This window comes from Nesterenkonia marinintestina, from assembly GCF_025420485.1.
Classification (GTDB): domain Bacteria; phylum Actinomycetota; class Actinomycetes; order Actinomycetales; family Micrococcaceae; genus Nesterenkonia; species Nesterenkonia marinintestina.
This window is the reverse complement of record NZ_JAOEFD010000007.1, coordinates 1-56963: the sequence shown is the minus strand read 5'-3', so window position 1 is coordinate 56963 and position 56963 is coordinate 1. Positions and strand designations below refer to the sequence as shown.

The window sequence follows — 56963 nt, the reverse complement described above, 5'->3', positions numbered from 1 at the left end:
AGATGAACGCCGGCAGCCATCCCCAGATCACGGCCACGGCCGGACCGATGATCGGCGCGGCGCCGGCCACTGAGGTGAAGTGGTGCCCCCAGAGGACGTACTTGTTGGTGGGCACGAAGTCGACGCCGTCGTTGAACTCGTGGCTCGGAGTGCGGAAGTCGACGTTGAGCCTGTAGACCTTCTTGGACAGGAACTTCGAGTAGAGGAAGTAGCCTGCCGCCATCATCGCGACGCCGATGACGGCGAGCACGAGGGAGTTGATGCCATCCATAGGGATCCCCTTCGGCAGTGGACGGACGCGGGTGGTCTCGGGGTAGGTCGACGGAATCGTGCGGCGGCCCCCGAGGACCGCATCATGGTGCGAGGTGTGACGCGGCTCATAGTACCGTGTTCGGCAGAGGCGTCCAGCTCGGTCGGGTGTGTGTCTTAGTGTGCGTCTGGAGGGAACGGACGACGAGCGGAGGCGGCATGGGCGGCGGCAGGATACGGGTGGACGATGCGCGGCAGCCGCTGGAGGAGATCTGGCCGCCCTTCGGGCTGCGGATCGAGTCTCCGCGGCTGGTGCTGCGCGTGGTCCGAGAGACCGACTTCCCCCAGTACGTCGCCGCGGCGACCTCCGGTGTGGTGCGCACGGATCGCAACCCCTTCGTCTCGCCCTGGAACGAGCAGTCCCCGGAGGAGCTGGTCCGCAGCTCGCTTCCGTGGCTGTGGTCGACCCGAGGGCGTATCGGGCCGGACGACTGGTACCTCATGTTCGGGGTGTTCCGGAAGATGGGACCTGAGGGGCCCGCATCTGAGGGTTCGGGCTCCGAGCGGCTGATCGGGATGCAGGACTGCTCCGCCTCCCACTGGCGGACGCTGCGGCAGATCAGCTCCGGCAGCTGGCTGCGTGCCGACGAGCAGGGGTGCGGCTACGGGCGCGAGATGCGGGCGGCCATGCTGCTGTGGGCCTTCGACCACTTCGACGCGCACTGCGCGGTCTCGGGGGCGTATCAGTGGAACGAAGCCTCCCAGCGGGTCTCCCGGGGCCTGGGGTACCGGGTCTCGGGCACCGGCCGCGTCGTCGACGCCCACGGGGGAGTGGAGATCGAGGACCGGTTCGAGCTGCTGTCCGCCGAGCTCATCCGACCCGACTGGGACGTGGAGGTCGCCGGGTCCCGGCGGCTGAGGAGCTTCTTCGAGGGCGAGGACATCGGCCAGGACGCCGACGACGCTGAGGACTCCGGCGGCGACGCCGATGATCCCCGGGTGGCCGATGCACACGGCTGAGGCGGTCCGCGCCGTCGTCGTCGCCGGTCAGGGGATCCCCGCGCGGCGGGCGACCGCCGCCGACGCGCCGTTCGGCGACGCCGCAGACGTGCTCCGACACGTCGGACTGGTGCAGCTGGATCCGCTCATGCGGGTCTCCACGGCGCAGCGGCTGACGTGTCTGACCCGACTGCCGCGTCGTCGCTCCGCGGAGGCCGTCGACACCGCACTGTGGCCGGCCGGCGTCAGGGGCGGTGAGCGAGTGGGCTTCGAGGCGTTCACCAAGGTCGCCTGCCTCTTCCCCGTGGAGGACTGGCCGCTGCTGCGGCTCTCCCGGGCCCGCCACCGCGACCACGCCGAGCGGGTGCTGTCCGCGAGCGAGCGGCGGGAGATCCTCGCCGTCGTCGCCGATCATCCGGGCGGCGCACCGATCGGTGCGATCGAGACCGGCGCCGGGCCCGGTGTGCGCACCGCCGGGTGGAACTGGTCGGAGGTCAAGAAGGCGGCCGAGCTGATGGTCCGCGCCGGGGAGCTGGTGATCACGGCCCGCGAGGGGACCACCCGACTGTTCGACCTGCCCGAGCGCGGGCTGCCGGCCGAGGTGCTCGAGGCCGACGGCCCCGGCCGTGACGGCGGTGCCGGCGGTGCCGGTGGTGGCGCCTCGGAGCCGGACGACGAGCTGCTGGCGGGACTGGCCCGCCGAGCCTTGGGGACCATGGTGGTGGCCACCGAGGCCGACGTCGCCCATCACTACCACCTGTCGCCGACACAGGCTGCGACCGGAGTCCGCGCGGCGGGCCTCGTGCCGGTGACGATCGCGGGCTGGCGTGCGCCGGGGTGGTGCACCGCAGAGGTCGCCGAGCAGCTGGGACGCACGGATCCGGGCGACGGCGAGGCGGTGGGTCCTGCGGGGGAGGCGCGGCTGATCGGCCCGTTCGACCCGCTGCTGCGGGACCGGCGTCGGGCCTCGCGGATCCTGGGCTTCGACTACCTTTTCGAGGCCTATGTGCCCGCGGCGAAGCGGGTGTACGGCCACTACGTGATGGGCGTGCTCTCCGGGTCGCGGATGGTGGCCCGGGCCGATGTGCAGCGGGTCGGCGACACTCTGCGCATCAACGGGATCTTCCCCGAGCGTGGGATCCGGCGCCGCTCGGCGGAGGCCCGGACCCGTGCGGCCGCGGAGACCCTCGCCGCCCAGCTCGGCGCCGCCGACGTCGCCCTCCCCGACGCCGTTCTGTAGTCTGGCTCCGCACCCCTCACGTGCCCCGACACCCGTTCTCGCAAGGAGGATCCGTGGCCCTGGTCCGCGACGTCACCATCGAAATCCCCACCGGCTCTCGCGTGAAGTACGAGATCGACCACGAGACCCACCGCATCCGCCTGGACCGGGTCCTGTTCACCCCGATGCAGTACCCGACCAACTACGGCTACTTCGACGACACCCTCGGCGAGGACGGCGACCCGCTCGACGCCCTGGTCTGGATCCCCGGGGTGGAGCTGCTGCCCGGCGTCGTGGTGGAGGCCCGGCCGATCGCCATGCTGAACATGACCGACGACGGCGGCGGCGACGCCAAGCTCATCTGCGTCCCCGACGACAGGCGCTTCGACCACATCACCGAGCTCGAGCACCTCGACGACTGGACCCGTGAGGAGATCGAGCACTTCTTCACCCGGTACAAGGACCTCGAGCCGGGCAAGTGGGTCCGCATCGAGGGCTGGACCGGACGTGAGGAGGCCGAGGCGGAGCTCCAGCGCTCCGTCGACCGCTTCGCCGGCTGAGCCCGCCCCACCCCTCCATCGAGTCCCCGATCCCTGCAGCACTTTCGGCCGTCTTCGGCCCGACACGCTGCAGGGATCGGGGACTCGATGCGTAGGGGGTCTCACCCGGGCCTCCGGGCAATGCTCAGACTCCTGTGATGGGATGTCTCACATGATGCGCACGGCTGAGCCGACCACCGAGGACACCACCGAGGAGGCCACCGAGGAGGCCGAGGGGCACACCGGCCTCACCGAGGAGCAGGCCGCTGACCTGCTGATCAACTGGGAGGTCGTGGAGCACGCCGCCCGCGCCCTCGTCCCGCCCGGACCGAAGCTCTCCGCCCGTGAGGCCGCCGTCGAGGTCGCCGCCCTGCGCGCGGCCGCGCTCGCCTCGGTCGACCACGTCCACCGGATCACCGGTATCCCCGCCGCCGCCGGCCTGGGCGCCGACCCGGAGGACACCCTCGTCGTCGACCGGCCCACCTGGTCGCGCGCCAACGCCCGGTCCTTCCGCCGCATCCTCGCCCCCTCGCTGAAGGCCGCGCTCGAGCGTCGGCCGGACATGCTCCGCGAAGGGTCGAGCTCCCAGGTCTTCGGCTCAGCCCTGACCGGCACGGAGATGGGAGGGATCCTCGCGTTCCTCTCCGCCAACGTCCTGGGTCAGTTCGATCCGTTCGCTCCGGGCGCCCGGGAGGGCGTCCGAGGTCAGCTCATGCTGGTCGCACCGAACATGGTCGAGGTCCGCCGCCAGCTGAACCTCGAGCCCGACGACTTCCGCCTGTGGGTGTGCCTGCACGAACAGACCCACCGTGTGCAGTTCGCCGCCGCCCCCTGGCTCCCCGAGCATCTGATGGGCCTGATGGAGACGGTCTCCACCACCACCCTCGGAGCCGGGGACGTCCTCGGCGAGCGGCTGCGCGAGGCGTTCTCCCAGCTCAAGGAGGAGATGCGGGACACCCGCGGGTCCTCCCGGTCCGAACGCAGGGCGCAGAAGAGGGCCGCCCGTGAGCAGCGCCGCGACGCCGACGGCGACGTCGTGCCCCCGCGCAACCGTGTGGTCGAGGTGATCGCCACCGACGAGGGACGGGAGGCGTTCTCCCGGGCCACTGCGGTGATGAGCCTCCTGGAGGGGCACGCCAACCATGTGATGGACCACGTGGACTCCTCCATCGTCTCCTCGGTGAAGACGATCCGCCGCCGGTTCGAGGCCCGGGCGAAGAACCGCGGCATCATGGAGCGTCTCGTCCGCCGCATGCTCCAGCTCGACGTCAAGGCCCGCCAGTACGTGGACGGGCAGCGGTTCGTCGACCACGTCGTCGCGCAGATCGGGATGGAGGGCTTCAACCGCATCTGGGAGTCCCCGGAGACGCTGCCCACCGAGCATGAGCTCCACAACCCCGATCGGTGGATCGCCCGGGTCGGAGTGACCCCCACGTCGGCGTGAGCCCGGCGCTGCCCCGGGCGGTGGCCGAAGCCCGCCGCGCGACCGCCGCCGTCCTCAGCCCGGACGGCCTCACCCTGGTCGCCTGCTCCGGCGGTGCAGACTCCCTGGCGCTCGCCGCCGCGGCGGCCCACCTCGTCCGACGGGGGGAGGCGCAGGTCGGCGCCGTCGTCGTCGACCACGGCCTGCACCCGGACAGCGCCGAGGTCACCGCGACGGCGGTGGATCAGCTGCGCGGACTGGGGCTCGATCCGGTGGTCGTCGAGACGGCCGAGGTCGATCCGGAGTCCGCCGAGGGGCCGGAGGGATCGGCGCGCACCGCCCGCTACCGCGCCTTCGCCCGCGCGATGGGAGAGACCGGGGCCCGACGGATCCTCCTCGCCCACACCCGCGACGACCAGGCCGAACAGGTGCTCCTCGGCCTCGCCCGCGGCTCCGGCACCCGCTCCGTGGCCGGCATCCCCCGCAGCCGCGGGCCGTTCCGCCGCCCCCTGCTGGACCTCACGCGCCGTGACACGGAGACGATCTGCGTCCACGCCGGCCTGACCCCGTGGTCGGACCCCTCCAACAGCGACCCCGCGCTGCTGCGGTCCCGCGTCCGCACGGAGATCCTCCCGCTGCTGGAGGAGCGCCTCTCGCCGACCATCCGCGGGGCCCTGGCTCGGACCGCCCACATCGCCGCCGACGACGCCGATCACCTCGACGCCGAGGCCCAGGGGCGCTTCGCGGACCTCGTAGAGGACCCCGACGCCCACGGCCGCGTGCGCCTCGACCTCGACCGGCTCGACGAGCTCTCTCCGGCGATCCGGCGCCGCGTCCTGGCGCTGGCGGTGATCGCCGTCGGAGGGGCTCGCCCCTCGATGGAGAGGATCGAGGCGGTCGACGGGCTGCGTGCCCGCACCGGCTCGGCGGGCCCCGTCGAGATGGAGGGCGGAGCGCGCGTGCACCGGGGGACCACCGGTTCGGCGGAGTATGGAAAACTGGTGCTCGTTCCGCCGGGTGCGCCCGGCCCGCCGTCAGGAGATGGAGATCATGGACGCCAAGGACGTCTCCGCAGATCTGAAGGAAGTCCTCTACACCAAGGAGGAGATCGACGAGCGGGTCCGCGAGATGGCGGCCCAGATCGATCGTGACTACGAGGGCCGCGAGGTGCTGCTGGTCGGCGTGCTCAAGGGCGCGTGCATGATCATGGCGGACCTCTCGCGCTCGATGCGCTCGCATCTGACCATGGACTGGATGGCCGTCTCCTCGTACGGCTCCGGCACCAAGTCCTCCGGGGTGGTGCGCATCCTGAAGGACCTCGACGCCGACCTGCTCAACCGGCACGTGCTCATCGCCGAGGACATCATCGACTCCGGTCTGACCCTGTCCTGGCTGAAGGCCAACCTGGAGTCCCGCGGCCCGGCCTCGGTGGAGATCTGCACGCTGTTCCGCAAGCCGGAGGCGGTGAAGGTCGACATCGACGTCAAGTACGTCGGCATGGACATCCCCAACGAGTTCGTGGTCGGCTACGGCCTCGACTTCGCGGAGAAGTACCGCAATCTGGACTCCGTCGGGATCCTCGCTCCGCACGTATACGAGTGACCGGGTGGGTCCTACCGGCCTCGGAGCCCTCATACACCTGGGACCCCGCGCCGACGGGCCTCCATCAGCCTCAGCCGGTCGCGAACGCGTGACGTCCGGGGGCACTGCTGTCAGGCACTGCCAGTAGGCTTAGGCGCCAGACACCCCCGAACGGTGTCTCCCTACGTGCCCACGGAGCTGGTTGACTTTGAAGAAGTTCTTCGCCGGACCGCTGTTCTGGATCCTGCTGGCGGTCGCCGCCCTGCTGCTCGTCGTGCCCATGCTGTTCAACGGCGGGGGCGGCAACAGGGTCGACACGAACGTGGGCATGGGGATGCTCCAGGACGGCGGCGTCACCGAGGCGCAGATCGACGACGCCGACAACCGGGTGGACCTGCAGCTCGAGGAGGCCTTCGAGCAGGACGGCCAGGACCTCGGGCGCAACGTGTACTTCTACTTCTCCGAGGCGCGGGCGGAGAACGTGGTCGCCGCCGTCGACGACGGCGGCCTGGAGGGCTACACCGACGAGCCGGAGCAGTCGAACTGGTTCCTGTCCATGCTCGGCTTCATGATCCCGTTCCTGCTCATCGCGCTGCTGTTCATCTGGCTGCTCACCCGCATGTCCGGGGGCAATTCGCGGGTCATGCAGTTCGGCAAGTCCAAGGCGAAGATGTTCGACAAGGACATGCCGCAGGTGACCTTCACCGATGTCGCAGGCGCCGAGGAGGCGGTCGAGGAGCTCGACGAGATCAGGGAGTTCCTCTCGGAGCCGGAGAAGTTCCAGCGACTCGGCGCGAAGATCCCCAAGGGAGTGCTGCTCTACGGCCCCCCGGGCACCGGTAAGACGCTGCTGGCGAAGGCGGTCGCCGGCGAGGCCGGGGGCGCCTTCTACTCCATCTCGGGATCCGACTTCGTGGAGATGTTCGTCGGCGTCGGCGCCTCCCGGGTGCGGGACCTGTTCAAGCAGGCCAAGGAGAACGCCCCGGCGATCATCTTCGTGGACGAGATCGACGCGGTGGGACGTCAGCGCGGCGCCGGCGTCGGCGGCGGCAACGACGAGCGCGAGCAGACCCTGAACCAGCTGCTCGTGGAGATGGACGGCTTCGAGGCCAACGCGAACATCATCGTCATCGCCGCCACGAACCGGCCCGACGTGCTGGACCCCGCGCTGCTGCGCCCCGGCCGCTTCGACCGTCAGATCCCCGTCGAGGCCCCGGACTTCGCGGGACGCCGAGCGATCCTCGGCGTCCACGCCAAGGGCAAGCCGATGGTGGAGGGTCTGGACCTCGCCGCCATCGCCCGCAAGACCCCCGGGTACACCGGTGCGGACCTGGCGAACGTGCTCAACGAGGCCGCCCTGCTCACCGCACGCTCCAACGCCGACCTCATCGACGACCGCGCGGTCGACGAGGCCATCGACCGCGTGATGGCCGGTCCGCAGAAGCGCACCCGGCTGATGAAGGACCATGAGCGCCGGGTCACCGCCTACCACGAGGGCGGCCACGCGCTGGTCGCCGCCGCCCTGAACTACTCGGCCCCGGTCACCAAGATCACCATCCTCCCGCGCGGCCGTGCGCTTGGGTACACGATGGTCGTCCCGGAGGACGACAAGTACTCCACGACGCGCAACGAGCTGCTCGACCAGATCGCCTATGCGATGGGCGGCCGGGTGGCCGAGGAGATCGTCTTCCACGACCCCTCCACCGGTGCCGCCAACGACATCCAGAAGGCCACGGAGTCGGCTCGTCGGATGGTCACCGAGTACGGGATGAGCTCCAAGGTCGGTTCGGTGAAGCTGGGGTCCGGGGACTCCAACCCGTTCCTCGGCAAGGAGATGGCCACCGGCCGCGACTACTCCGAGCAGATGGCCTCCGTGGTCGACTCGGAGGTGCGCGCCATCATCGAGGAGGCCCACGACGAGGCCTATCTGGCGCTCACCGAGAACCGCCACGTCCTCGACCGTCTGGCCGAGGAGCTGCTGCGCGTGGAGACGCTGAACGCCCACGAGGTGGCGGAGATCTTCCACGACGTGCGCAAGCGCCCGCACCGCCGGATCTGGGAGTCCTCGCCGGAGCGCCCGCTGATCGTCGACGGCGAGGTGGAGGGCCCGGCCCAGAGCGGCGTCGGCGTGCACGACGGTGCGCGCCGCGAAGGACGGGGTGAGGTGTGATGGGCGAGGTCGACCTGCCGCGCATCGAGGCCGCCGTCCGCGAGATCCTGCTCGCCGCCGGAGAGGATCCGGACCGCGAAGGCCTGCGTGAGACGCCGACCCGGGTCGCCAAGGCCTATGCCGACGCGTTCTCCGGGCTGCACCGGGACCCCGCGGAGCTGCTCTCCACCACCTTCGACATCGGCCACGAGGAGCTGGTCCTGGTCAGGGACATCGCCCTGTACTCGACGTGCGAGCACCACCTGGTCCCCTTCTACGGCGTCGCCCACGTCGGCTACATCCCCTCCGCGGAGGGTCATGTCACCGGGCTGTCCAAGCTGGCCCGCCTGGTGGACATCTACGCCAAGCGGCCGCAGGTGCAGGAGCAGCTGACCAGTCAGATCGTCGACGCCCTGATGCAGCACCTGGCGCCGCAGGGGGCCGTCGTCGTCGTGGAGTGCGAGCACCTGTGCATGTCGATGCGCGGGGTCGCGAAGCCCGGCGCCAAGACCATCACCTCGGCGGTGCGCGGCCAGCTGAGGGACCCGGCCACCCGCGCGGAGGCGATGAGCCTGATCATGCGCGGCTGAGCACGGCTGGGAAGACCGGGGACGCTTCGGAGATTCACAGGACAGGGAGGATGAGGATATGGACACGATGGGGGCGATGCCCGGGACCGGGCCGAACACCGGCGCGCTGCGGGTGGTGCGCAAGGCGCCGCCGGCCCACTTCGACCGGCTTCCGACGGACCGCACGCTGGTCATGGGCGTACTCAACATCACCCCTGACTCCTTCTCCGACGGCGGCCGCTTCGTCGAGGGCGGCCGGGTGAACCACGACCTCGCCGTGCAGGCGGGGCTCGGGCTGCACCGCGCCGGGGCGGACATCATCGACGTCGGCGGGGAGTCCACCCGTCCGGGGTCGACGCCGACGGACCCGGAGGACGAACGCCGTCGGATCCTCACCGCCGTGCAGGCGCTGTTCACCGCCGGGGCGCTGGTCTCGGTGGACACCCGCCGTCCTGCCACCGCGGAGGCCGCCGTCGCCGCGGCCCCCAACCCGGATGCGGTGATCGTCAACGACGTCTCCGGGCTGGTCACCGACCCGGCGATGCCCGAGCTCGTCGCCCGGACGGGGGTCCGGGTGATCGTCACCCACAATCGGGACGTCCCCGAGACCATGCAGGAACGCGCCGAGTACGACGACGTCGTCGCCGAGGTGCTGCAGGAGCTCGGACAGGTGCGTCGTCGCTACCTGGACGCCGGGGTGGCGGAGGACCGGATCATCATCGACCCGGGGATCGGGTTCGCCAAGACCGCCGAGCAGTCCTGGACGATGCTGCGGAACCTGCACCGGTTCACCGCCGACGCCGACCGGGTGCTGGTGGGCGTCTCCCGCAAGGGCTTCCTGGGCGACCTGCTCGCCGCCCCCTCCGGCAGACGTCCCGCAGAGGGCCGGGACGCGGCCACAGTCGCGCTCACCGCACTGGCCGCGCAGGCCGGCGTGTGGGCGGTGCGAGTGCACGACGTCGAGGCGAACCTCGACGCGGTGCGCGTCGTCGCCGAGGTCCACGGCGGTCCCGCCTCCTCCGATCAGCGGTCCGGGGACGCCTGAACCCATGGATCAGGGCCGGGCAGACGACGCACGGGGGTCGGACCGGATTCGGCTGACCGGACTCACCGCCTTCGGCCGCCACGGCGTCTTCGAGCACGAACGGCGCGACGGACAGACCTTCCGCGCCGACGTGGAGCTCGCCGTGGACCTGCGGACCGCAGGGGTCTCCGACGACCTCACCGACACGGTGAGCTACGCGGTGATCGCCGACCTCGTCGAGACCGCGATCACCGGAGAGCCCTACGACCTCATCGAAGCTCTGGCCGAGCGCATCGCCGTCGACGTGCTGCGCGCCGACCGGCGCATCCGCGCAGCCTCGGTCACCGTCCATAAGCCCAGGGCCCCGCTGACCCAGCGCTTCGACGACGTCGCCGTCACCGTCGTCCGCGACCGGGACGACCTTCAGGAATCCACCGCGGTGCGTGCGGTCCTCGCCCTGGGCTCCAACCTCGGCGACTCCGAGGACACCCTCCGCGGCGCCGTCGCCGCGCTCGCAGCGGCCGACGGCGTCCGCCTGCTGGGCACCTCGCCGCTCGCGGTCACAGCACCGGTCGGCGGTCCCGCCGGGCAGCCCGACTTCCTGAACCAGGTGGTCGAGGTCGAGACCACCCTGTCCCCGGACGCCCTGCTCGACCTGGGTCACGAGGTCGAATCGGCCCACCGTCGGAGGCGTGATGTCCGGTGGGGGCCGCGGACCCTGGACGTCGACATCATCACCTACGGCGCCGAGCGCATCGACACCGACCGACTCCAGGTGCCCCACCCGCGGGCGGCCGAACGGGCCTTCGTCCTCGCCCCCTGGTCCTGGATGGATCCGGAGGCGATGCTCGACGGCAGGCCGGTCCGCGAGCTCGCCGAGCAGGCCCCCGACGCCGACGGGGTCCGACGCGTTGATCGCGACCACGCCGAGGGGGACGGGGGCCGCCCCGGATGACTCGTCTGCGTCCCCTGTGGCTGCTGGCGCTCAGCGCCGGCGCGGTGGTGCTGGGGCTGGTCGCCGCCGTCGTGATGGCCGGTGCGGGCTACGGTGCGCCGGTGCTGCCGAACTCGGCGCTGGTCACCCTCATCGGCGTGGGGGCGGTGATCCTCACCCTCGGCATCGTCGTCCGGCGGGACATGGCGCGGCTGGAGGCCGCCGCGCGCCGGGAGCGTGAGCGGGAGGCCCGCCGGGACGCCGGCGGTGCGGAGGAGCCCCGAGGACCCCGGCCGGCGAGGCGGGTCTCCCCGCTGTTCGCCGTGCGTGTGGTCGCCGCCGCCCAGTCGGCGGCCTATGCCGGAACCATCATCCTCGGGTGGCACCTCGGGATCCTGGCGCACCTGGCCCCGCAGGTGGGGCTGGGCACCGCCAACGCGCAGTCGGCGGTGTATATGGCCGCAGGAGGACTAGGCTGGGTGATCGTCGGGTTCGTCGTCGAGCACCTGTGCCGACTGCCGCCCGACGACGGAGCCGGTGCGGCGAGTCGGCACTGTGAGCGGGGCCGACCGGACGCCGGACGACGAGGCGAGGAGGGGTATGCCCGCGGAACCGATTGACCCGGCAGGGATCACCTGGACCAGGGTCGATGCACGCTACATCACAGTCCGGATGATCGGGTCGTGCACCAGCTGGCTGATCACGCTGGCGGTCGTCTCGGTCCCGGTGGTGCTCACGCTCAGCGGCGTCATCGGGTTGCCGCTGTGGCTGTGCTTCTCCGTGCTCGGCGTGCTGCTCGCGTGGGCGGCCGTCGATCTGATCCTGGTGCCGCGGCGGGTCCGTGCCATCGGGTATCACGAGCGTCACGACGACCTGCTCATCCGCACCGGACTGCTGTTCCAGCGCGTGGTCGCCGTCCCGTACGGGCGGCTGCAGTACGTCGACATCCAGGCCGGGCCGATCATGCGGAAGTTCGGCCTCTGCGTGGTGGAGCTGAAGACGGCCTCGGCGGCCACCGATGCGTCGATCCCCGGGGTGGTGCGTGACGAGGGGGCGCGGCTGCGCGATGAGCTCTCCGCCCGCGGTCAGGCCCGCCTGGCGGGGCTGTGAGGGCGAGCCGATGACGACGCCGCCCGACCACGGACCGCAGCCGGAGGATCCCCGACAGGAGGATCGCCGACAGGAGGATGCGCCGGCCGAGGCTCCGGAGCATGACGAGGCCCGGCCGTCCTCGGAGAAGTGGTTCGACGAGTCCTGGACCAAGGTGCACCCGCTGAGCCCTCTGGTGCGCGGCTGGCTGACGCTGGTCGCGATCCCGGTCATCATCTTCGGATACAACTGGCAGACCTGGGCGGACCTGTGGGAGGTGCTGCGCACCGGACAGGCCGTCGACGAGTTCCAGCGGGACCCGACCCCGTTCCTCATCGGAGGAGGGGCGTTCCTGCTGCTCGTCGCCCTGATCTTCGGCGGATTCGTGCTGTCCTGGTGGTTCACCCGATACAAGATCACCGACGAACACGTGATGGTGAAGTCGGGGATCTTCGTCCGCCAGCACCGTCAGGCCCGGATCGACAGGGTCCAGGCGGTGGATCTGCGGCAACCGCTGCTGGCCCGGTTCACCGGGCTCGCCGAGCTGAAGTTCGAGGTCGCCGACGGCGAGGGCACCGCCGCCTCGCTCCAGTTCCTGAAGCGTTCCGAGGCCGAGGAGCTGCGGCAGGAGATCATGGACCGGGCTGCCGGGCGCGAGGCGGCTCAGAGGCAGGAGCAGGACCCCGCGGATCATCCGGAGTTCGGCGAGGCCGGAGAGGCCGGCGACGACGTCGCAGGCCCCGCGACGACTCCGGACCCGGAGCGGCTCATCGCCCGTGTGCCGCTGGGCCGACTCATCGGGTCGGTGGTGCTGGGGTGGGGAACCCTGGTGGTGCTGGCACTGCTGGTGATCGGCCTGCTGGGAGTCGGTGTGACCATGCTCGGGCTCGCACTGTTCCTGGACGAGCGGGAGTTCGGCGCCGAGCTCACCGCCGTCGGCGGAATCTCCGCCGGAGCCGCGCTGCCCGGCATGGTGCCCGCACTCGTCGGTCTGGCCTTCAGCTACTTCCAGCAGATCAACAAGGGCTTCCGGTTCACCGCCACCATGACCCGGGCCGGGCTGCGGATGCGCTACGGGCTGCTGGAGACCACCACGCAGACGGTGCCCCCGGGTCGCGTGCAGGCCCTGCAGATCACCCAGTCCCCGCTGTGGCGACCCTGCGGCTGGTACAGCGTGAGGGTCGTCGTCGCCGGCTACGGCGCCGGCGAATCCCGGTCGACCCTGCTCCCGGTCGGGAAGATCGAGGACGTCATGTCCGTCACCGCGGCGATGTTCCCCGACCTCCGTGTCGAGGACCCCGAGGATCTGTTCCTGGAGGGGCTGCGCGGGCGCTGGGACCGGGGGCGCTTCACCTGCGGTCCGAAGCGCGCCCGGGTGTTCGACCCGTGGGTGCGACGTCGCCGCGGCTTCGCCACCACGCCGTCGACCACGATGTTCCGGGACGGCCGGGTGGTGCCGCGGCTGACCATGATGGCCCACGAGCGGATCCAGTCGCTGAGCATCGAGGCGGGTCCGCTGGCCCGCCGACGTCGTCTGGCGCGGATCCACCTGCACGTGCCCACCGGACCCTTCCTGGTCACGGTGAAGAATCAGGACATCGACGCGGTCCGGGGGCTGTTCCAGTACGAGGCCGAGCATGCCGCCGTGGCCCGGCGCTTCAGCGACCGGAACCGGTGGATGCTGCCGGAGGAGCAGCAGCAGTTCGAGAAGCTGGTCACCGAGGACCGCGCCGCGGCCGCGGAGGAGCCCGTATGATCGCAGACCCGTACCCGTCCCCGCACGATCCGACCGCCCGGGAGGGCAGGCTCGGCGTCGGTGTGGTCTCCGCCGGCCGGGTCGGCGCCGTGCTGGGTGCGGCGCTGCGTGCGGCGGGCCATCAGGTGGTCGGCGTCCACGCGGTCTCCGAGGCCTCGCGGACCCGGGCCGAGGCGCTGCTCGACGGTGTGCCGATGCTCGAGGTGCCGGAGATCTTCCGCCGCTCGGAGCTGGTGCTGCTGGCGGTGCCCGACGACGTGTTGGCCGAGGTCGCCTCCGGTGCGGCCGAGGCCGGCTGCATCCGGGCGGGACAGCTGATCGTCCACACCTCGGGGCGGTTCGGCACCGAGGTGCTGGCTCCGGCGCGAGATCGCGGTGCGATCCCGTTGGCGATCCACCCGGCCATGACGTTCACGGGGCTGAGCATGGACCTCCAGCGGCTCTCGGCCTGCTCCTTCGCGGTGACGGCGGCCGCCCCCATGCTCCCGATCGCCCAGGCGCTCGTCGTGGAGATGGGCGGGGACCCCGTCGTCGTCGCGGAGTCCGACCGGGGGCTGTACCACGCGGCCCTGGCCCACGCCTCGAACCACCTGAACACGGTGGCCGGACAGTCGGCGGAGCTGCTGCAGTCGATCGGCATCGAGCAGGCCGACCGGGTCCTGGCGCCGCTGATGCAGGCCTCTCTGGACAACGCGCTCGCCTCCGGGGCGGGGGCGCTGACGGGTCCGGTGGCCCGCGGCGACGTCGGCACAGTGGCCCATCACGTGCGGGTGCTGGCCGAGGCGGAGGCCGCCGGGACGCTGCCCGCGGACCTGCGGTCGGCGTACACGGCGATGGCGCGGGCGACGGCGCAGCGGGCCGTGGACCGAGGGCTCATCAGCGAAGCGACGGCCGCCGAACTCCTCGACGCCCTCGCCGGCTGACCTCCCCTCCCCCCCCCCCCCCCCCGTCCTCTCTCCATCGGTTGGGCGCTCCGCGTCGCCCAGAACGCGATCTCGGCGATCTGAGCGACGCTCAGCGCCCAACCGATGAGGTGGGGGTGGGCGTGCTCGGGGTGCGGGACTCCCGTCGCAGCAGGGACTCCTTGATCGTCGTGCCGTAGCGGAAGCCGCCGAGACCGCCGTCGCTGCGCAGGATCCGGTGGCAGGGGACGAAGAGGGCCGCGGCGTTGTGCGCGCAGGCACCTGCCGCGGCGCGGACGGCCGCCGGGTTCCCCGTGCGCTCGGCGTAGTCGGAGTACGTCAGGGTATGACCCGGCTCCACCCCGCGCAGCACCTCCCAGGCGTGCTCACGGTACGGTCCGGAGCGCTGGCGCACCGGGAGGCGACCGGGGGCGGAGTGGTCGCCGGCGTAGTAGTCCTCCACGGCGGACCGTGCGAGTCCGAGGAGCTCGCCGTCGTCCTGCGATCCGGTGCCGGTGCACAGCTCGCGGTGGATCAGGGCGGTCAGCGACGCGGCGTCGTCGGTCCAGCCGGAGGCCAGCACGGCGCCGCCGCCGATGATGATCGTGAACGGTCCGTCCGGAGTGTTCAGCGTGGTCGTCTCAGCCATGGTCGGGTCCTTTCGGTGCGACATCGTGGGAGGCGGAATGGTCGGAGGCGGAATCGTGGGAGGCGGGGGAGGCGGCCACCTGCCACAGGTGCAGCGCCGCGTAGGAGCGCCAGGGCGACCACCGCCTCGCATGGTGCTCCAGCGCACGATGGGCCGCCGGTCGTGGGAGGTCGGGGTCGAGGGCTCCGGCCTTCGTCGCACCGGCGAGCAGGGCGACGTCGCCGGTCATCCAGTCGTCCGGGGCCCCCAGCACCCGCAGCGCCAGGTAGGCCGCCGTCCACCGTCCGATCCCGGGAAGCGCGGTCAGCCGCTCGCGGAGACTCTCCTGCGCGACCCCGGAGTGGACCTCCAGCTCCCCGGTGCTCAGGGCTTCGGCGGCCCGCCGCACAGTGCGCACCGACCGGGCCGGCAGCCGCAGCGGACGGTCCGGATCCGGGCTTCCGTCCGCAGCGGCCGAGTCCGCCGGGTCGGGGACGCCTCGGAGGATCTCCCTCGGCGTGGGGAACAGCGTCGTGAGTCCCTCGAAGGTGGAGGCCCACGGCGTCCCGAGCCGCTCGGTGAGTCGGCTGAGATGGGTCCGGGCGGCGGCCACTGAGATCTGCTGACCGATGATCGCACGGGTCACGTACTCCTGCGGATCGGCGGTTCCGGGAAGTCGGATCCCGGGTGCGGCCGCGACCAGCGGCGCCAGCTGCGCGTCCTCGCTCAGGGCGGCGTCGACGGCCTGCGGGTCCGCGTCGAGGTCGAAGAGCCGACGGGTCGCCCCCACTGCGGCGGGCACGTCGGCCAGCGAACTGAGCTCCGACCGCATGGTCAGTGTCCAATGCCCATGACGGTGATGGTCGGAAGCGGGGTCCCGCGGCTCGGCGACGACCTCCACCGCACCCGGACCGTGCGGCAGGCGCAGCGTGCGGGCGTACCGCAGCGTCCCGCCCCTCAGCTCGACGGACTCCACGCCCGCAACGGCGCGGGCGGCGAGGAACTCGAAGACGCCCGGGGCGTCGAAGGGCTCACGCATCGGCAGACGCAGAGGCAGGTGCAGGGTCTCGGATCCCTCAGAGGTCTGCGGCGTCTGCGAACGTCCCCTGATGCTGCCGGGCGTGGCGTCGAAGACCTCACGGATCGTGTCGTTGAACTGCCGCACAGATCCGAACCCCGCGGCGAAGGCGACGTCGGCGATCTTCAGCTCCGTGCCGCAGAGCAGGGTTCTGGCGATCTGCGCCCGATGGGCTCGAGCCAGTGCCGTCGGTCCGGCGCCGAGTTCGGCGACCATGGTCCGGTGCAGGTGCCGGGAGCTGTATCCGAGACGGGCGCTGAGTCCGTCGACGCCGTCGGCGTCCGCGGCGCCCTCACGGATCAGGCGCATCGCCCGGGCCGCCAGGTCGGTGCGCAGGTTCCACTCCGGGGTGCCCGGCACGGCCTCGGGCAGGCAGCGTCGGCAGGCGCGGTACCCGGCCTCGTGTGCGGCGGCCGAGGTCAGGAAGAAGTCCACGTTCTCCGGCTTGGGCGTCCGTGCCGGGCAGGAGGGGCGGCAGTATATCCCGGTGGAGGAGACGGCGGTGACGAACTGCCCGTCGAACCGGGCGTCGCGGGCCTGCACCGCCCGATACCGCTCCTGAAACTGCGCCGTGTCCTGCATGCAGTCCATCCCAGCCCATGGGCGGCACCACGTCTAGCGGAGATCGGACACGGCGATCGGACACGGCGATCGGACGCAGTGGCAGGGGCGGACAGCGGGTGGGCCCCCACCCGGGCGGGGCCGTCGACGGACCACCCCATAGACTGTCACGGATGACCCCGCCACGTGTGCTGACCACCGCTGCGCAGTTCCGCACCGCCCTGACCGAGACGGTGCTCGCCCTGCCCGCCCGTGAGGGCGGCCGCCCGCCCGTCGTCGGACTGGTCCCCACCATGGGCGCCCTGCACGAGGGTCACGCCGCGCTGCTCGACGCCGCCCACGCGACCGCCGACGTCGTCATCGCCTCCCTCTTCGTCAACCCGCTGCAGTTCGACGACCCGGAGGACCACCGCCTCTACCCGAGGGACATGGACGGGGACCTCGCCCTGCTCGCCGCCCACGGCGCGCAGCTGGTGTTCGCCCCCAGCACCGAGGAGATGTACCCCGGCCACCCCGACGGGCCGCTGGTCACCGTCACCGCCGGGGGCCTCGGCCGCCGCTACGAGGGCGCCCACCGTCCCGGTCACTTCGACGGCGTCGCCACCGTGGTCACCAAGCTCTTCAGCATCATGGCGCCGCCGGCGCCGGCCGCCCTCGAGGCCTGGTTCGGTCGCAAGGACGCCGAGCAGGTCGCCGTGATCGCACGCATGGTCGAGGACCTCTCGCTCCCCGTCCGCGTGCGCACCGTGCCGGTGGTGCGCGACGAGCACGGCCTGGCCATGTCCAGTCGGAACCGACGGCTCAGCGACGACGACCACACCTCCGCCCTCAGCCTCTCGCGGACGCTGACCGAGCTGCGGGGCCGTGCCGCCGCAGGTGAGCCCCTCGACGTGGACGGACTCAGCGCCGCGCTGCACGCCCGCGACGACGTCGACCTCGACTACCTCGTCGTCGCCGACCCCCGGACGCTGCGTCCCGCCGACCTGACCGACGAGGGCACGCTCACCGGCCCGGCGCTAGGGCTGATCGCCGCCCGTGTCGGTGGTGTGCGTCTCATCGATAACATGGACCTTGAGCCCCTGACGAGGAACGAGGAGCACCTGCCGTGAGTGAGCAGCACGAGTCGACCGCACAGACCAGCCGAACCTTCCCCTACGCCGACCACTCGGTCCGCCCGCAGGACGACCTGCAGGGCCACGTCAACGGGGAGTGGCTGAAGACCGCCGAGATCCCCGCCGACCTCGACTCCTACGGCGCCTTCATCGAGCTGCGGGACAGGTCCGAGGCCGATGTGCGCACCATCCTGGAGGAGGCCGCACAGGCCGTGGCCGACGGCGACGCCGACGAGGTCCAGTCCCGCATCGGACCCTTCTACACCGCGTTCATGGACGCCGACCGCGCCGAGCGGCGGAAGCTCGGACCCATCGAAGACATGCTCGCCGAGATCGACGCCGTCGACGGCCCCGCCGAACTCGTGCGCCTGTCCGCCTCCTGGCAGCGGCGCGGCGTCGACAGCTTCGTCGCCGCCGGCGCCATGCGCGACGCCGGAGACCCGCAGCGCATGCTCTGGCACATCATGCAGGACGGTCTCGGCCTGCCCGACGAGTCCTACTACCGCGACGGGGCCCACGCCGAGACCGTGGAGGCCTACCGCCACCACGTCGCGCGGATCCTCGCCGTCGTCGGCGTCCAGGACCCCCGATGGGCCGCCGACGCCGTCGTCGAGCTCGAGAAGAAGCTCGCGACCTACCACTGGGACGTGGTGAAGCTGCGCGATGCGCAGAAGCGGTACAACCTCATGGACGTCCAGGAGGTGCTCGAGGCGGCGCCGCTGCTGGCCGAGGCCATCGGCGGCTGGGGGCTCACCGACACCCAGTCCCAGGAGATCGTGGTCGGTCAGCCCGACTACCTGCCTCCGCTGGAGCGCCTGCTCACCGGCGAACGGCTGGAGGACTGGCAGCACTGGCTGCGGGTCCAGGTGCTGCGCGCCTACGCGCCGCTGCTGCACTCGGAGCTGGTCGAGGAGAACTTCGACTTCTACTCCCGCACCCTCTCCGGCGCCGAGGAGCTCAAGGACCGGTGGAAGCGCGGGGTCGCGCTGACCAACGCCCACCTGGGGGAGGACGTCGCACAGCCGTACGTCGCCCGGCACTACCCGCGGGAGGCCGAGGACGCGATGGCCGAGCTCATCGACTCGCTGCTCGAGGCCTACCGGAGCTCCATCGGCCGGCTCTCCTGGATGGGGGAGCAGACCCGGGAGAAGGCGCTGGAGAAGCTGGATACCTTCCGACCCATGGTCGGCTACCCGGCCAAGTGGATCGACTACTCCGACGTCGTGGTGGACCCGCAGGACCCGGTGGGCAACGTCCGCCGGGCCGCCGAGGCCGCCTGGGCCCGGGACGTGCGGAAGATCGACGACGGACCGGATCCCGACGAATGGCACATGACCCCGCAGACGGTCAACGCCTACTACCACCCGCTGGAGAACGTCATCTGCTTCCCCGCGGCGATCCTCCAGCCCCCGTTCTTCGACGCCGAGCGGGACATGGCGGCGAACTTCGGGGGGATCGGTGCGGTCATCGGACATGAGATCGGTCACGGCTTCGACGATCAGGGCTCCCGGTTCGGCGCCGACGGCTCCCTGACGGACTGGTGGACCGAGGAGGACCGGGCGGCCTTCGAGGCGCGGACCGAGGTGCTCGTCGACCAGTTCGGCTCGCTGTCCCCCTCGGCGGCCCCGCACCGCACCGTCAACGGTGAGCTCACCCTCGGAGAGAACATCGGAGACCTGGGCGGTCTGGGCATCGCGCACCAGGCCTACAGCCTGTGGCGCGACCGCACCGACGACGCCGGCGAGACCGTCGACGGACTGACCCCCGACCAGCGGTACTTCTTCTCCTGGGCACAGGTCTGGCGCTTCCTGGTGCGTCCCGAGCGGGCCGTCACCCTGCTGGCGGTGGACCCGCACTCTCCTGCGGAGATCCGCGCCAACCAGGTGGTGAAGAACCTCGACGCCTTCCACGAGGCGTTCGACACCCAGGAGGGCGACGGCATGTGGCTGGCGCCCCAGGAGCGCGTGACCATCTGGTGAGACGGCGGGCGGAGTGCCGTCCCCGGCCCGTAGAATGGCGTCCCGTGAGCTCCCAGAACACTGCCGCCCCGCACCCGTCCGCAGAGAACTCCGACGCGCTGGACACCAACGACCAGCGTGCAGTCCGCGCCTCCAAGCGTGACCGCCTCCTGCAGGGCGGTGTGCCGGCTTATCCGGTCGCCGTCGAGCGCACCCACAGCCTCGCCGAGGTCCGTGCGGCGCACGGCGACCTCGAGCCCGGCGCCTCCACCGGGGAGGTCGTCTCGGTGGCCGGGCGCGTGATGTTCGTCCGCAACACCGGCAAGCTGTGCTTCGCGACCCTCCAGGAGGGCGGGGCCGACGGCGGCGGGGTCCGGCTGCAGGCGATGCTGTCCCTGGCCGAGGTCGGGGAGGAGGCGCTCGCCGACTGGAAGTCCCTGGTGGACCTGGGCGACCACGTCCGCGTGACCGGGGAGGTCATCGCCTCCCGACGCGGCGAGCTCTCGGTGATGGCGCATTCCTTCGAGATCGCCTCCAAGGCGATCCGTCCGCTGCCGGTCCTCCATGCCGAGCTCAACGAGGAGACCCGGGTCCGGCAGCGCTACGCCGACCTCATCGTCCGCGACGAGGCCCGTGAGATGGTCTACCGCCGTGCGGCGATCACCCGCTCCATCCGTGAGACCCTGCACCGGCGCGGCTACGTGGAGGTCGAGACTCCCATGCTCAACCTGATCCACGGCGGGGCGCAGGCCCGCCCGTTCCACACCCACCTCAACGCGTTCGACCAGGACATGACTCTGCGCATCGCCACCGAGCTGTATCTCAAGCGCGCGGTGGTCGGCGGGATCGACAGGGTCTATGAGATGGGACGGGTCTTCCGCAACGAAGGGGTGGACTCCACCCACTCGCCCGAGTTCACCACCCTGGAGACCTACGAGGCCTGGGCGGACATGTACACGATGGCCGAGCGGATGCGGGAGATGATCCTCGACGCCGCCGACGCGGTCGGTGCGGGCCGACGGATTGAGACCGAGGCCGGCATGATCGACCTCGACGGCGAGTGGCGCTGGCTGGGCGTCTACCCGGGGCTCTCCGAGGCTGTGGGGCAGGAGATCACCCCGGACACCGATGCGGAGACGCTGCGCGGCGTCGCCGAGCGGTTCGAGGTCGCGACGGACCCGGCCTGGGACGAGCAGAAGCTCGTCATGGAGCTCTTCGGGGAGATCGTGGAGCCGACGCTGATCCAGCCGACGTTCGTCTGCGACTACCCCCCGGCGGCGCAGCCGCTGGCCCGCCCGCACCGCTCCGTCGACGGGGTGATCGAGGCCTGGGACCTCATCATCGGCGGCATGGAGCGCGGTACGGCGTTCTCGGAGCTGATCGACCCGGTCATCCAGCGCGAACGGCTGGTCGAGCAGTCCCGGAAGGCCGCAGGCGGTGACGACGAGGCCATGCAGTTCGACGAGGACTTCCTGCGTGCCCTCGAATACGGGGCTCCGCCGATGGGTGGGATCGGACTGGGGATCGACCGCCTGGTCATGCTGTTCACCGGTGCGGGCATCCGCGAGACCATCCTCTTCCCCCTGCTCAGGCCGGAGGTGGCCGAGGCCTCGGACGGACAGGAGTCGTGATGGAGGATTTCTGGACGTATTTCGAGGTGTTGGCGCCGTCCGTCGGCGTCGGTCTGGTCTTCTGGCTGGCGATCCGCGCCATCTTCCGCGCAGACCGTAGGGAGCGCGCCAGCGAGGCCGAGATGAGGGAGGAATTCGAGGCGGAACGGGAGCAGGCTCCCACGTCTCGGGCACCTGACGAGGAGTGATGCTCCTCGTTGAGAATTCGGCGCTTGTGCGTGCAGTGCATGATTCTCAGGAGCAACAGTGCCCGGCAGGTGCGCTGTGGAGTACTATGGGAATGCTTCACCGACGCCGTCGTGAACTCTGCGTGATGATGCAGTTCAGGTTTTCTCAAGGTTTTCCGGCTGGATGACACTTTGAGTTACATTCACTTGACTCTCAATCTCGCAGTTGTGAATATGTTCTATGACAGCCGCTCAACAGAAGTGTGCGAGAACGGAATCCCGGCATGTGGGGGCAGTGATCCGTGATCGGATCAGCCTCAGGGTGCGTCGGTGAAGTCGAAGCAGTGAGGAACAGAAGACATGGCTCAGAAGGTGGAGGTCGTCCTGGTGGATGACTTGGACGGATCAGAGGCGAAGGAGACCGTGACATTCGGTCTCGATTCACGTCATTACGAGATCGATCTCAGCGAGGAGCACGCCAAGGAGCTGCGTGATGCGCTGAAGCCCTACATCCGACGGGGACGCGCGGTGGCGCCGCCGTCGCCGCAGAACGAGGCGCGGAAGATCCGCGAGTGGGCCGTCAAGAACGGCTACCAGGTCTCCAGCCGCGGTCGTCTGCACCGTGACATCGTGGAGGCCTATCGCAACGCGAAGCGCCGCTGAGGCCGCACCCGTCGACGACGGGAGCCGACGCCCCTCATCGAGTCCCCGATCCCCGGCACAGTTCCGGGCCGAAACGGCCTGAACTGCTGCAGGGATCGGGGACTCGATGCGTCTGCCGGCCGGGAAGGGACCGCGGCGACGGTGAGAGGATGGTCGCCTGAGCAGCGGTGAGCCGATCGCAGAGCCGAGTGGGAGTCGAGCAGGAGTCGAGGCGGAGCATGGTGGATGCGGAACGAGGCGTGGGCGCCCTGGGCGAGCGGCGGAGTCTGCGTGCGCAGGTCGAGGAGCGGCTGCGGCTGGCCATGGTCGCCGGAGAGCTGGAGCCGGGCCGGATCTATTCGGCCCCGAAGCTCGCCGAGCAGCTGGGCGTCTCGCCCACTCCCGTGCGCGAAGCGATGATGGAGCTCGCCGGCGAGGGGTTCGTCGAACCTCTGCGACACCGGGGCTATCGGGTGGTCGAACTCGACGAAGCCACCCTGGCCGAGGTCACCGAAGTCCGCGCGCTGCTGGAGGTGCCCGCCCACGGGCGGGCCGCCGAACTCGCCGCCGGTCGCAGCCTGGACCGTCTGCGGAGTCTGGCCGAGGAGCTGATGGAGACCGCATCGGCGGGGGAGCTGGAGCGGTTCATCAGCGCCGACATGGAGTTCCACCTCGGCCTGCTGGAGATCCTCGACAACCGGGTCCTGCTCGAGGAGGTGCGGCGGCTGCGGCGTCGGACCCGTCTCTACGGCCTGCGAGCCATGGCTGAGGCGGGGACCCTGGCGGCCACGGCGCGGGAGCACCATGAGCTGCTCGACCACGTCGAAGCCGGTGATCGCGCGGCCGTCGAATCGCTGATGCGCCGTCATCTCGGCCACGTCCGCGGAGTCTGGGCGGGCCGCTCGGAGGACTGACGACGTCGACGTCGGGACTGCTCCCTGTTGTGCGGTACCACGTAAAATTGTACTGTGTGGTGATCATCCTGTGGTCCGCCTCACGTCTGCGTCGCCCGGCCGGCGGACCCACCGCACAGCAGAGGGGCCCCTTTGATCCGGAAACAGTCACGCATGGGCAGGCCCGCCACCAATCGGCGGGTGCTCATCGGAAGTCTCAGCGGCAGCGCCATCGAGTGGTTCGACTTCTTCCTCTACGCCACCGCCGCCGCCATCGTCTTCGACAGGTTCTTCTTCCCCACCCAGGATCCCCTGGTCAGCCTGATGCTGTCGTACCTGTCGCTGGCGCTGACCTTCTTCATCCGCCCCTTCGGCGGGGTCATCTTCTCCCACATCGGTGACCGCATCGGCCGGAAGCGGACCCTGGTCATCACGCTGACCATGATGGGCGTGGCCACCGTGGCCATCGGTCTGCTGCCCACGTATCAGCAGGTCGGCGTCCTCGCACCGATCCTGCTCATCCTCTGCCGCATCGTCCAGGGCCTCGCCATCGGAGGGGAGTGGGGCGGAGCCCTGCTGCTGGCCTTCGAGTACGCGCCGGAGAAGCGCCGCGGATTCTTCGGCTCGGTGCCGCAGATGGGCATCACCATCGGCATGCTGCTCTCCACCCTGGCGTTCTCCGCGGTCTCCCAGCTGCCCGACGAACAGTTCGACTCCTGGGGCTGGCGCCTGCCGTTCATCGCCTCGATCCTGCTGGTGGTCATCGGGCTGTGGATCCGCCACGGCCTCGACGAGACGCCGGCGTTCCGGGAGGCCAAGGAGACCGGCGACGTCGCCAAGCTGCCCATCGCCGACACCCTGCGGGACCACTGGCGCTCCGTGCTGGTGGCCATCGGCGCGAAGATCACCGAGACCGCACCGTTCTACATCTTCGCGACGTTCGTGGTCAGCTACGCCACCGGTGTGCTCACCTTCGAACAGTCCACCGTGCTCAACGCGGTCAGCCTCGGCGCGCTGGTCTCGACCATCATGATCCCGGTGATGGGCGCCCTGTCCGACCGCTTCGGCCGACGGCCGGTCTACCTGGTCGGCACGGCCTGCATCGGGCTCTACGCGGCCCGGTTCTTCATGCTGGTCGGCATCGAGATGGACTGGGCGGTCTTCGTCGCAGTGGTCCTCGGGCTGGGCATCATCTGGCCGCCGATCACCGCCACGCTGGGCACCATGACCTCCGAGGTCTTCACCACCCGGGTGCGGTACACCGGAGTCACCCTCGGCTACCAGATCGGTGCGGCCATCGCCGGGGGCACCGCCCCGCTGATCGCCACGTGGCTGCTGTCCCAGTTCGACAACGCCTGGTTCCCGATCGCGGTGTACCTGATGATCCTGGCGGCCATCTCGCTGGTCGCGGTGCTGGCCGCCGGCAGCGTGACGCGGCGGGAGACGGAGCTGATCCGTCAGCGCGGTGAGGTGCAGATCGTCGAGAGCTTCAGGAGCGAGTGATCCCCATGAGCATGTCATCCCAGGATTCGATGCCGTTCCTCACCGCGGAGGAGGTGCGTCGGCAGATCACCCCGGATCGGGCGCGGAGGCTGATCGAGCAGGCGCTGGTCGACGGCTTCGACCCGGCCGAGGACCCGGCCCGGCAGCACGTCTCCGCAGGGGCGGGGCACCTGCTGCTGATGCCCTCGGCGCTGAGCGGCCGGGTCGGGGTGAAGGTCGCCTCCGTCGCCCCGGATAACCCGTCGCGCGGGCTGCCCCGGATCCAGGCGATGTACCTGCTGATGGATGCCGAGACGCTGACCCCCCAGCTGTGCCTCGAAGGCTCCGTGCTCACCGCACTGCGCACCCCCGCGACGACCGCGGCGGCCTGCGACCGGCTCGCCCCCGCCGAGGTGCGACGCCTGGTGGTCTTCGGCAGCGGGCCGCAGGCCGTGGAGCACGTCATGGCGATTCGCGGGATCCGTCCGGTCGACGACGTCGTCCTCGTCGGGCGCACCCCGGCACGCGCGCAGACGGCGGTCGACGCCCTGGCCGCTCGAGGGGTCGAGGCTCGGGTGGGGCAGGCCGATGCGGTGGAGGCCGCCGACGTCGTGGTCTGCGCGACCTCGGCCGCCGCGCCGCTCTTCGACGCGGGTCTGATCCGCGACGGTGCCTGCGTGGCGGCGATCGGTTCGCACGAGCCCGATCGTCGGGAGCTGCCGGGCGAGCTGCTGCGTCGTGCGCTGGTGGTCGTGGAGGACGTGGAGACCTCGCTGCGAGAGGCGGGGGACATCGTGCTCGCCGAGCGCGAGGGAGCCCTGGACCGCGACGACCTGCACGGCTTGGCGGATCTGGTGCGCGGAGAGGTCGTGCGGCGCGAGGACCGGCCGAACGTGTTCAAGGGCACGGGCATGTCCTGGCAGGACCTCGCCGTCGCCTCAGGACTGGAGCTCCCCGCTCAGACCTCTCGTCGCCCGTAGCAGGACGCACCCCGAAAGTCATCGAGTCCCCGATCCCTGCAGCGGTTCGGGCCGTTTCGGCCCGGAACTGTGCCGGGGATCGGGGACTCGATGCGTGGGGGAGGGCCGCTCAGGCCTGAAGCTCCTCCGAGAGCGCGTGGAACGCCGGGCTCGGATTGCCGAAGCGGTGCAGCGTCATCGACACCGCCTGCTCCTTGGTCCAGAACCGCAGCTCCACCCGCCCGGAGGTGGTGACCTCGTCGTCGAGCAGCGCAACCTCGGGGCGGTCCACCAGCTGCTCCCGCAGCGTCGTGCTCGCCGAACCGACGATGCGCACCCGTCGTCCCACCCCGCGGTCCAGCTTTCCGGCGCGCAGGGCCGCGGCGAACCTCTTCTCCGCCGACTTGGACACGTCCAGCGGGGCCGTGCCCTTCAGCGCGGCGGACGCCCCCTTCAGCACCTTGTCCACGGCCTTGTCCGCCTTCGGATCCACCGAGACCTCCAGCGGCGTCCCGGCGCGCAGTCCCGCCAGCAGGGCACGGACGACGTCGGCGGGCCGGGCGTCGGCGGCCACACGCAGCAGCGTCTCCTCGGGGCGGTATCGAAAGATGTTGGCCTCGGCCTCGAGCCCGGTCCGGTCGATGCCGCGGCCGAACTCGGCGTCCCAGTGCCGCTCATCGTCGGCTGCGGCCAGGCGGAGTCGGCGCCGAGCGGTCTCGTCGAGGTGCCCGGCCAGGTCGCGGGAGTCCTCACAGGCCTCCAGCAGGGCGCTGACCCCGGGGTGGTCGACCGGCGCGACGGCCGGCGCGGAGTACTGCGGGTCGTCGCTCCACCCTCCGAAGAGCATGACGTAGTTCGGTCCGCCGGCCTTGGACCCCAGCCCCACGGAGGACTGCTTCCAGCCGCCGAAGGACTGGCGCTGGACGATCGCGCCGGTGATCCCGCGGTTGACGTAGGCGTTGCCCACCTCGACGCGGTCCACCCAGGTGCGGACCTCCTCCGGGTCCAGGGAGTGGATGCCCCCGGTGAGGCCGAAGTCCACCGCGTTCTGCAGCTCGATCGCCTCCTCGAGGTCCTTCGCGCTCATCAGGCCGAGGACGGGACCGAAGACCTCGGTCATGTGGAAGAAGGAGCCGGGCTTCACGCCCTCCTTGATCCCGGGGGACCAGAGCCGACCGGTGTCGTCGAGCTGACGCGGCTCCAGGAGCCAGGACTCACCCGGCTCCAAGGTGGTGAGAGCACGGTGCAGCTTGTCGCTGGGCAGCTCGGTCAGCGGACCCATCGAGGCCTTCAGGTCGGTCGGCCAGTCGACGACCAGCGAGGAGGCGGCGTCGATCAGCTGCCGACGGAAGCGCTCGGACCCGTAGACGCTGCCGACCATGATGCCCAGCGAGGCCGCCGAGCACTTCTGGCCCGCGTGGCCGAAGGCCGACTTCACCAGGTCGGCCACGGCGAGATCGCGGTCGGCCGCCGGGGTGACCACCAGGGCGTTCTTCCCGGAGGTCTCGGCATTGATCCGCAGGTCCGGCTTCCAGGAGCGGAACATGGCCGCCGTCTCCGAGGCGCCGGTCAGGATGACCCGGTCGACGCCGTCGTGGCTGACCAGCTTCTTCCCGACGTCCCGCTCGTCCGGGTAGATCCCGTGCAGGACGTCGCGGGGGACTCCCGCCTCCCAGAGGATCTCGAGCAGCGCCGTGGAGCAGCGCGGCGTGGGCTTCGACGGCTTGTGGATGACCGCCGCACCTGCGGCCAGCGCAGAGACGGTGGAGCCGAAGGGGATCGCCAGCGGGAAGTTCCACGGCGGGGTCACCAGCACCACTCGGTCCGGGGTGAACTCCGCGTGCTCGACGTCCTCCAGCGCCAGGGCCGAGTGGGCGTAGTAGCGGGCGAAGTCGATCGCTTCGGAGACCTCGGGGTCGGTCTGCTCCAGCGACTTGCCGGCCTCGGCGGCGGCCACGGTGAGCAGGTGGCCGCGTCGGGCGTTCATCAGGTCCGCGGCCCGGTACAGGATCTCGGCGCGCTCGGCGGTCGGGCGGGCCGCCCACCTCCGACCGGCGTCCCGGGCGACGGCGACGAGGTCGTCGACGTCGTCGTACTCCAGGTTCAGCGGGACCGGCTGGCGGCTCAGCCAGGCCGGATCGGCGGCCCGGGCGGCGATGTCGCGGGCCCACTGCTGGTTCGCCGGCAGGGAGACGTCGGTGTCCGGCTCGTTGACGAACTCCGGCACGCCGTGCGGGTAGGTGGGCAGCTCGACGGGCTCACCCTCGGGGTCCTCGGCCTCGGCCGGGCGGTCCTGACCGTGCTGGGGCGGCGGCGGGGTGTGGCCGTCGCGGCGCAGACGGTCCTCGAGGTCCTCCACGGAGGAGCGGAATCGGTCGGCCTCGCGCTCGAAGACCTCGGAGCCGGGTGCGAGGTCGAAGATGCCGGACATGAAGTTCTCGGAGGAGGCGTTCTCCTCCAGCCGACGCACCAGATAGGAGATGGCGACGTCGAACTCCTGCGGGCGCACCGCGGGGACGTAGAGCAGCAGCCGGCCGACGTCGCCGCTGACGGCCTCGGCCTGGTCGGCGGCCATGCCCTGGAGCATCTCGAACTCGAGCCGGTCGCCGACTCCGCGCTCGGCGCCGAGCAGGTGGGCGAAGGCGATGTCGAAGAGGTTGTGCCCGGCGACCCCCAGGCGTACGCCCTTCATCCGCTCGGCCTCCAGCAGCCAGTGCAGCACCAGCTTGTAGTTGGCGTCGGAGTGCTCCTTGGAGTCGCAGACCGCACGCGGCCATCCGGCGACCTCGGCGTGGGCGACCTCCAGGGCCAGGTTGGCGCCCTTGACCAGGCGGACCTTGATGCCCGCTCCGCCGGCGTCGACGCGATCGGCGGCGAACGCGGCGAGCCGCCGCATCGCACCGAGGGCGTCGGGGAGGTAGGCCTGCAGCACGATGCCGGCCTCGAGGTGCGTCAGCTCGGGGCGGGAGAGCAGCCGCTCGAAGACCGCGATGGTCAGGTGCAGGTCCCGGTACTCCTCCATGTCCAGGTTGATGAACTTGGTGCCGGCCGGAGCCTCGGCGGCCTCCTGGTACATGGGGATGAGGCGCTCGACCACGTAGTCGACGGTGTCCTCGAAGCCCCACATGGACAGCTGGGAGGCCACCGACGAGACCTTGATGGACACGTAGTCGACGTCCTCGCGGCGCAGCAGACGGCGGGCGTCCTCCAGGTGGTGGTCGGCCTCGTCGTCGCCGAGGACGGCCTCGCCGAGCAGGTTGATGTTGAGGTTGTGGCCGTGCTCGCGGATGGCGGCCACCGCCTTGCCGAACGGCCTGTCCCGGGCGTCGACGACCATGTGCCCGACCATCGAACGCATGCGGGAGCGCGCCGCGGGGACGACGACGTCGGGCAGCAGCGGGCCGAGCTTCGACCCGGCGGAGATCTGTGCCCGGTCGGCCGCGGAGAGGGTGTCCGGGGCGATGGAACCGAGCTCCTTCAGCGCCGTGGCGGCGGCGCGGGTGTCCTCGGTGCGGATGACGCGGTCGACGAAGCCGACCGTGAACTCCAGGCCGCGGGGATGGCTGAGCACGGCGGCCAGACGCTTGGCCGCGGCCGGAGGCCTGATCCCGGAGCGCCGGGTCTCTTCGAGCCACTCGGTGACCTTTTCGACGGCGGCCTCGGTGAGGCGCGACAGGTCGGTGTCGATGGGGGAGTCGACGGGGCCGCCGAAGGCGGGGCGTCGCGAAGTCATGGGTCCTCCTGCGGTGGGCGACGGTCCGGGGCGGACCGGGGCGTCAGGTCTCCAGTGTGGCGGGTCGGGCGGGCGGGGATGAAGGGCGGAGTCGATCATCGGAGGCTTCTGAGTCAGAATGACAGGATGAGTGCCACGGTGCGGCCGCGGGGCAGACCCCGGATCCAGGAGACGGCCGACGACGTCGTCGCCAGTGTGCTCGCCGCCGCCGGACCGCGGGCGGGCGCCTCGGCGTACTCCACCCGGGAGATCGCCGCGATGGTCGGTCTGAGCCAGTCGTTGGTGAGCCGGTCGGTGCGTCGGATCCGCGGCGGCGGCGTCGATCCGGGCCGCGCGCGGGACGCCGGGCAGGACGCCGGAGGGGAGGCCGGACGCGCGCGTCGGAGGCTGCGACTCGTCGCGGTGGAGGAGAGGCACGGCGTGATCCGGGTGGAGTTCGGCCCCGCGCCCGCCTCTGCCGGCGAAGGTCCCGGTCAGTCGAACATCCGGGTCCGACGCCGTGCGGCGGCGCTGATGGCGGGACTGTGGGTCGCCGGCGGTGCGCCGCAGCCTGCGGACCGTCCCCGGGACTCGGAGTCTCCTCGTGTCCCGATCCCGGTGGGCGGGGGTGCGGTGGTGGAGCTCCGGCCGACGGGCCCGGAGTGGGCGGCCGGACTCCGCGATGTCGCCGACGCGCTGGCGGACTGCGTCCCGCAGGAGGATGCGGTGCCGGGCCCGCTGCTGCGCGAGGTGGCCTCCCGGGCCCATCGGGGTCTGCGGGGACTGAGCTGGCACCGTGACGGTCGTCTCCCCGATCGCCGGGATTCTGACTCAGATCACCATGCGACCGAGGACCTCCCCCCGGGTGAGCGGCTGGCGACGGCGCTGCGCGGCGAGGTGGCCGACGCCGGGCTGCGACCAGGGGACCGCATCCCGCCCGGACGTCTGGGATCCCGCACCGGCATGGGCCCCGGCGCGGTGCGCGGTGCACTGACGCAGCTGGCGGCCCGGGGACTGGTGGAGCGGCGCAGCCCGGGGCACGCGGTGGCCGCCGTCCAGGGGGCCGACGTCATCGACGTCTACGCCGCCCGGCTGCAGCTGGGACAGGTGCTGCTGCGCGGGGCGGCGGCCCGTCCCCGGCACCGGCTGCTGCCGATGCGCGCCGCGCTGGATCGGCTGCGGGAGGCTCACGAGGTCGGCGTCGCCGTCGAGGTGGACCAGGCCGACCTGCGCTTCCAGCGGGCGATGGCGGAGGCCTCCGGGCTGCGGCAGTCGGCGGAGGCGTTCCACGAGCTCACCCTGCGGGTCCAGATGTTCATCGCCGTGCTGCAGCTGGACTACGGGCCGGCGGCGGACCGCATCCTCGCCGACGATCGTCGTCTCCTGGCCGCGGTGCTCGACGGCGGCGGCGACGACGCCGCGCGGATCTGGCGGGCCAAGCTCGACCACGCGGTGCGCCACATGTGCGCGATCGCCCCGGAGCGCTTCGACGCCGCCCTGTGGAACCGGCTCTCGGGACGGTGACCGGCTCCCGGACGGGCCCGACGTCGTCGGGGACTTCTCCCGCTGGCGAACACCGGCCCGCCGAGGCCCAGCGCCCCGTAGCATCAGAGGTGGATATCAACGCGAGGAGTGTCATTGGCGATGTTCGAGAGATTCACAGACCGCGCGCGCCGCGTGGTGGTGCTGGCCCAGGAAGAGGCCCGCATGCTCAACCACAACTACATCGGCACCGAGCACATCCTGCTCGGCCTCATCCATGAGGGTGAAGGTGTGGCGGCAAAGGCCCTGGAGTCCCTGGACATCTCCCTCGGCGGCGTCCGGGAGAAGGTGCAGGAGAAGATCGGGCCGGGCCAGAACGCGCCCAGCGGACACATCCCCTTCACCCCGCGCGCCAAGAAGGTCCTCGAGCTGTCCCTGCGCGAGGCGCTGCAGCTCGGACACAACTACATCGGCACCGAGCACATCCTGCTCGGCCTGCTCCGCGAGGGCGAGGGCGTGGCCGCGCAGGTCCTCGTCGAGCTCAACGCCGACCTCAACAAGGTCCGCCAGCAGGTCATCCAGCTGCTCTCCGGCTACCAGGGGGGCGGCCAGGAGAAGGCCGGAGCCGGAGTCGGACAGAGCTCGCAGGAGGGCGGCACGCCGTCGGGCTCGGTGGTGCTGGACCAGTTCGGCCGCAACCTGACCGCAGCCGCCCGCGAGGCGCAGCTGGACCCGGTGGTCGGCCGCGACTACGAGCGGGAGCGCGTGATGCAGGTGCTCTCCCGCCGCACCAAGAACAACCCGGTGCTCATCGGTGAGCCCGGTGTGGGCAAGACCGCCGTCGTCGAGGGTCTGGCGCAGGCCATCGTCAGCGGCGACGTCCCGGAGATCCTCCGGAACAAGCAGCTCTACACCCTGGACCTCGGCTCCCTGGTGGCCGGCTCCCGGTACCGCGGTGACTTCGAGGAGCGCCTGAAGAAGGTGCTCAAGGAGATCCGCACCCGGGGTGACATCATCCTCTTCATCGACGAGATCCACACCCTGGTCGGTGCCGGTGCCGCCGAGGGCGCGATCGACGCGGCCAACATCCTCAAGCCGATGCTGGCCCGCGGCGAGCTGCAGACCATCGGCGCGACCACCCTCGACGAGTACCGCAAGCACATCGAGAAGGACGCCGCCCTGGAGCGCCGCTTCCAGCCGATCCAGGTGGAGGAGCCCTCGGTGGAGACCACCGTGCAGATCCTGCGCGGGCTGCGCGACCGCTACGAGGCCCACCACAAGGTGTCCATCTCCGAGGACGCGCTGGAGGCCGCCGCCTCGCTGGCCAACCGGTACGTCAACGACCGCTACCTGCCGGACAAGGCCATCGACCTCCTCGACGAGGCCGGTGCCCGGCTGCGCATCCAGCGGATGACCGCTCCGCCGGAGCTCAAGGAGTTCGACGGGAGGATCGACGACGTCCGCCGTGAGAAGGAGGCCGCGATCGACGCCCAGGACTTCGAGGGTGCGGCCCGGCTGCGCGACGACGAGCAGAAGCTCGTCGAGCAGCGCCAGCAGAAGGAGGACGAGTGGAAGAACGGCTCGATGGACGAGATCGCGGAGGTCGACGCCGACCTGATCGCTGAGGTCCTGGCGTTCTCCACCGGCATCCCGGTGTTCAAGCTCACCGAGCAGGAGTCCGACCGCCTCAAGCGGATGGAGGACGAGCTCCACAAGCGGGTCATCGGCCAGGACGAGGCGGTGAAGTCGCTCTCGCGGGCGATCCGCCGCACCCGCGCCGGCCTGAAGGACCCGAACCGCCCGTCGGGCTCGTTCATCTTCGCCGGCCCGACCGGCGTCGGGAAGACCGAGCTGGCCAAGACGCTGGCGGAGTTCCTCTTCGGCGACGAGGAGGCCCTGATCACCCTGGACATGTCGGAGTTCTCGGAGAAGCACACCGTCTCCCGGCTCTTCGGCGCCCCTCCCGGCTACGTCGGGTACGAGGAGGGCGGTCAGCTCACCGAGAAGGTGCGCCGCAAGCCGTTCTCCGTCGTGCTCTTCGACGAGGTGGAGAAGGCCCACGCCGACCTGTTCAACTCGCTGCTGCAGATCCTCGAGGACGGTCGACTGACCGACTCGCAGGGTCGCGTGGTGGACTTCAAGAACACGGTCATCATCATGACCACCAACCTGGGGACGAAGGACATCTCCAAGGGCGTGATGACCGGCTTCCAGTCCTCGACGGACACGACCACCAACTACGAGCGGATGAAGGGCAAGGTCAACGAGGAGCTGCGTCAGCACTTCCGACCCGAGTTCCTCAACCGTGTGGACGACACCATCGTCTTCCCGCAGCTGGACCAGGACGAGATCGTGAAGATCGTGGACCTGTTTGTGAAGAAGCTGCGGGACCGGCTGGCGGAGCAGTCCATGACCATGGAGATCTCCCAGCCGGCGCGGCAGCTCCTCGCCGAGAAGGGCTACGACCCCTCGATGGGTGCTCGCCCGCTGCGTCGGACCATCCAGACGATGGTGGAGGACCAGCTCTCCGAGCGCATCCTCTTCGGCGAGATCCCGGAGGGCGCGGAGATCTCCATCGACGTCGAGGGTGAGGGCGACGAGCGCGAGCTCACCTTCGACTGGAGCGAGCCGAAGGAGCAGATCGAGCCCGCCGACCAGCCGGCGGCGCTCGAGAGCTGAGCGGCCGCTCCGCGTCATACGCACCGCAGGGCCCGGGGGATCCGTCCCCCGGGCCCTGCGTCGTCCTCGTCCCGCCCCAGGCGCGGTCTTCCAGCATGTTCTGCGGGATCCGACCCATTTTGTGCGGGGATCCTGCAGAAGCGGCCGGATGACTCGATGACGATGAGGAACGTCGCGGGTCCGGGTTCAGGCCGGCGGGACACCGGCGCGCAGGAGCCTCGCGACGAGCCGCTCGGGGTTCTGGAGATCCGACCACACCCAACGCACGACGGTCCAGCCCTGCGCCCGGAGCGCATCCTCCCGGAGCTTCTCGGCGACGACGACGTCGGCCGGCGGACGACTGTCCAGGATCCCGGAGTACTTCGTCAGACCGTCGAACTCTCCGAGGACTCCGGCCTCCACCCAGGCGAAGTCGGCGTAGGCCGTGCCGCCGCCCCGCAGCGTGATGGGATGCTGCAGGCTCGGCGTGGCCAGTCCGTGTCGGTGGAGGACCCATCGGGAGACCGACTCCCCGGGCGATCCGCTGCGGGCGTCGGCCAGTTCGGCGAGCTCATCGAACTGGGCCTCACGGCGACGTGGTCCCAACATCGGCCGCTGGGCGACGAACGCCTCCGTCTCCCAGGGAGGATCGTCGGAGGACCGACCTGCCAGCGCATCCATCACAGCCAGCGCCGCGCCCCCGGGCATGCGGGGGACGGTGTCGAACACGGTCAGAGACAGCGGGTCGACCCGAACCCTCAGGTCCTGGGGAGCGCGCGCCGTCGGCGGCAGGGCGACGCGGATCGAGTCGAGCCCTGTCCCCGCTCGGTGCTGCTCCCGGGCCGTGCGACGGCTCGTCCCGCGCGGCAGTGCCGGTTCGTGGCGGAAGAGCCGCGGAACTCCTGTGGTGAGGGTAGGGCCGTGGTCCCGACCGGCTCGTTCGGGGCGGGATGTGCGGATGTGGACATGCTTCGGCGTGCGGACCACCGGCAATCCGTGGATCAGCAGCGCCGTCTCGCGGCACAGCACCGCCTCCGGACTCCTTGCGGAGACGGCTGCGACAGTGAGGAGGTGGCGATCCCAGGGGGCGAGCTCCCGCCAGACCTCCGACGAGGTGAACATTCCTAGGGCGAGTCGGATCAGGTCCCCTCGTCGTGCAGAGCGCGCAAGGCGCTCAGCCTCAGAGGACGGGACCCACGCGGTGGACAGCAGCGGTGCGGGCGGACGCCCGGGGTCAGCGGTCAGCATGCCGCGATGATCCGACACCGTCGAGCTGCCGGCATCCGTGCCGGCCTTCCCTGTGGAGACCGGCCGGATCCGTCAGTGATCGGAGGGCCTCTGTGGAAGGGCCGGACTCAGCCCTCGGGGCTGATGTCGACGGGCGGTCCGACCTGCAGCAGGACCACGTAGGTGAGGATCACCAGTGCCGAGATACCGATGCCGAACTTCACGGGGTGGTGGAGCAGGGCACGCAGCAGGCGGTCGTGCCAGGTGTGGTCACGGGAGTGGTCGGTCGGCTCGTGCCGCCAGTCGCCCTCCAGACGGCCGGAGCGGCTCAGCCAGAAGTGGGTGGGCACGGTGGCGTAGGGGATCACTGCGGAGACGATCGCCACGGCCGCCGGGACCGGTCCCCAGCGCTGGTTCTTCGCCACGATGACGGCGGTGGCCCCGTAGGCCAGGAACACGAACCCGTGGATCCCGCCGCCGACGGTCACCGCGACGTCGAGGTCGTGGGTGGCGCGCAGGATCATCCCGCCGATCAGCAGGGTCCAGGACACGGCCTCGGCGAAGGCCATGACGCGGAAGAGGTCTTTGGGGGCGCGGAACACAGGACTCCTCAGGAGTGACGACGACGGAGCGGACCGACCCCCCATTCTACGAGGCGTAGAACAGTCGGGGCGACTCACTCTCCGCCGAGCACCAGTGCCATGGCCTCCTGCAGGGAGCCGACCTCCCGGACCCGCATCCCCTCCGGCACCACATCCTGCTGACCCCCGCCCGAGGCCCGCGGGATGATGGCGTGGGTGAAGCCCAGCCGATGGGCCTCCTGCAGGCGCTGTCGGAGTCCCGGCACCTGTCGCACCTCACCGGCCAGCCCCACTTCGCCGAAGGCGACGAACCGGTTCGGGAGCGGCTTCTCCAGCGCGGCGGACCCGACCGCCAGGGCGATGGAGAGGTCGGCGGCCGGCTCGGCGATGCGCACCCCGCCGACGGTGGCCACGTAGGTCTCGGACTTCATCAGCGTGGCCAGCTTCGCCCGCCGCTGCAGCACGGCCAGCAGCATCGACACCCGGGCGGAGTCCAGCCCGCTCACCGCCCGCCGCGGCTGCGAGGCCTGCGATTCGGCCACCAGCGCCTGCACCTCGGCGGTCAGCGGCCGCCGCCCCTCCAGGGTGATGGTGATGCAGGTGCCCGGGACCCGCTCGGTGAGCGCGGAGACGAACAGCCCCGACGGGTCGGCCAGCGACTCCAGCCCGTCCTCGGTGAGGTCGAAGCAGCCGACGTCGTCGGTGGGGCCGTAGCGGTTCTTCACCGCGCGGAGCAGACGGAGCCGCGAGTGGCGGTCTCCCTCGAACTGGCACACCACGTCCACCAGATGCTCGAGCATCCGAGGTCCGGCGATCGACCCGTCCTTGGTGACGTGCCCGACCAGGATCGTGGTCATGTTCCGCCGCTTCGCCGCCTCGATCATCGACGCGGTCACCTCACGGATCTGCGTCACGCCTCCCGCGGCGCCGTCGACCTCCGACGAGGACAGCGTCTGCACCGAGTCCATGATGGTCAGCTGCGGGCCCACCGTCTCGATCTGTCCCAGCGCCTGGCCCAGGTCGGTCTCCGAGGCCAGGTAGAGGGAGTCGGCGACGGCGTCGATCCGTTCGGCGCGCTTCTTCACCTGCGAGGCCGACTCCTCACCGGTGAGGTACAGGACCGGCTCGGCGGGACGGGTCTTCGCCGCCGCGGCCGCCACCTGCAGCAGCAGCGTCGACTTGCCCACACCCGGCTCACCGGCCATGAGGATCACCGCACCGGGCACCAGGCCGCCGCCGAGCACCCGGTCGAGCTCACCGACCGAGGTGGCGCGGAACTCCGCCTGGGAGGCGTCGACCTCGGCGATCACCTGTGCGGGGGTGGTCAGCGAGGAGGCGGCCGTGGTGCGGGCCACCGCCTGGCCCTTCTCCTCCACGGTGCCCCAGGACTGGCACTCCGGGCATCGGCCGACCCACTTCACCGTCTGCCAGCCGCACTCGCCGCACTCGAAGGTGGGCTTCGACTTCGCACGGGATCCGGAGCGCGAGGAGGTACGTGTGGCCATGCCCCCAGGTTATCCGCGCCCTCTGACACCGTGCCCCACCACCCATCGGTTGGGCGTTCGGCGTCGCTCAGACGGCGTGTTTCGGGCGTGTCGGCGACGCGGAGCGCCCAACCGATGGGAAGGGGGAGGGGAAGAGCACGGGGAGGGGCCGGTCAGAGGGTGCCGGGCAGGCCGATCCGCTCCTGTGCGGACCCGGGCTCTCCGCCGCGGGCGGCGAGGCCGTCGGCGACCAGCGAGTCCAGGCAGCGGCGCCGCTGCTCGGCGGAGGCCTCCGGCAGGTCCAGCCCGTCCAGCAGCACGGTCGCCGGCACAGTCGCCGGCACGGTCGCCGGCACGGTCCCCGGTTCCGCCCCGGCGTCGGCCGCCCCGTCCCGCAGCGCCGCCATGATCGCGCCGCGCACCTGCCGGTCCGTGCCCTTCCAGGACTGCCCGCGCGTGCGCTGGGACTCCGTGGGCGGGGGCGAGCCGGCGGCGCGCCAGGCGCACAGGTCCGCCGCCGGACAGACGGCGCACTGCGGGGAGCGTGCCGTGCAGATCAGGGCTCCGAGCTCCATGGTCGCCGCGTTCCAGGCGCAGGCCAGGGCACCGCCGTCGTGGTCGGCCGCGGGCATCAGGTCGTGGGCGAGCCGCCGCTGGGCGGCCGTGTACGTGGGTCCGGGCAGGGCCGCGCCGGAGAACACCCGCGTGTGGACGCGACGGATGTTCGTGTCGACCACGGTCTCGGGCCGGCCGAAGGCGAAGCAGGCGACGGCTGCGGCGGTGTACTCGCCGATCCCCGGAAGCGCGCGCAGCTCGTCGGCGGTCTCGGGGACGACGCCGGCGTGCTCGTCGACGATCGCCCGGGCGGCGGACTGCAGACGCAGGGCGCGCCGCGGGTAGCCGAGGCGGTCCCAGACGGTGAGGATCTCGGCGGGGTCGGCACGGGCGCAGTCGGTCGGGGTCGGCCACCGCTGCATCCACACCTCCCAGCGGGGCAGCACCCGTGCCACAGGTGTCTGCTGGAGCATGATCTCGGAGACCAGCACGCCCCACGGTGTGCACTCCGGTCGTCGCCAGGGCAGATCGCGGGCGGCCTCCCCGAACCAGTCGACCACACGTCGGTGGACCCGCTCGGGCGAGGGTGGGGCGACGTCGGCGCCGGCCCGGAGGACGGCGCGGCGATCGGCGTCGGAGCCTGTGTCGGACCCCGTGTCGGAGCCTGGGTCGGCGTCTGTGTCGGAGAGGCGCGGTGCGGTCATCCCGACCAGTCTATGGAGGGACCGGCGCATGTCACCGGCAGACGTCCCCGCCCACCGATATCCTGGATGTCATGTCTGAAGGTCGTCCTCCGCGCGAGTCCGCCGCGGTCTACCGCCGTCGCCGCATCGTGGCCGGGGTGCTGGCGTTCCTGGTGCTGGTCGGGGTGGCCTGGGGCATCTCCGCCCTGGTCACGTGGATCATGGGCGGTGAGGACGAGACCGTCGCCGAGGAGGGGCAGGACGTCGAGGACGACGTCACCGCAGGCGGAGGCGCCGACGACGCCGATACCGGCACGGAGACCGAGGACGCCGAGGACACCTCGGTGGACGGCACCGGCGACGAGGACGCCGTCGAGGGCAGCTGCGACCCGGCCGACATCTCGGTCACCGCCTCCACCGGCTCGGACGGCTATGCCGCGGACGAGGCCCCGCTGCTGGTGATGTCCATCGAGAACACCGGATCCGACGGCTGCTCCGTCGACGTCGGCACCGGGCAGCAGGAGTTCGCGGTGAGCCACCAGGGCCGTGAGGTATTCACCACGGCCCAGTGCTCCGAGGACGACGCCAGCATGGAGATCGACCTGGAGCCCGGGCAGCTGGAGCGTGCCCAGGTGAACTGGCCGCGTTCGGACTCCTCGGTGGACTGCTCGGAGCCGGCGGAGCTGGAGTCGGGGACCTATGAGCTCACCGTCAGGCTCAGCGGCATCACCTCCGAGCCGCATGAGTTCCGTCTCGGCTGAGCGACCACGTCGGACGATCTCGTCCGGACCCTCGCCGGGACCCTCGCCCGGATGTTCGCGCGGACCCTCGGGCGCCGGGGAATAGACTCGGAGGGTGAGCTCCCAGACCCCCGGCCCGGACCCACACGAGCCCACCACGGACACCACGGCCCTGCGCACCCCGAACGAGGCGCAGCTGCGGGCCTCGGCGCAGGACGCACAGGGCGCCCGCGGTGGGCGGGGCACGCTGCACCGCCTTCGGCGCGGCACCGGTGACGCCGCCCGGGCCCTGGCCGCCCGCAGCCGGTCCGGCGCCGTGCGGTCCCGGTACTCGATCGTCCCCGCCCTGCAGATGACGTTGGCCGGGGTCGGCGCCTACACCATCGCTGAACAGGTCCTCGGCCATGAGGCGCCGCTGTTCGCCGCCATCGCCGCGCTCATCGCCCTGGGGTTCTCGCGGGAGCCGCGGCTGCGCAAGGTGCTGGAGGTCGGCATCGGCTGCACCCTGGGCATCCTCATCGGGGACATGGTCCTGCACGTGCTCGGCCGCAATCTGGTCACCGCGAGCCTGGTGCTGTTCGTGGCGATCATGCTGGCGCGCTTCCTGGACCGCAGCCCGCTGCTGGCGATGCAGATGGGGCTGCAGTCCCTGCTGGTCGTCCTGATCCCGGCCCCGGAGTCGGGGATCTTCGGTCCGTTCTCCCGGAGCATGGACGCAGTGGTGGGGGGAGTGGTGGCCATGCTCATCGCGCTGCTCACCCCGCGCGACCCCCGACGTGAGCCGATCCGTGAGCTGGGGCGGCTGGTGGAGGAGCTGACCGGGTGCCTCAGGGAGCTCGCGACCGGGATCCGCACCTCGGAGTCCCGGGACGCCTGGCATGCGCTGATCCGGTCGCGGGCCATGCAGCAGCAGCTCGACGAGGCCTCCGACGCCGTCGCCTCCGCCAAGGAGCTGACCCTGTACTCCCCGGCCTATCGGCGGCACCGCCACTACGTCCGGCGGATGGACCGGGTGGCCGATCAGATGGACCTGGCCGTGCGCAGCCTGCGAGTCGTCGCCCGTCGGGCGGTGGGCGTCATCGACCATGCCGCCCTCTCCGATGAGGGCTCGCAGGGGCTCGCCGCCGTGCTCGACGACCTCGGGGACGCCTCCGCACTGATGGCCGAGGCGGTCCAGGACCCCGGCCGCGGGTACCGGCGAAGGACCGCGGCGGCGCAGGAGCGGCTGGCGGCGATCGCCGAGGATCTGCACCCCGAGCGCCTGTCGATCAGCACTCTGGAGGGCGAGGCGATGGTGATGCTGCTGCGTCCGATGGTGGTGGACCTGCTGGTCGCGGTGGGGATGCCCCATGAGGAGGCGGTGGAGCACCTGCCCCACCTGTGAGGCGGACCTCAGAGGTCGATGATCATGCGGGTGTTGCCCAGCGTGTTCGGCTTCACCCGGGCGAGGTCGAGGAACTCGGCGACGCCCTCGTCCTGGGACCGCAGCAGCTCGGAGTAGACCTCCGGGTCGACCTGCTCCTGGTTCTCCATGATCCGGAAGCCGTGGCGGGTGAAGAACTCCACCTCGAAGGTCAGGCAGAACACCCGTGAGACGCCCAGCTCCCGGGCGTCGTCGAGGAGCCGGTGCAGCAGGGCGCCCCCGACGCCCGTGCCCAGCCAGTCCTCGGCGGCGGCCAGGGTGCGCACCTCGGCGAGGTCCTCCCACATGACGTGCAGCGCCCCGAAGCCGACGACGTCGCCGCCGTCCGACTCGGCCACATGGAACTCCTGCAGCGACTCGTAGTAGGACACGGCCTCCTTGGCCACCAGCACCCGCCGCTCCACCAGCGGGCGTGCGAGGTCGAGGATCCTACGCACGTCCGGGGTGCGGGCCCGGCGCAGGACGAACCGGGGACGTGAGGATTCGGCCGTGCTCCGGTCTGCGGGCGGCTCGGAGAGGTGAGTCTCGGGCTGAGGTGCGGCTGGGGGCGTCATCACGGCAAGTCTACGGTCTGCGACGAGGCCGGCTCGGTTCACCCAGAGTTCACCTCCGAGCGAGGAGCAGGTCATCTTCTGAGCCTTTCCTGGACACCTGCCCTACCTAACGTAGGAGCCGCTCGCCGACAGTCGTGTCCTCATGGGCCGACGGGGGAGCACGCACATCTGCATGATCTCTGCGCCCGATCGGGCTTCAGACACCTCAGAGAGGGACAACTGTGAAGGTTACTCACTTCGGCCGCGCTGCGGCTCTCCTGTCCGTGACCGCCCTGGCGCTGACTGCCTGCAACGGCAACGGCGGCGACGAAGAGAACGGCGAGAACGGCGAGGAGGTCTCGGCCGAGGAGGTCGAGGGCACGCTCAGCGGCGGCGGCGCCTCGTCGCAGGAGTCCGCCATGACCGAGTGGACCCAGCAGTTCATGGAGGTCGCTCCCAACGCCCAGGTCGACTACGCCTCCGTCGGCTCCGGCGGCGGTCGCGACGGCCTGCTCGGCGGCGAGTACGACTTCGCCGGCTCCGACGCGGCGATGGACGACGACGAGTGGGAGGACTCCAAGGAGGTCTGCGGCGACGAGGGCGCGTTCCACATCCCGTCCTACATCTCCCCGATCGCCGTGGCCTACAACATCGAGGGCGTCGAGGACGGCCTGCAGCTGGACGCCGACACCATCGCTGAGATCTTCGCCGGCGAGATCACCTCCTGGGACGACGAGGCGATCGCGGAGCAGAACGAGGACGCCGACCTGCCGAGCACCTCGATCACCGTGGTCCACCGCGCCGACGACTCGGGCACCACCGAGAACTTCACCGAGTACCTCGAGGCCGCCGCCCCGGACTCCTGGCCCGAAGAGGCCTCCGGCGACTGGCCCTCGGACCTGTCCGCCGAGTCGGCGCAGCAGACCTCCGGCGTGGTCAACCTGACCTCCGAGACCGACGGCGCGATCACCTACGCCGACGCCGGTCAGATCGGTGAGCTGAACTCCGTGGACGTCCGCGTCGGCGGAGACTACGTCGAGTACTCCCCGGAGGCGGCCGCCCAGGCCGTCGAGATGTCCCCGCAGGCTGAGGGCCAGGCCGAGAACGACATGGCCTTCGACCTCGAGCGCGACACCACCGAGGAGGGCACCTACCCGATCGTGATGGTGGCCTACAACATCTTCTGCAACGAGTACGACAGCCAGGAGACCGTGGACCTCGTCAAGGCCTTCGGCGAGTACACCGTCTCCGAGGACGGCCAGAACGCCGCCGCCGACGCCGCCGGCTCCGCTCCGATGTCGGAGGAGCTGCGCAGCGAGGCGGAGGACGCCTTCTCGCAGGTCTCCGCCGCAGAGTGATCACGGGCTGAGGCTCGCTGCGGGCCGCACGACGGTCCACGGAGTTCGACGACCCCCCGGGTGAGAGCTCCGTGGACCGTCCCGTCGGTCCACAGTGGTCCCGTCCCATCGGACGTCTTCATCGAACATCAAGGAGAGCCCGGTGCCCAGCACTGAAGAACCGCAGTCCTCCGCTGCGACGAAGAACCCCCGGAGGCGGAACGGTTCGGCGGACCGGTCCAACCCGCTGGTGTCCGGAGACAAGGGTGGAGTGGCCGGGGACAAGGTGTTCAACGGCCTCGCCCTGGCCGCCGGAGTCACCATCCTGCTGGTCCTGGCCTTCGTCGCCATCTTCCTGACCTTCAACTCGGTCGGTGCGGTCTACACCGAAGAGGAGGGGCTGAACCTCGGCGCCTTCTTCTCGTACGCGTACCCGCTGCTGCTGGGCTCGCTGATGGCCTCGGCCATCGCCCTGATGATCGCCACCCCCGTCGCCGTCGGTGTGGCCCTGTACCTCTCCCACTACGCCCCGCCGAAGCTCAGCCGGACCATCGGCTACGTCATCGACCTGCTCGCCGCGATCCCCTCGGTGGTCTACGGCGCCTGGGGCATGACGTTCCTCGCCCCGGCCCTGGTGCCGCTCTACGACGTCGCCCACGAGTACCTGGACTTCATCCCGTTCTTCGCCGGGACACCCTCGCAGACGGGGCGCACCGTGCTGACCGGTGGGATCGTGCTCAGCGTGATGATCATCGCGATCATCACCGCCGTCTCCCGCGAGATCTTCATGCAGACCCCCAAGCTGCACGAGGAGGCTGCGCTGGCCCTGGGCGCCACCAAGTGGGAGATGATCCGCACCGCAGTCTTCCCGTTCGCCCGCGCAGGCATCATCTCCGGGGTGATGCTCGGACTGGGACGGGCGCTCGGAGAGACGATGGCCGTCGCCCTGGTCCTCTCCGTCGGGCCGCTGACCTTCTCGCTGATCTCCTCGGGCAACTCGACCATCCCGGCCGAGATCGCACTGAACTTCCCGGAGGCGCCTCCGGGCTCTGAGCGGCAGGCCCAGCTGATCGCGATCGGTCTGGTGCTGTTCCTCATCACCCTGGTGGTCAACATGATCGCCCGCTGGATCGTGAGCCGCCACAAGGAATTCTCGGGAGCCAACTGATGACGTCGTCGACACGGACCGCCGAGCGTCCCTCCAACCCGTCGCAGGAGCCGCAGGGCTCCCGCCGCAACAAGCTCGCCCAGCGCCCCCTGCCCCCGTGGACCTGGGTCGTGGTGCTGGTCGCCTCCGCCGTGGTCGCCGCGGCCCTGGCCGCACTGTTCACCGACTTCCACCTCGGCTTCGTCTTCGTCACCACCCTCGTGCTCTTCCTGGTCACCAGCTACGTGGTCACCCGGAGCCGGGCCGGCAGGCGCAAGGCCAACGACGAACTGTGCCGGAACCTGGTCTACACCGCCTTCATCCTGGCGCTGATCCCGCTGGTCTCCCTGCTGTGGTCGGTGACCTCGGTGGGTATGCGCGGACTCACGGAGCCGGGATTCCTCACCTCCGACATGATGGGGGTCTCCGGGACCACCGACGCCGAGTCGGTGCAGGAGGGCACCTCGGTGCAGGGCGGAATCGTGCACGCGCTGGTCGGCTCGCTGATGATCACTCTGGCCGCGGCGGCGATCTCGGTGCCGATCGGTCTGCTCACCTCCATCTACCTGGTCGAGTACTCCCGCGGCGGCCCTCTGGCCCGGGCGATCACCTTCTTCGTCGACGTGATGACCGGCATCCCGTCCATCGTCGCCGGTCTGTTCGGCGTCGCGGCGATGTCCTGGTTCCTCGGGGTCCTGAACCAGGCGGGGCTGATCTCCTCGTCGCGTTCGACGATGGGCATCACCGCGGCCATCGCACTGTCGGTGCTGATGATCCCCATCGTGGTGCGCACCACCGAGGAGATGCTGCGCGTGGTGCCCAACGAGCTGCGCGAGGCCTCCTACGCGATGGGCGTGCGCAAGTGGCGGACCATCACGAAGGTGGTGCTCCCCACCGCGATCTCCGGCATCGCCTCCGGCGTGACCCTGGCCCTGGCCCGGGTCTTCGGAGAGACCGCGCCGATCCTCGTCACCGCTGGCTTCGTGGTCAACGTCAACTGGAACCTCTTCCAGGGCTGGATGACCGCCCTGCCGGTGTACATCTATCGTCAGTTCCAGAACCCGATCAACCCGAGCCTCTCGGAACCGTCCTACCAGCGGGCATGGGCGGCCGCCCTGGTGCTGATCTTCGTGGTGATGATGCTCAACCTCATCGCCCGCATCATCGCGAAGGTCTTCGCGCCCAAGACCGGCGGCCGCTGAGCCGACGTCAGAGACGACAGCCCGCCTGTCGAGAAAGTGTGAGTGAGAACGAGATGTCAAAGAGCATCCAGGCGATCGACATGAACATCTACTACGGCAGCTTCCGCGCCGTCGAGGGTGTCAGCATCGACATCGATTCCCGATCGGTGACCGCCCTCATCGGTCCCTCCGGCTGCGGCAAGACCACGTTCCTGCGGTCGATCAACCGCATGCACGAGGTGCTGCCCTACGCCAGCGTGGAGGGACAGCTGCTCCTCGACGGCGACGACATCTACGGCTCCGGGGTGGACCCGGTCACCGTGCGCACCATGATCGGCATGGTCTTCCAGAAGCCGAACCCGTTCCCCACCATGTCGATCCGGGAGAACGTGCTGGCCGGCTACAAGCTCAACGGCACCCGGCTGAGCAGGTCCGACGCCGACAGCATCGTCGAGAGGTCGCTGTCCTCGGCCAACCTCTGGAACGAGGTCAAGGACCGCCTGGACAAGCCCGGATCGGGTCTCTCCGGCGGTCAGCAGCAGCGTCTCTGCATCGCTCGCACCATCGCGGTGAAGCCGGACGTGATCCTGATGGACGAGCCCTGCTCGGCGCTGGACCCCATCTCGACCCTGGCGGTCGAGGACCTGATCTCCGAGCTGAAGGAGGAGTACACCGTCGTCATCGTCACCCACAACATGCAGCAGGCTGCGCGGGTGTCGGAGCGGACGGCGTTCTTCAACATCGCCGGCACGGGCAAGCCGGGGAAGCTCATCGAGTACGCGGAGACCTCCACGATCTTCAACAACCCGTCCGAGAAGTCGACCGAGGACTACGTCTCCGGCCGCTTCGGGTGATCGTCGCCGCGCTCCGGGGCTCGCGGCCGCAGAGCCGCCCTCAGCTGTAGAGCGGGGACAGCGCGAGCACCAGCAGGCAGGACGTCACCCCGGTCACCACCGGCGTGGCGATCCAGAAGCGGACCATCTTCAGCGCCGGTGACCAGAACACGGTGGCGAACCGCTGGTTGGACCCTGCCCCGGCGATCGCCGAGCCGGCGGTCAGCGAGGTCGACAGCGGAAGCGCCCAGGCGAGGCTGCCGAAGAGCAGCAGCCCGGAGGTCGTGACCCCGGCGACCATCCCGCGCATCGGGTCCAGCACCACCAGACGGTGTCCCAGGAAGTGGCCGATCCGCCATCCGCCGGTCAGGGCGCCGGCCCCGACCGCGACGACGCAGACGAGGAACACCGCGGTGCTCCAGGTGTGGGGATGGTCGGGGACCGCGGCCGCGAAGGCGAGCATGAGCAGGAACATCAGACGCTGCCCCTGCTGCAGACCGATGCCGAAGCTGGTCACCCCGGCCGTGGCGGCCTGGATCACCCTGCTGCGCTCGTTGACGGTGTCCGGGTCGGCGGTGCGGGCGAGCCGGGCACACAGGAACACCAGCACGTAGGCCGCACCGAAGGCCACCAGCGGGGAGATCAGCAGCGTCAGGGCCGGTGCCGCCCAGGGCAGGGCGCGGGTGTCGTCGCCGTCGGTCAGTCCCAGGGCCGAGAGCGCGAAGATCCCACCCAGCAGGGCGGCGAGCATCCCGTGGGTGCTCGAGGTGGGCATTCCGCGCAGGTAGGTGTAGAGGTTCCAGCCGAACACGGTGACCAGGGCCATCAGCAGCACGGTGAGGATCCCGCCGGCCTCGGCGTCGGGCATGTCGAACCAGGCGAAGACCGAGAGCCCCAGCGGCAGCACCGTCAGCGCTCCGAGCACATGGGCGGCGGCGGCGAGCCGTGCGGCGGCCGTGGCGGAGAGTGCGCGCGTGCGCACCGGTACGGCGATGGCGTTCGAGACGTCGTGCAGGCCGTTGAGGAATGCGGTGGGCACCAGGCACAGGCACACCAGGACGAGCAGCGCGATCTCCACCGGGCGGCCTCAGGACTCGCGCACGATGATCGACCCGGTGACGTCGGAGACGTCCCGCATGGACTCGACGGCGTGCATCATCACTGTGGCGATCTGCTCCTGCTGCATGGCGATGTTCGGCTGGAAGGCCCCGTCGGTGGAGGTCAGCCAGCGTCGGAAGGTGCGTTGGGCCTGCTTCGTGAGCCGATTGATCTGGATGGTGTAGTCCTCCAGATGGGACAGATCCTCGAGTCGGGCGAGGGCCGAGACGGTCAGGTCGGCCTGCATGCCGAGGGTCTCCAGCAGGTCGGCGCTGTGCCGGGGCAGGGAGAGGCGGTCGCGGGCGACGATGAGGTCCCCGGCGGCGACCACGTGCTCGAGGGTGCGGTTCAGCCGCTGGGACAGCGAGTGGAGGTCCTCCCGCGGCAGCGGGGTGAGGAAGACCGTGCGGATGTTGGTCAGCAGGTGGAAGTGGAGGTCCAGGGCCGATCCCTCGAGCTGGTTGAGCTGGTCGTGGATCTGCCGCCTCTGCCCGGTCGGGGTGCCCAGCAGCTGGCCGAGCAGGTCGACGCCGCTGCGGAGCTCCTGGGCGATGCTGGTGAGCAGCTGCACGGTCTCCGAGCGGCGGGCGCTGAGACGGGGGATCATGGACCTTCCTCAGGGCTGTCCGGTCACAGATGGCTGATGAACACGGGATGACATCTCGGCTGAGAGTGTATAGCCCGGAGGTTAACGCAGTCGGCGGCCGGTCTGGGGACCGGCCGCCGAACCGCGGGAAGTCTTGAGGTTGGGGTGTGCCGGGCTGGGAACGCCTCACGGCGCGTGGCCGCTCGAAGCGGCTTCAAGTTGGAGCCCGGGGGTTACCTGCAGCCCGGCACATCTCCAGTGTCCTCCGCCGAGCGGTGTGCGGTCAACCGCCGGACCCCAGTCCGCCGAAGAGCAGGCTGATGGTCATGGCGAGGATCACCGTGTTGAAGCCGAAGGACAGCATCGTGTGTCGCCGTTGGACCTTCCAGCCGCGGCTGCTGCGGAACTGGACGTCGTGGCCCAGCAGGGTGGAGGTGAGCACGGAGAGCGTCATGTAGTCGGAGAAGACGGGCTCCTCGTGGAGGGGGAAGTCCATCGGCTCGCCTGCGGCGTGCATGCGCATGTACTGCAGGGCGAAGGAGGTCACCATCAGCCCCCAGGCGCAGGCCACGGTGAGCAGACCCAGGACGATCAGCGGGGCCGAGTTGCGGAACTGGCCCGACTGGGCGATGAGGATGGCGAACATCGCCGCCGCGCCGGCTGCGGCGACGGTGAGCTGCTCGGCGGTCAGGACTCCCTTGAGCTGATCGCCCAGACTGAGCTTCCGGCGATGCTGACGGGCGCCCACGGCGTGGAGCTCTCCGGCGGAGAGCCGGTGGAACGCCGTGTGGGTGAGCAGCAGGTACAGTCCGGCGAACGCGATCCATGCCACCATCAGCACCGCGGCCTCGGCGGCGCGCAGGAAGTCCTCCCAGCCGGCGGGCGGCCCGTCCGGTCCGGTCGCCGTGCCGGGGAGCAGATCCACGGTCCACAGGGGCACGATGAGGGTGGCGGCCACGCACGAGGCGATGAGGGAGCGCAGCACCTCCGACTGCAGGCGGGCGCGCATCGTGGTGCGTCTGCCGGGAGATCTGCGCCCCATGGTGCCTCGGTCCTCCGTTCCTCGCCGCCGGACGTCGTCCCGGCTCACTCTATTCCAGGGCCCAGCCCGCCCAGCACTCCGGGGCATCGTCACCTGTCAGAACGGTGTCGGCTCAGTACGCTGGTGGTATGACCGCTGCTGAGATCCTGCTGTCCTCGGCCGGCCACGGAGGTCCGTGGGGCTTCTGGGGCTGGGCCTTCGGCACGGTCACGGTGGGTCTCATCGTGGCGGCCCTGATGGTGCTGGTGCAGACCTCGGACCACAGTCTGCGGCAGGGCCTGGCGTGGATCGCGGCGATCTTCTTCCTCCCCATCCTCGGAGCCACCGCCTACCTGATCTGGGAGACGGTGCGGTACCACCGCGGTCGATCCCACGGAACCCGCTGACTGTGAGATCACCCGACGACGGTGCGGTGTGTGATGTCACTTTCGGCGGGTCGGTGGGATGATGGGAACCATCGTCCGGTCGACGTCGTCGGAGGTCGTCAGATGGTCCGGAGCCAGACAGCATCAGAGCCTCGCATCGCCGTGCTCGGCGCCGGGGTCATCGGTCAGGTGCTGGCGGCCCGGCTCCACGCCGGCGGCGTGGACGTCGCACTGGTCGCGCGGGGTCGGACCCGGCGACGGCTCGCCGAACGGGGGGGGGTCCGGCTGCGGCAGGACGGCGACGATGCGGTGCATCGCGTACCCGTCGTCGATGCGGAGGAGCCCGGCACGTACGATCTGGTGATCGTCTGCCTGCGCGCCGAGGATCTGCCCGGCGCCCTGCCGGTCATCGACGCGATGGGCGCCCCGACCGTCGTACCGATGATGCACCTGGCGGATCAGCTCGATCTGCTCACCGCGCACGTCGGGTCTCAGCGCCTCGTCCGTGCGTTCCCCGGCCTCGGGGGTCGCCTCACCGACGACGGCGCCGTCGAATGGCTGGCGGTGGGGAAGGCCCAGCCGACCACCGTCGACGGCCGGGCGCCGCGCGCCGATGAGGTGATGGACGTGCTGCGCCGCGGAGGTCCGGAGGTCGTGACCACCGAGGACATGGACTCCTGGACCGCCACCCATGAGGTGTTCATCGCCGCACTGGGGGCGGCCGTGGTGCGCGCCGGCGGGGATCCGGCGGCGCTGGCTCGGGACCGGAGTCTATTGGTCGCATGCGTGGAGGCGGTGCGTTCGGGGCTTCGCGTGCTGCGCGCCTCGGGGGCGGCTGTGGAGCCCGCGCCGGTGCGGATCCTCTTCCTGCGCATGCCCAGGTGGTTCGCGGTCGCCTATTGGCGAAGGGCGTTTCCCGGGCCGATCGGGCGGGTGACGATCGCACCGCACGTCTGGCGCAGCCGGGACGATGAGATGCCGGTGCTGTGGCGGCGGGCCCTCGAGCTCACCGACTGGGATCCGCCGATGGCCGCACTTCTGGAGCCGCTCGGCCTCGAGTGATGTCAGCGGCGGCGCAGCACGACGACGACGTCGTCGAGGGTGGCGCGCTCGCCGTCGGGACCGACCGCCTCCCGGGAGCGGACCTCGGCGATCACCGTCTCCCACGGCTGGGACGGGGCGCCGAGGACGGCGAGCTCGGTCTCCGGAGTCGCCATCGGCCCGTCGTGGTGGTCATGGTCGTCGAGGTCATGGTCGTGGTGGGCGTGCCCATCGTCGTGCTCCTCGGCATGCCGAGACCAGGGCGGGGCCGAGGCGTGGGAGACGACCACCAGATGCCCTCTCGGCCGGACCCGGTCGCCCGCCCGACGGAGCACGTCCTCGCGGGCGAACTCGACCGGTGACAGCAGGAAGGACGCGGTGACCAGGTCGAAGTCCCCGAGAGCGGCCCACTGTGCTTCGTCCCAGGCGGTGAGGTCCCCGGTGCGGAAGTCCGTCGACCCCGCCACCCCGCGCGAGACCGCCGCCCGACGGGCACGGTCCACGGCCACGGCGGAGATGTCGATCCCGACGGTGTCCCATCCTTCGCGGGCCAGCCAGATCGCGTCACCGCCCTCGCCGCAGCCGATGTCGAGGGCTCGGCGGGGCCCCACCGGGCCGGCGGAGAGACCCATGACGACGTCGGCCGTCGCCCGGTTCACCTCCCCGGACCAGACCCGCTCCCGTTCGGAGTACAGCTCGTCCCAGAACGCATCGGCGGGCTGGGCGGTCGGCTGCGCGGCCGGGTCGGCGGACGGCTGCTCATCGGCATCAGGTGTGGGGTCGTCGCAGTGCGGGGACATGGTGCGATCCTTCCACGCCGCCCGGCCTCCGTCCGCCCCCGCGCCTGCACACTCACTCCCGCGCACTCACTCCCGCGCCGTCACCGGCTGCCGCAGGATGGTGCGGCGTCGCTGAGGGGCCGTCCGACGGAAGTCGCTGAGGTAGATCTCATGGTGTCGTCCGGTCATCCGCAGCCCGTGTGAGGGGATGAACCCATGGTGCATGGTCTGCAGCGCCGCGGCTTCGTCGTCGAAGGTGCCGATGTGCAGGGTCTGCACGCAGCGCCCTTCGGCCAGCACCTCCACCCGCAGGTCCGCCAGCCGCGGCGGCTCCTTGGGCGCGACAGCCTCCAGGGCGGCGGCGATCACGTCGTCGTCGAGCCAGTCGGGCACCATGAGCATCAGGGTCCAGCGCCACTGCGACTTGTCCCGGTCGGCGGTGAAGGCGTCCATGTCATCGGCCCACCACAGGCCCTCCAGGGGAGGGACCACGAAGTCGAGGTCTGTGCGCTCCCTTCCGATGAACTTCAGCGCATAGGCGGTGGGATACAGGGTGCGGACGGCCTGCTCGAAGGACGAGGACGTGTTCGGGTCCCCGGCGCCGTCGATCATCAGATAGCGGGTCTCCGGGACGTCGAGCAGACGGAACTCACCCTGTCGGGCGCGGTAGCCGTCCAGGGTCCGTCGGAGGTCTACCTTCTCCATCTCGCGTGCTCCTCACCAGGCCCGGCGCCTCCGCCGGGATGGCCACATCGTAGTCAGGGATGCGGGGCCGCGGGCAGTTCCGCCGGCCGCGGAACTGTGCTCACATGGAGTGGGGGGACGGCGACCGAGGAGCGCGATCATGCCGAAGTACCTTCTGCTCAAGCACTACCGGGGAGCCCCGGCATCGACGAACGACGTCCCCTTCGACCGCTGGACCCAGGAGGAGTTCGACGTCCATGTGCGGTTCATGGGCGACCTGGCCGACCGGCTGCGGGCCTCCGGCGAGTTCCTGGGGGAGCAGGCGCTGGCCCCGGAGGGGACGTTCGTCCGGTACGACGGCGCCGACCGGCCGCCTGCGGTGGACGCGGGACCGCTGGCGTCGAAGGACCTGATCGCCGGGTGGATGGCGATCGACGTGTCGAGCTTCGAGCGGGCGGTGGAGATCGCCGGGGAGCTCTCCGCGGCGCCCGGTGCGGGCGGGGAGCCGGTGGGTGAGTGGTTGGAGGTCCGCCCGTTCCTCTCCGAGGCGCCCGAGCTGGGCTGAGCGCCGTCGTCGTGGGTCGACCGGGACGACCGGGCCGCACCGTTCCGACCCGCCGAAAGTGAGCCGACACGGCGAACTGTCGCCGGGTGATGTCACCGTCGGCGGGTCGGACGCGGAGTGGGTGGGCCCTGCGGGGATCGAACCCGCGACCAGCGGATTAAAAGTCCGATGCTCTGCCAGCTGAGCTAAGGGCCCGGTGGTCCTGAGCAGACCGTCCTCCATCGTAGACCACGTGCGGCCTCGATCTCCTGGCGCGGACTCGGGGCTATCATTGGGTGAAGCGAAGGAGGAGCTGTGAACGAGATCCCGCGACATCGCCGTCCGCAGATGAAGGACTCGGACTTCTTCGATGCCCGCGAAGGCGGTGCAGATCCGGCGTTCATCTCTCAGGCCGCCCAGGACTCCGCCCACGCGCTGGTCGACCGGGGCCGTCAGTCCGACGACCCGGAGATCACCGAGCGCTTCGTCCGGCTGGCAGAGACCGAGGGCATCGAAGCGATCGCCGAACTCTGGCAGGACTCGCCCCCGCGCTCGCTGGCCGGCAGCCTCTGGCGGATCTTCGCCGTGCGGTCCGCAGTCCAGAAGGACCCGGAACGGATGGCCGAGTACTTCCGGCTGGGACGCGGCAACACGACGACGGCGGCGATCGCCGGGGTGCCGGAGCCGCCCGACTCCGACGAGATGCTCCACCTGGCCGACCGGGTCCTGGCAGGCATGTACGTCGGGGAGATCGACGTCGCCTTCGACAGGGCGGCGGCGTTCTGCCGGGTGATCGCCCGTGGTCAGACCCTGGCCAACGGGACGGACTCCACGGACCTGATCACCGCGGCCACCGACCTGGAGGCCTCCGCCCAGGCCTACCGGGCCGGCCGCCTGGACTGAGGCTGAGAGTCGGTCCGTGAGCGCACGGTCCGGACTGATACCGATCTGCAACCTTTCCCCACAGACCCCTGCGCTATCATGCGCTTGGAGCTGCTCGCCGGTGGTGTGACGGCGGCCGATCCGCCCGCTTATCAGGGCAGGAGGCCGTCGCGTCGACCGGCCGGTTCCTCAGCCGGAATCTCGGGCGCGCCGAGCGCTCGCAGGATCATAGGGGGAAGACGTGTCAGACAACGGCAGCGGGGGCGGATACCCGAAGGGACCCGGGGACCCGGACGGCACCTACGGTCAGCCGGACCAGAGTCACCAGGGCTACGGGCAGCAGGGCTACGGCCAGCACGGCTATGGCCAGCAGAACTATGACCCGCAGGCCGGCGGACCTGCATACCAGGGGTACGGCGCGCAGGACCACGGTCAGCAGGGATACGGCGCACAGGGTTATGGTTCGCAGGGGTACGACTCGTCCGGCTACGGTCAGGACGGCGCCGGGTACCAGCAGGGCTACGGCGCCCCCGGAGGCCCGGCAGGTCCGGGCGGACCGAGCGGTCCCGGCGGCTCCGATGAGGGTGGGGGCGGCGGCAAGGGTCTGATCATCGCCGTCGTCGTCGGGATCGTGCTCGTGCTCGGCGGTGTCGTCACCGCGCTCGTTCTGCTGCTGGGCGGAGGCGACTCCGACGCCGGCGACGACCAGGACTCCGACCAGGGTGAGGACGGCGGCGACGAGGACGGGGGCGAGGAAGGAGACGGCGGAGACGACGGGAACGGCGGGGACGACGACGGCGACTCGGACGCCTCCAGCCCGCAGGCCGCCGTCGAGGGCTACCTCAACGCCCTTGCCGACGGCGATGCGGAGGAGGCGCTCTCCTACCTGTCGAACAGCCCGTCGGACACCACGCTGTTGACCGACGAGGCCCTCAGCGTGTCGAACGAGGAGGCGCCGATCTCCGACATCCAGGTGGACGAGCCGGCCACCGAGTCCGACATCTACGGTGATGTGGACGCGGAGTTCACCGCCGGGGACGAGAGCGTCTCCTACACGTTCTACGTGATGAGCAGCGACGACGGTGACACCTGGTCGGTCGACAACGGCACCGTGGACATCAGCAGTCTGCCCTCCGTCGGAGACGCGACCCTGACGGTCAACGACACCGAGGTCGACGGCGACTCGGTGACCGCGTTCATCGGCAGCGCCCTGACGTTCGGACTGGAGAGCGAGAACTTCTCCCTCGGCGAGGACAGCACAGTGGTGGTGACCGAGGCCTACGTGGACACCGCCGGCCTGAACCTGACCCTCACCGAGGACGCCGAGGAGCGGTGGCGCGAGGCCATCCAGGACGAGATCGACGAGTGCCTGTCGTCCAACGACCGTGAGGCCGGCTGCGGCCTCGACCTCCCCGACCAGGTGCAGGGGACAGGGGTCGAAGAGGGCACGGTGGAACGATCGATCGACAGCTCCGCCGAGCAGAGCATCGAGCAGATGAGCCCGAGCCTCGACTACGACAACCCGAACCTGGTCTCCCCGGAGTCGCTGTACGTCAGCGTGTACGTGCAGTTCGAGGGCAGCGACGGCTCGACCTACGAGCTCTTCGGAGACGGGACCAGTCTGGACACGCCTGTGGTCGATATGGATCAGGAGGAGCTGGAGGTCACGTGGGAGTGACCCACCGGTAGGGGTCGACTGACCTCGGAGGATGCTGTGCGGAGCGCCCGGAGCCCGATCTCCGGGCGCTCCGTCGTCTTCACGGCATGCTGTGATGTCAGTCACCGCTGGGATAATCTGCTGTCGAGGGGCCGTGCGGACGGTCCTCATCGCATCACTCAGGCGCTTCGGCTGCAGGGGCAGAAGCGTGCAACCTCGGGGGTCACACGGTGTCAGACAACAGCAGCGGCGGTCCGCAGTCCGGTCAGGGCGGCGAGCACGGGCAGTACGGTCATGGTGGTCAGCACGACCCGCACGGCCAGTACGGTCAGTACGGCGAGCACGGCCAGTACGGCCAGTACGACCCGCACGGCCATGGTGGTCAGTACGGCCACGGCGGCCAGCCGAACGTCGGCGATCAGGGGCAGTACGGCTACGGTCCGGCGGGCTATGGGCAGCAGGGGTACGACCACCAGTCGTACGACCAGAACGCCTACGCCGCCGGCGGGTACGGACAGCCTCCGGGCGGCGGCGACGGCGGACCGGGCGGACCTGCCGCCGAGGGCTCAGGCTCCAACCGAGGGATGATCATCGGAGTGGTCGTGGCCCTGGTGGTGGTGTTGGGCGGCATCGCCACCGCGGCGATCCTCCTGGTCACCGGCGGCGACGACGATGACGACACCGGCACCGCCACCGGCACGACGGGGCAGAACGGCGACGAAGACGACGAAGACGACGACTCCGACGGTGACGGCGGGGACGACGGAGGCGACGACGATGGAGGCGACGACGATGGAGGCGGCGGCGACGTCGAGGTCGACAGTCCCGAAGCAGCCGTCGAGGCCTACCTCGACGCCTTGGCGGACTCCGACGCCGACACCGCCTCGAGCCTCATCGACACCTACGGCAGCACCGAGCTGCTGACGGACGAGTACCTGGAGTACTCCAACGAGGAGGCGCCGATCTCCGACATCAGCGTCGAGGAGCCGAGCTCCGAGGACGAGTACACCGCAGACGTTCCGGTGACCTTCACCGTCGGCGAGGAGGAGATCGACACCGAGGTCACGGTCACCAACTACTCGGACAGCTGGGTGCTGCAGCAGGGAGCGATCTCCGTCTACTCGACCAGCACGGGCTCCATGGACACCTCGGTCAACGGGATCGACAACGGCACCGATGACATCGCCGTCTTCTGGGGGACCTACGTCGAGCTCGACGTGCTGGAGGACAACTACACCTACGGCGAGGACGCCGGGACGGTGGTCACGGACTCGCTGTCGCAGAACCTCGACGCCGAGCTGGCCCTGACCGAGGACGCGGAGGAGGAGTGGCGCGGCGTGATCGCAGATGAGGTCGAAGCCTGCCTCGACTCCGGGGAGATCGAACCCGGCTGCGGCCTGGACCTGCCCTCGGAGATCGACGGAGAATCGCTGGAGGAGGGGACCGTGGACCGATCCATCGACAGCTCCTCTCAGCAGTCCATCGACACGCTGGACCCGGAGCTCGACTTCACCAATCCCAACCTGGTCTCCACCTACGTCTTCGTCTCCGTGGAGACCGTCGCAGACTTCGCCGACGGCTACACGTACTCGGTGCACGGCGACGGTACGACGCTGGGGACCCCCGTGGTGGACATGACGGCGGACGAGCTCGAGGTCGTCTGGGAGTGAGCTGACGAACCTGCTCTACACTCAACTGCGTGACCCGACACACTCCGCCTCAGTCCGCCTCGCCCGCGTCCCACGCCTCCGGGGCGCCCACCGGTGAGGAGATCCTCCAGACCCTCCCCTGGAGGTGGGGTGCACAGGGCCGCATCTTCATCATCGGCGGCCTGGGGTTCATGTTCGACGCCTGGGACGTCGCGCTCAACGGGATCCTGATTCCGCTGCTGAGCGCGGAGTGGGACCTCGCTCCGTCCGACGCCGCGTGGATCGGCACCTCGAACCTCATCGGAATGGCCGTCGGTGCTGTGATGTGGGGGACGATCGCGGATCGGATCGGCCGGAAGAAGGCCTTCGCCTGGACGCTGCTGATCTTCTCGGTGTTCACCGTCGCCGGAGCGATGACCAACGACCTCACGTGGTTCGTGCTCTTCCGCTTCCTCGCCGGCGTCGGGCTCGGCGGCTGCGTGCCGGTGGACTACGCGCTGGTGGGAGAGTTCACCCCCGCCCGGCATAGGGGGCGGGTGCTCACCGCGATGGACGGCTGGTGGCCCATCGGGGCGGCCCTTGCCGGGTTCGTCTCGGCGTGGCTGGTGGGCACCTGGAACGACTGGCGGCTCCCGCTGCTGGTCATGGTGCTGCCGGCTCTGCTGATCTTCTTCGTCCGACTGTTCGTCCCGGAGTCGCCCCTGTACCTGATACGACAAGGCAGGCTGTCCGAGGCCCGTCGGGTGATCGACGACCTGGTGGAGCGCACCGGTGCGCCGCGGCGCGAGTACCGACTGGAGGCCACGGAACGTCCTGCCGGACTGACGCTGGGGTCGCTCGGGGAGCAGCTGAAGCTGGTGTGGGCCCACAGTTGGCGGATCACCACGGCCGCCTGGGTCATGTTCCTGGCGGTGATGACGGTCTACTACATCGCCCTGCAGTGGATGCCGCACTTCCTCATCGAGGCCGGCTATGAGCAGTCCCGGGCGTTCATCACCTCGGCCGGCATGGCGGCGGTGGGACTGATCGGGGTCCTGATCTCCACCGCGCTGGTTGAGCTGACCGGGCGGCGGGCCCTGCTGGCGGTGACCGCGCCGATCGCCACGGCGACGCTGGTCGGACTGGCGCTGGTGATGGATGTGCCGACGCTGGTGCTCGTCCTGGTGCTGACGTTCGGCCTGATCATCCAGATCAGCATCCCGGTGCTCTACACCTACGTGTCGGAGCTGTACCCCACGCACCTGCGAGGATCGGGCTTCGGCTGGGCGTCGACGGTGTCCCGGATCGGGGCCGGGATCGGACCCCTGCTGTTCGTCGCCTGGCTGGAGCCGACGCTGGGGCTGGCCGGGGCGTTCACCGTCTGCCTGGTGGGCGTGGTGATCGCGGTGGTGGTGATGGTGCGCCTGGCGCCGGACACCACCCGTGAGCATCTGACCTGACCGGGTGCCTGTGGGCCTGGGTGGCGGGATCCGCCGTCGCTCCGCTATGTGGGTGCGCCGGGCTTCGACATTTGGGA

At 70.6% G+C, this 56963-nt stretch carries 51 protein-coding genes and 1 tRNA gene (1 of these 52 running past the window's edge); 37 read left to right on the top strand and 15 right to left on the bottom strand.

Going from position 1 to position 56963, the window contains the following annotated elements; genetic code table 11:
• Window positions 1-262, bottom strand: the 5' end (the start) of a protein-coding gene (locus tag N7E59_RS07155; RefSeq protein ID WP_261624323.1) for a carbon starvation CstA family protein. 1451 nt of this gene lie to the left of the window's left edge; the window shows 262 of its 1713 coding nt (coding positions 1-262); the start codon lies at window positions 260-262; the stop codon falls past the left edge of the window.
• Between the two features lie 206 nt (window positions 263-468).
• Between N7E59_RS07155 and N7E59_RS07150 the strand changes: the two genes are divergently transcribed.
• From N7E59_RS07150 to N7E59_RS07085, 14 genes are all read left to right on the top strand, one after another.
• Window positions 469-1269 (top strand): GNAT family N-acetyltransferase, encoded by an 801-nt coding sequence (locus N7E59_RS07150; protein WP_261624235.1) that lies wholly within the window; start codon window positions 469-471, stop codon window positions 1267-1269.
• Window positions 1256-2488 carry a DNA glycosylase AlkZ-like family protein gene (locus N7E59_RS07145; protein WP_261624234.1) on the top strand — a complete coding sequence of 411 codons (1233 nt, stop codon included), beginning with the start codon at window positions 1256-1258 and terminating at the stop codon, window positions 2486-2488. Before N7E59_RS07150 ends, N7E59_RS07145 begins: the two co-directional genes overlap by 14 nt.
• 59 nt (window positions 2489-2547) lie before the next feature.
• Window positions 2548-3027, top strand: coding sequence for an inorganic diphosphatase (locus N7E59_RS07140; RefSeq protein ID WP_261624322.1), 480 nt, complete (start codon window positions 2548-2550; stop codon window positions 3025-3027).
• Between the two features lie 151 nt (window positions 3028-3178).
• Window positions 3179-4450, top strand: coding sequence for a zinc-dependent metalloprotease (locus tag N7E59_RS07135; RefSeq protein ID WP_261624233.1), 1272 nt, complete (start codon window positions 3179-3181; stop codon window positions 4448-4450).
• On the top strand, window positions 4447-5580 hold the full coding sequence (gene tilS, locus N7E59_RS07130) for a tRNA lysidine(34) synthetase TilS (RefSeq protein WP_261624232.1): 1134 nt from the start codon (window positions 4447-4449) through the stop codon (window positions 5578-5580). The genes N7E59_RS07135 and tilS overlap by 4 nt, the downstream gene beginning before the upstream one ends.
• Entirely contained in the window at window positions 5480-6031 is a 552-nt protein-coding gene (gene hpt / locus N7E59_RS07125) for a hypoxanthine phosphoribosyltransferase (protein ID WP_261624231.1), read from the top strand. The genes tilS and hpt overlap by 101 nt, the downstream gene beginning before the upstream one ends.
• Window positions 6032-6212: 181 nt before the next feature.
• Window positions 6213-8180: an ATP-dependent zinc metalloprotease FtsH gene (ftsH, locus tag N7E59_RS07120; protein WP_261624230.1), complete on the top strand. Its 1968-nt coding sequence runs from the start codon at window positions 6213-6215 to the stop codon at window positions 8178-8180.
• Window positions 8180-8749: a GTP cyclohydrolase I FolE gene (folE, locus tag N7E59_RS07115; protein WP_261624229.1), complete on the top strand. Its 570-nt coding sequence runs from the start codon at window positions 8180-8182 to the stop codon at window positions 8747-8749. The genes ftsH and folE overlap by 1 nt, the downstream gene beginning before the upstream one ends.
• Before the next feature lie 58 nt (window positions 8750-8807).
• The gene (gene folP, locus N7E59_RS07110; RefSeq protein ID WP_261624228.1) at window positions 8808-9773 is read left to right on the top strand and encodes a dihydropteroate synthase; all 966 of its coding nucleotides are present in this window, start codon (window positions 8808-8810) and stop codon (window positions 9771-9773) included.
• Between the two features lie 4 nt (window positions 9774-9777).
• Window positions 9778-10707 (top strand): 2-amino-4-hydroxy-6-hydroxymethyldihydropteridine diphosphokinase, encoded by a 930-nt coding sequence (gene folK / locus N7E59_RS07105; protein WP_261624227.1) that lies wholly within the window; start codon window positions 9778-9780, stop codon window positions 10705-10707.
• Window positions 10704-11306, top strand: a complete 603-nt coding sequence (locus tag N7E59_RS07100) for a DUF3180 domain-containing protein (RefSeq protein WP_261624226.1) — start codon at window positions 10704-10706, stop codon at window positions 11304-11306. Before folK ends, N7E59_RS07100 begins: the two co-directional genes overlap by 4 nt.
• A complete protein-coding gene (locus tag N7E59_RS07095; protein ID WP_261624225.1) occupies window positions 11287-11796 on the top strand; it encodes a PH domain-containing protein in 510 nt (169 codons plus the stop codon). Before N7E59_RS07100 ends, N7E59_RS07095 begins: the two co-directional genes overlap by 20 nt.
• Window positions 11797-11806: 10 nt before the next feature.
• The gene (locus N7E59_RS07090) at window positions 11807-13531 is read left to right on the top strand and encodes a PH domain-containing protein (RefSeq protein WP_261624224.1); all 1725 of its coding nucleotides are present in this window, start codon (window positions 11807-11809) and stop codon (window positions 13529-13531) included.
• Window positions 13528-14454, top strand: coding sequence for a Rossmann-like and DUF2520 domain-containing protein (locus tag N7E59_RS07085; protein ID WP_261624223.1), 927 nt, complete (start codon window positions 13528-13530; stop codon window positions 14452-14454). The genes N7E59_RS07090 and N7E59_RS07085 overlap by 4 nt, the downstream gene beginning before the upstream one ends.
• Window positions 14455-14545: 91 nt before the next feature.
• On the opposite strand, the gene N7E59_RS07080 is transcribed toward N7E59_RS07085, so the two are convergent.
• Together N7E59_RS07080 and N7E59_RS07075 are read right to left on the bottom strand one after the other, a co-directional pair.
• Entirely contained in the window at window positions 14546-15082 is a 537-nt protein-coding gene (locus N7E59_RS07080; RefSeq protein ID WP_261624222.1) for a methylated-DNA--[protein]-cysteine S-methyltransferase, read from the bottom strand.
• Window positions 15075-16721: an Ada metal-binding domain-containing protein gene (locus N7E59_RS07075; protein WP_261624221.1), complete on the bottom strand. Its 1647-nt coding sequence runs from the start codon at window positions 16719-16721 to the stop codon at window positions 15075-15077. The genes N7E59_RS07080 and N7E59_RS07075 overlap by 8 nt, the downstream gene beginning before the upstream one ends.
• Window positions 16722-16873: 152 nt before the next feature.
• On the opposite strand from N7E59_RS07075, the gene panC reads away from it, so the two are divergent.
• The 8 genes from panC (at window position 16874) to N7E59_RS07035 (ending at window position 25565) form a co-directional block, all read left to right on the top strand.
• Window positions 16874-17809, top strand: a complete 936-nt coding sequence (gene panC, locus N7E59_RS07070; protein ID WP_261624220.1) for a pantoate--beta-alanine ligase — start codon at window positions 16874-16876, stop codon at window positions 17807-17809.
• Window positions 17806-19791, top strand: a complete 1986-nt coding sequence (locus N7E59_RS07065) for a M13 family metallopeptidase (protein WP_315942999.1) — start codon at window positions 17806-17808, stop codon at window positions 19789-19791. The genes panC and N7E59_RS07065 overlap by 4 nt, the downstream gene beginning before the upstream one ends.
• A gap of 44 nt (window positions 19792-19835) precedes the next feature.
• The gene (lysS, locus tag N7E59_RS07060; RefSeq protein ID WP_261624219.1) at window positions 19836-21401 is read left to right on the top strand and encodes a lysine--tRNA ligase; all 1566 of its coding nucleotides are present in this window, start codon (window positions 19836-19838) and stop codon (window positions 21399-21401) included.
• Entirely contained in the window at window positions 21401-21589 is a 189-nt protein-coding gene (locus N7E59_RS07055; RefSeq protein WP_261624320.1) for a hypothetical protein, read from the top strand. Before lysS ends, N7E59_RS07055 begins: the two co-directional genes overlap by 1 nt.
• A 339-nt stretch (window positions 21590-21928) precedes the next feature.
• Window positions 21929-22231: a histone-like nucleoid-structuring protein Lsr2 gene (locus N7E59_RS07050; protein ID WP_261624218.1), complete on the top strand. Its 303-nt coding sequence runs from the start codon at window positions 21929-21931 to the stop codon at window positions 22229-22231.
• 218 nt (window positions 22232-22449) lie between these two features.
• A complete protein-coding gene (locus tag N7E59_RS07045) occupies window positions 22450-23124 on the top strand; it encodes a GntR family transcriptional regulator (RefSeq protein ID WP_261624217.1) in 675 nt (224 codons plus the stop codon).
• Between the two features lie 153 nt (window positions 23125-23277).
• Window positions 23278-24606 carry an MFS transporter gene (locus N7E59_RS07040; RefSeq protein WP_261624216.1) on the top strand — a complete coding sequence of 443 codons (1329 nt, stop codon included), beginning with the start codon at window positions 23278-23280 and terminating at the stop codon, window positions 24604-24606.
• A 5-nt stretch (window positions 24607-24611) separates the two neighbouring features.
• Window positions 24612-25565 (top strand): ornithine cyclodeaminase family protein, encoded by a 954-nt coding sequence (locus N7E59_RS07035; protein WP_315942998.1) that lies wholly within the window; start codon window positions 24612-24614, stop codon window positions 25563-25565.
• Between the two features lie 109 nt (window positions 25566-25674).
• Here the strand turns inward: N7E59_RS07035 and N7E59_RS07030 are convergent, their stop codons facing one another.
• Complete coding sequence (locus tag N7E59_RS07030; RefSeq protein ID WP_261624215.1) at window positions 25675-29277, bottom strand: proline dehydrogenase family protein; 3603 nt, start codon at window positions 29275-29277, stop codon at window positions 25675-25677.
• A 126-nt stretch (window positions 29278-29403) separates the two neighbouring features.
• Here N7E59_RS07030 and N7E59_RS07025 point away from each other — a divergent pair, with 126 nt between their 5' ends.
• Both N7E59_RS07025 and N7E59_RS07020 read left to right on the top strand, forming a co-directional pair.
• The gene (locus tag N7E59_RS07025; RefSeq protein ID WP_261624214.1) at window positions 29404-30780 is read left to right on the top strand and encodes a GntR family transcriptional regulator; all 1377 of its coding nucleotides are present in this window, start codon (window positions 29404-29406) and stop codon (window positions 30778-30780) included.
• A gap of 120 nt (window positions 30781-30900) precedes the next feature.
• Window positions 30901-33417 (top strand): ATP-dependent Clp protease ATP-binding subunit, encoded by a 2517-nt coding sequence (locus tag N7E59_RS07020; RefSeq protein ID WP_261624213.1) that lies wholly within the window; start codon window positions 30901-30903, stop codon window positions 33415-33417.
• Window positions 33418-33603: 186 nt separating this feature from the next.
• Here N7E59_RS07020 and N7E59_RS07015 read toward each other — a convergent pair whose 3' ends face one another.
• The 4 genes from N7E59_RS07015 to N7E59_RS07000 all read right to left on the bottom strand — a co-directional run bounded on the left by N7E59_RS07015 (window position 33604) and on the right by N7E59_RS07000 (window position 37947).
• Window positions 33604-34644, bottom strand: coding sequence for a hypothetical protein (locus tag N7E59_RS07015; RefSeq protein WP_261624212.1), 1041 nt, complete (start codon window positions 34642-34644; stop codon window positions 33604-33606).
• A gap of 107 nt (window positions 34645-34751) precedes the next feature.
• Window positions 34752-35225, bottom strand: coding sequence for a DUF3817 domain-containing protein (locus tag N7E59_RS07010; protein WP_261624211.1), 474 nt, complete (start codon window positions 35223-35225; stop codon window positions 34752-34754).
• A gap of 74 nt (window positions 35226-35299) precedes the next feature.
• Entirely contained in the window at window positions 35300-36709 is a 1410-nt protein-coding gene (gene radA / locus N7E59_RS07005; RefSeq protein ID WP_261624210.1) for a DNA repair protein RadA, read from the bottom strand.
• Window positions 36710-36861: 152 nt separating this feature from the next.
• Window positions 36862-37947: an A/G-specific adenine glycosylase gene (locus N7E59_RS07000; RefSeq protein ID WP_261624209.1), complete on the bottom strand. Its 1086-nt coding sequence runs from the start codon at window positions 37945-37947 to the stop codon at window positions 36862-36864.
• A 71-nt stretch (window positions 37948-38018) separates the two neighbouring features.
• On the opposite strand from N7E59_RS07000, the gene N7E59_RS06995 reads away from it, so the two are divergent.
• Both N7E59_RS06995 and N7E59_RS06990 read left to right on the top strand, forming a co-directional pair.
• On the top strand, window positions 38019-38687 hold the full coding sequence (locus tag N7E59_RS06995) for a hypothetical protein (protein WP_261624208.1): 669 nt from the start codon (window positions 38019-38021) through the stop codon (window positions 38685-38687).
• Window positions 38688-38781: 94 nt separating this feature from the next.
• Window positions 38782-40050, top strand: a complete 1269-nt coding sequence (locus N7E59_RS06990; RefSeq protein ID WP_261624207.1) for an FUSC family protein — start codon at window positions 38782-38784, stop codon at window positions 40048-40050.
• Between the two features lie 8 nt (window positions 40051-40058).
• Here N7E59_RS06990 and N7E59_RS06985 read toward each other — a convergent pair whose 3' ends face one another.
• The gene (locus N7E59_RS06985; protein ID WP_261624206.1) at window positions 40059-40643 is read right to left on the bottom strand and encodes an amino-acid N-acetyltransferase; all 585 of its coding nucleotides are present in this window, start codon (window positions 40641-40643) and stop codon (window positions 40059-40061) included.
• A gap of 221 nt (window positions 40644-40864) precedes the next feature.
• Between N7E59_RS06985 and pstS the strand changes: the two genes are divergently transcribed.
• The 4 genes from pstS to pstB all read left to right on the top strand — a co-directional run bounded on the left by pstS (window position 40865) and on the right by pstB (window position 45141).
• Entirely contained in the window at window positions 40865-41980 is a 1116-nt protein-coding gene (pstS, locus tag N7E59_RS06980; protein WP_261624205.1) for a phosphate ABC transporter substrate-binding protein PstS, read from the top strand.
• Between the two features lie 142 nt (window positions 41981-42122).
• Window positions 42123-43127, top strand: coding sequence for a phosphate ABC transporter permease subunit PstC (gene pstC / locus N7E59_RS06975; RefSeq protein WP_390905021.1), 1005 nt, complete (start codon window positions 42123-42125; stop codon window positions 43125-43127).
• On the top strand, window positions 43127-44308 hold the full coding sequence (gene pstA, locus N7E59_RS06970; RefSeq protein WP_261624204.1) for a phosphate ABC transporter permease PstA: 1182 nt from the start codon (window positions 43127-43129) through the stop codon (window positions 44306-44308). The genes pstC and pstA overlap by 1 nt, the downstream gene beginning before the upstream one ends.
• Before the next feature lie 53 nt (window positions 44309-44361).
• Window positions 44362-45141 carry a phosphate ABC transporter ATP-binding protein PstB gene (gene pstB, locus N7E59_RS06965; protein ID WP_261624203.1) on the top strand — a complete coding sequence of 260 codons (780 nt, stop codon included), beginning with the start codon at window positions 44362-44364 and terminating at the stop codon, window positions 45139-45141.
• 40 nt (window positions 45142-45181) lie between these two features.
• Here the strand turns inward: pstB and N7E59_RS06960 are convergent, their stop codons facing one another.
• The 3 genes from N7E59_RS06960 to N7E59_RS06950 form a co-directional block, all read right to left on the bottom strand.
• Window positions 45182-46198, bottom strand: coding sequence for an inorganic phosphate transporter (locus N7E59_RS06960; protein WP_261624202.1), 1017 nt, complete (start codon window positions 46196-46198; stop codon window positions 45182-45184).
• Window positions 46199-46207: 9 nt separating this feature from the next.
• Entirely contained in the window at window positions 46208-46825 is a 618-nt protein-coding gene (locus tag N7E59_RS06955) for a DUF47 domain-containing protein (RefSeq protein ID WP_261624201.1), read from the bottom strand.
• A gap of 262 nt (window positions 46826-47087) precedes the next feature.
• On the bottom strand, window positions 47088-47846 hold the full coding sequence (locus tag N7E59_RS06950) for a DUF1345 domain-containing protein (protein ID WP_261624200.1): 759 nt from the start codon (window positions 47844-47846) through the stop codon (window positions 47088-47090).
• A 128-nt stretch (window positions 47847-47974) separates the two neighbouring features.
• Between N7E59_RS06950 and N7E59_RS06945 the strand changes: the two genes are divergently transcribed.
• Window positions 47975-48232, top strand: coding sequence for a PLD nuclease N-terminal domain-containing protein (locus N7E59_RS06945; RefSeq protein WP_261624199.1), 258 nt, complete (start codon window positions 47975-47977; stop codon window positions 48230-48232).
• A gap of 102 nt (window positions 48233-48334) precedes the next feature.
• Window positions 48335-49273, top strand: coding sequence for a ketopantoate reductase family protein (locus tag N7E59_RS06940; protein WP_261624198.1), 939 nt, complete (start codon window positions 48335-48337; stop codon window positions 49271-49273).
• A gap of 2 nt (window positions 49274-49275) precedes the next feature.
• Here the strand turns inward: N7E59_RS06940 and N7E59_RS06935 are convergent, their stop codons facing one another.
• Window positions 49276-50052: a methyltransferase domain-containing protein gene (locus tag N7E59_RS06935; protein WP_261624197.1), complete on the bottom strand. Its 777-nt coding sequence runs from the start codon at window positions 50050-50052 to the stop codon at window positions 49276-49278.
• Window positions 50053-50118: 66 nt separating this feature from the next.
• The gene (locus N7E59_RS06930; RefSeq protein ID WP_261624196.1) at window positions 50119-50736 is read right to left on the bottom strand and encodes a GyrI-like domain-containing protein; all 618 of its coding nucleotides are present in this window, start codon (window positions 50734-50736) and stop codon (window positions 50119-50121) included.
• 139 nt (window positions 50737-50875) lie between these two features.
• Between N7E59_RS06930 and N7E59_RS06925 the strand changes: the two genes are divergently transcribed.
• Entirely contained in the window at window positions 50876-51280 is a 405-nt protein-coding gene (locus N7E59_RS06925) for a YciI family protein (RefSeq protein WP_261624195.1), read from the top strand.
• A 122-nt stretch (window positions 51281-51402) separates the two neighbouring features.
• On the opposite strand, the gene N7E59_RS06920 is transcribed toward N7E59_RS06925, so the two are convergent.
• Window positions 51403-51475: transfer RNA gene (locus tag N7E59_RS06920), tRNA-Lys, on the bottom strand.
• A gap of 132 nt (window positions 51476-51607) precedes the next feature.
• Here N7E59_RS06920 and N7E59_RS06915 point away from each other — a divergent pair.
• The 4 genes from N7E59_RS06915 to N7E59_RS06900 all read left to right on the top strand — a co-directional run bounded on the left by N7E59_RS06915 (window position 51608) and on the right by N7E59_RS06900 (window position 56886).
• Complete coding sequence (locus N7E59_RS06915; protein WP_390905024.1) at window positions 51608-52162, top strand: hypothetical protein; 555 nt, start codon at window positions 51608-51610, stop codon at window positions 52160-52162.
• Window positions 52163-52382: 220 nt separating this feature from the next.
• On the top strand, window positions 52383-53819 hold the full coding sequence (locus N7E59_RS06910) for a hypothetical protein (RefSeq protein WP_261624193.1): 1437 nt from the start codon (window positions 52383-52385) through the stop codon (window positions 53817-53819).
• Between the two features lie 209 nt (window positions 53820-54028).
• Entirely contained in the window at window positions 54029-55468 is a 1440-nt protein-coding gene (locus N7E59_RS06905) for a hypothetical protein (RefSeq protein WP_261624192.1), read from the top strand.
• A gap of 29 nt (window positions 55469-55497) precedes the next feature.
• Entirely contained in the window at window positions 55498-56886 is a 1389-nt protein-coding gene (locus tag N7E59_RS06900; RefSeq protein WP_261624191.1) for an MFS transporter, read from the top strand.
• Window positions 56887-56963: the final 77 nt, after the last annotated feature.

What these genes read in the sequence shown, in the direction of transcription:
- N7E59_RS07150 (WP_261624235.1), top strand. Translation starts at nt 469, where the DNA reads ATGGGCGGCGGCAGGATACGGGTGGACGATGCGCGGCAGCCGCTGGAG.
- N7E59_RS07145 (WP_261624234.1), top strand. Translation starts at nt 1,256, where the DNA reads ATGCACACGGCTGAGGCGGTCCGCGCCGTCGTCGTCGCCGGTCAGGGG.
- N7E59_RS07135 (WP_261624233.1), top strand. Translation starts at nt 3,179, where the DNA reads ATGATGCGCACGGCTGAGCCGACCACCGAGGACACCACCGAGGAGGCC.
- hpt (WP_261624231.1), top strand. Translation starts at nt 5,480, where the DNA reads ATGGACGCCAAGGACGTCTCCGCAGATCTGAAGGAAGTCCTCTACACC.
- folE (WP_261624229.1), top strand. Translation starts at nt 8,180, where the DNA reads ATGGGCGAGGTCGACCTGCCGCGCATCGAGGCCGCCGTCCGCGAGATC.
- folP (WP_261624228.1), top strand. Translation starts at nt 8,808, where the DNA reads ATGGACACGATGGGGGCGATGCCCGGGACCGGGCCGAACACCGGCGCG.
- folK (WP_261624227.1), top strand. Translation starts at nt 9,778, where the DNA reads ATGGATCAGGGCCGGGCAGACGACGCACGGGGGTCGGACCGGATTCGG.
- N7E59_RS07100 (WP_261624226.1), top strand. Translation starts at nt 10,704, where the DNA reads ATGACTCGTCTGCGTCCCCTGTGGCTGCTGGCGCTCAGCGCCGGCGCG.
- N7E59_RS07095 (WP_261624225.1), top strand. Translation starts at nt 11,287, where the DNA reads ATGCCCGCGGAACCGATTGACCCGGCAGGGATCACCTGGACCAGGGTC.
- N7E59_RS07090 (WP_261624224.1), top strand. Translation starts at nt 11,807, where the DNA reads ATGACGACGCCGCCCGACCACGGACCGCAGCCGGAGGATCCCCGACAG.
- N7E59_RS07085 (WP_261624223.1), top strand. Translation starts at nt 13,528, where the DNA reads ATGATCGCAGACCCGTACCCGTCCCCGCACGATCCGACCGCCCGGGAG.
- N7E59_RS07080 (WP_261624222.1), bottom strand. Translation starts at nt 15,082, where the DNA reads ATGGCTGAGACGACCACGCTGAACACTCCGGACGGACCGTTCACGATC.
- N7E59_RS07075 (WP_261624221.1), bottom strand. Translation starts at nt 16,721, where the DNA reads ATGCAGGACACGGCGCAGTTTCAGGAGCGGTATCGGGCGGTGCAGGCC.
- panC (WP_261624220.1), top strand. Translation starts at nt 16,874, where the DNA reads ATGACCCCGCCACGTGTGCTGACCACCGCTGCGCAGTTCCGCACCGCC.
- N7E59_RS07055 (WP_261624320.1), top strand. Translation starts at nt 21,401, where the DNA reads ATGGAGGATTTCTGGACGTATTTCGAGGTGTTGGCGCCGTCCGTCGGC.
- N7E59_RS07050 (WP_261624218.1), top strand. Translation starts at nt 21,929, where the DNA reads ATGGCTCAGAAGGTGGAGGTCGTCCTGGTGGATGACTTGGACGGATCA.
- N7E59_RS07045 (WP_261624217.1), top strand. Translation starts at nt 22,450, where the DNA reads ATGGTGGATGCGGAACGAGGCGTGGGCGCCCTGGGCGAGCGGCGGAGT.
- N7E59_RS07040 (WP_261624216.1), top strand. Translation starts at nt 23,278, where the DNA reads ATGGGCAGGCCCGCCACCAATCGGCGGGTGCTCATCGGAAGTCTCAGC.
- N7E59_RS07035 (WP_315942998.1), top strand. Translation starts at nt 24,612, where the DNA reads ATGAGCATGTCATCCCAGGATTCGATGCCGTTCCTCACCGCGGAGGAG.
- N7E59_RS07030 (WP_261624215.1), bottom strand. Translation starts at nt 29,277, where the DNA reads ATGACTTCGCGACGCCCCGCCTTCGGCGGCCCCGTCGACTCCCCCATC.
- N7E59_RS07025 (WP_261624214.1), top strand. Translation starts at nt 29,404, where the DNA reads ATGAGTGCCACGGTGCGGCCGCGGGGCAGACCCCGGATCCAGGAGACG.
- N7E59_RS07020 (WP_261624213.1), top strand. Translation starts at nt 30,901, where the DNA reads ATGTTCGAGAGATTCACAGACCGCGCGCGCCGCGTGGTGGTGCTGGCC.
- N7E59_RS07015 (WP_261624212.1), bottom strand. Translation starts at nt 34,644, where the DNA reads ATGCTGACCGCTGACCCCGGGCGTCCGCCCGCACCGCTGCTGTCCACC.
- radA (WP_261624210.1), bottom strand. Translation starts at nt 36,709, where the DNA reads ATGGCCACACGTACCTCCTCGCGCTCCGGATCCCGTGCGAAGTCGAAG.
- N7E59_RS07000 (WP_261624209.1), bottom strand. Translation starts at nt 37,947, where the DNA reads ATGACCGCACCGCGCCTCTCCGACACAGACGCCGACCCAGGCTCCGAC.
- N7E59_RS06995 (WP_261624208.1), top strand. Translation starts at nt 38,019, where the DNA reads ATGTCTGAAGGTCGTCCTCCGCGCGAGTCCGCCGCGGTCTACCGCCGT.
- N7E59_RS06985 (WP_261624206.1), bottom strand. Translation starts at nt 40,643, where the DNA reads ATGACGCCCCCAGCCGCACCTCAGCCCGAGACTCACCTCTCCGAGCCG.
- pstA (WP_261624204.1), top strand. Translation starts at nt 43,127, where the DNA reads ATGACGTCGTCGACACGGACCGCCGAGCGTCCCTCCAACCCGTCGCAG.
- pstB (WP_261624203.1), top strand. Translation starts at nt 44,362, where the DNA reads ATGTCAAAGAGCATCCAGGCGATCGACATGAACATCTACTACGGCAGC.
- N7E59_RS06955 (WP_261624201.1), bottom strand. Translation starts at nt 46,825, where the DNA reads ATGATCCCCCGTCTCAGCGCCCGCCGCTCGGAGACCGTGCAGCTGCTC.
- N7E59_RS06950 (WP_261624200.1), bottom strand. Translation starts at nt 47,846, where the DNA reads ATGGGGCGCAGATCTCCCGGCAGACGCACCACGATGCGCGCCCGCCTG.
- N7E59_RS06945 (WP_261624199.1), top strand. Translation starts at nt 47,975, where the DNA reads ATGACCGCTGCTGAGATCCTGCTGTCCTCGGCCGGCCACGGAGGTCCG.
- N7E59_RS06940 (WP_261624198.1), top strand. Translation starts at nt 48,335, where the DNA reads ATGGTCCGGAGCCAGACAGCATCAGAGCCTCGCATCGCCGTGCTCGGC.
- N7E59_RS06935 (WP_261624197.1), bottom strand. Translation starts at nt 50,052, where the DNA reads ATGTCCCCGCACTGCGACGACCCCACACCTGATGCCGATGAGCAGCCG.
- N7E59_RS06930 (WP_261624196.1), bottom strand. Translation starts at nt 50,736, where the DNA reads ATGGAGAAGGTAGACCTCCGACGGACCCTGGACGGCTACCGCGCCCGA.
- N7E59_RS06925 (WP_261624195.1), top strand. Translation starts at nt 50,876, where the DNA reads ATGCCGAAGTACCTTCTGCTCAAGCACTACCGGGGAGCCCCGGCATCG.
- N7E59_RS06915 (WP_390905024.1), top strand. Translation starts at nt 51,608, where the DNA reads ATGAAGGACTCGGACTTCTTCGATGCCCGCGAAGGCGGTGCAGATCCG.